Genomic DNA, 52,597 nt, shown 5'->3' with positions numbered 1-52,597 from the left:
GGCGCGCCTCGTCCTCGGCGGTCCAGACGGTTTCGCGCCAATCCTCGAAATGCTCGAAGCCGCGGTCCTGCCTGCGCACCTCGCCGCGGTCGATCCACAGCGTCGCGCGGGTCAGCGCCCGCAGGAAGGCCCGGTCGTGCGAGATCAGCACGAACCCCGCCCTGGTCGCGGCAAGCTGCTCCTCGAGCCAGCCGATGGCCTCGATGTCGAGGTGGTTGGTCGGCTCGTCCAGCAGCATGAGCTCTGGCGCCTCGGCCAGCAGCCGGGCCAGCGCCGCCCGCCGCCGCTCGCCGCCCGAGGCGGTGGCCACCGGGCGGTCGGGGTCGAATTTCAGCCCCTCGGCCGCCATCTCGACCCGGTAGCCCTCGGCATCGCCAAGGCCGGCGCGGGCGAAATCGCCCAGCGTGGCATGGGTCGAGAGGTCGGGATCCTGCTCCATATAGCCGACGCGGGTGCCGGCGGGGGTGATGACCTGGCCGGCATCGGGCTCGACCAGCCCGGCCATGACCTTCATGAGCGTGGATTTGCCCGAGCCGTTGCGGCCGACCAGCGCCAGCCGGTCGCCTTGCTGGACGGTCAGGTCCAGCCCGTCGAAGACGGGATTGCCGCCAAAGGTCAGGGTGATATCGGTGAGTTGCAGAAGCGGTGCGCGTGCCATGTGGGGGCAGATATGCCGCGCCAGGCTTCGGGTCAACGGGGGACGGATGCGGGCCGAAGGGGGGGCGCCGCCCCCGGCCCTGCGGGCCTCCCCCGGGGTATTTTCGAAACGGCGAAACAGCGAAGGAGCGCCGCGCCGCCGTCAGCATGGCGATATGCCTTGCCGTGGACAATCCTGCGGGTGCGCAGGACGGGCGACGGCGAAGATCAGCAGGCCGCGGGGCGCTCATCGCTCTTTGATTGCCGCCGGACCGGATGCCCCGCGGCCCGCGCTTGCATGCGGCGATGGCAAAGCCGGGGATGGCCGGCCGGCTGCGCGTCCTGCGCCAGAGGCGGCGGGCCAAGGAGCGATGAGGCCAGCGGGATTGAACGCCGCCCCGTCCGGGTTATATGGGGCACCGGGTCCGGGCCGAGCCCGTTCACCGTTTCGTGACCCCTTCCATGTCCGCCAGCCGCCGCCAGCCGGACCCGCAAGACAGGAAAGATCATGTCCCAGACCGTCATCCTTTCGACCTGCCGCGTGACGACCGCGAATGGCAGCCGGTACCTGCAACAGCTTTGCAAGCATTGGGCGCACAAGTTCGAGGTCGAATTCGACCCGTGTCACGGCCGCATCGCCATGCCCGAGGACCGAACGGTCACGCTGGCGGCCACGCCCGATGCGCTGGAGATCCGGCTGGAGGCGCCCGAGGCGATCACCGCGCATATGCGCCACATCGTCGACAGCCATATCGCCCGCTTCGCCTTCCGCGAGGAGTTGGCCTTCGACTGGCAACCGGCCTGAGGGCGGTTGCCGCCCCGGGGCCGGGCCGCTAATCTGCGCCGGTCACGAAAGGCCGGTGCATGAGCGAAGAACAGACCTATCAAGTGCTGGCGCGGAAATACCGCCCCGAGACCTTTGCCGATCTGGTCGGCCAGGACGCGATGGTGCGGACGCTGAAGAACGCCTTCGCCGCCGACCGCATCGCCCAGGCTTTCGTGATGACCGGCATTCGCGGCACCGGCAAGACCACCACCGCGCGCATCATCGCCAAGGGGTTGAACTGCACCGGCCCCGACGGTCAGGGCGGCCCGACGACCGAGCCCTGCGGGGTCTGCGAGCATTGCGTGGCGATCTCCGAAGGTCGGCATGTCGACGTGATGGAGATGGACGCCGCCTCTCGAACCGGTGTGAACGACATCCGGGAAATCATTGAATCGGTTCACTATCGCGCCGCCTCGGCGCGTTACAAGATCTATATCATCGACGAAGTCCACATGCTCTCGACCAGCGCCTTCAACGCGCTTCTGAAGACGCTGGAGGAACCGCCGCCGCATGTGAAGTTCATCTTTGCCACCACCGAGATCCGCAAGGTGCCGGTGACGGTGCTGTCGCGCTGCCAGCGCTTCGACCTGCGCCGGATCGAACCCGAGGTGATGATCGCCCTGCTGCGCCGCATCGCCTCGGCCGAAGGCGCCGAGATCTCCGACGACGCGCTGGCGCTGATCACCCGCGCCGCCGAAGGCTCGGCCCGCGATGCGACCAGCCTTCTGGACCAGGCGATCAGCCATGGCGCCGGCGAGACGACGGCGGCGCAGGTCCGCGCCATGCTGGGGCTGGCCGATCGCGGCCGGGTGCTGGATCTGTTCGACATGATCCTGCGCGGCGCCGCGGCCGAGGCGCTGGCCGAGCTGCAGGCGCAATATGCCGACGGCGCCGACCCGATGGCGGTGCTGCGCGACCTGGCCGAGATCACGCATTGGGTCTCGATCGTGAAGATCACCCCCGAGGCGCTGGAGGATCCCACCATCGGCCCCGATGAGCGCGCCCGCGGCCAGCAGATCGCGGAAAAGGTGCCGATGCGGGCGCTGACCCGGCTGTGGCAGATGCTGCTCAAGGCGCTCGAGGAGGTGGGGAACGCCCCGAACGCGATGATGGCCGCCGAGATGGCGATCATCCGCCTGACCCATGTCGCGGACCTGCCCGACCCCGAGGCGCTGATCCGCAAGGTTCAGGCCAGCGCCGCGGCGGGCGAGTTCAGCCGCGCCGCCGCGCCGCCCGCCGCGCGCAGCGAGGCACCGCGTGCGGCCGCCCCTCGTGCCCCCGTCGCCGTCCGGCAGGATGGCAGCGCGGCGGCCATCGCGGTCTCGCCCGATGCGCTGGATGGTTTCCCCGATTTCGAATCGGTGCTGGAACTGATCCGGCGCATGCGCGACATGAAGCTGCTGCTGGATGTCGAGGATCACCTGCGGCTGGTGCGCTATTCGCCGGGCCGGATCGAGTTCCAGCCGACCGAGAACGCGCCGCGCGACTTCGCCCAGCGGCTGGCGGAACGGCTGCGCGGCTGGACCGGCGGCCATCGCTGGGCGGTGACCGTGACCGCGGATCCCGGTCAGCCGACGGTCAGCGAACGGCGCGCGGCGCGCGAGGCCGCGGCCCGTGCCCGCGCCATGCAGAACCCGACCGTGCAGGCGATCTTCGCCGCTTTCCCCGGCGCGAAGATCACGCAGATCCGGCCGGTGCCGACGCCGGTCGCGGTTGAAAAACCGGCGGGCGAGGATACATCCCCGCATGAGCTGACCGAAGGCCCGGTGGCCGAGGTCGAGGAATGGGACCCTTTCGAGGACGAGGATTAGGCGATGTTCAAGGGCCTTGGCGACATGGACCTGTCGAAGATGATGGAAGCCGCCCAGCAGATGCAGGGCAAGATGGCCGAGATGCAGGAAGGGCTGAACCGCCTGACCGTCACCGGCGAGGCCGGTGCCGGGCTGGTCAAGGCCACCGCGACGGCCAAGGGCGAGTTGACGGCGCTCGATATCGACCCCTCGATCTTCAAGGCCGAGGACAAGGAAGTGGTCGAGGATCTGATCCTGGCGGCGATCAAGGACGCGCAGCGCCGCGCCCAGGACAAGGCGGCCGAGGAAATGGCCCGCCTGACCCGCGAGCTCGGCCTGCCGGCCGACATGAAGATGCCCTTCTAGGCGATGTCCTCCGCCTCCGGCGACGAGATCGAGACGCTGATCGCCACCATGGCGCGGCTGCCGGGGCTGGGGCCGCGCTCGGCGCGGCGCATCGTGCTGCAGCTGATCCGCCGCCGCGCCGGGCAGATGGCGCAGCTGGCGGCGCTGATGGCCAGCGTGGCGGAAAGTGCCCGCGAATGCCTGGTCTGCGGCAACATCACCCAGTCCGACATCTGCCCGATCTGCGAGGATCCGGCCCGCGCCACCGGCGAGATCTGCGTGGTGACCGAGGTCGCCGACCTCTGGGCGCTGGAACGCGGCCGCGCCTTCCACGGCCGCTATCACGTGCTGGGCGGTAGCCTTTCGGCGCTGGACGAGATCGGCCCCGAGGATCTGCGCATCCCGCAGCTGATCGCCCGCATCGCCGAGGAGCACGTCACCGAGGTCATCCTCGCCCTCTCGGCGACGATCGAGGGGCAGACCACCGCGCATTACATCGCCGAGGCGCTTGTCCCGACCGGCGTCGCCGTGACCGGCCTGGCGCAGGGCGTGCCGATCGGCGGCGAGCTTGACTATCTCGACGATGGCACCATCGCCGCGGCGCTGCGCGCCCGCCGCAAGCTCTAGCGGCGGGCGCCGCGCCGGGGCTCCGCCCCGGACCCCGGGGTATTTTTGAAACGGAGAAAGAGGCTGGAAACGGACCGGCGGCGCGCATGGCAAAAGGGGCGCTGCAACCGGCGCCCCTGGCTTTCTCCGTTTTCCAAATACCCCGGGGTGCGGGGGCAGCGCCCCGCGTCCTCCACCGAAGCTCAGGCGTCCAGTTTCCCCACCGCCTTCGCCGGTTTCGCGATCTCGATGCGGCGCGGCTTCAGCGCCTCGGGGATCTCGCGCACCAGGTCGATGTTCAGCATGCCGTCCTCGTGGCTGGCGCCATCGACGCGGACATGATCGGCCAGCGTGAAGCGGCGCTCGAAGGCGCGGGTGGCGATGCCGCGATGCAGATAGCTGCGGCCCTCGTCCTCGGTGGCCTTCCTGCCCGAGACGATGACGGCGCCGTCCTTGACCTCGACGGTCAGATCGTCGGCGGCAAAGCCGGCAACGGCGATCGAGATGCGATAGGCGTTCTCGCCGGTCTTCTCGATATTATAGGGAGGGTAGCTTGCGATATCGGCGGACAGGGCACGGTCCATGACATCTGCCATCCGGTCGAAACCGACCGAGGCACGATAAAGCGGGGTCAGATCGAAGTTGCGCATTTTTCGCATCCTTTCATCAAGCGATACAAAGGCTTGCCCCCCGGTTCGGGCGGGCAGGTCCGTCGGCGCCCCAGGGGCCGTCCGACAGCGTTGAGGTGGGAATGCGGGTTGCGGGTTTCAAGCCCTGCGGCCGTCCGGCGGCGGTATGGCGGGACGCAGCGACTGCAAGCCGCACGCCCCGCCGTTCTCCTGCCTGTCCCTACCCCGGCTGACGCCGGGCGGCCGGTAGGCCGGCTTCCGCCTCAGCCGCGCGCGCCCGCCAGCAGGCGGGCAATCTCGTCCTTCAGCGCGGCGCGCTTCCTGCGCAGCTCGGTCTCGGCCTCGTCCGACATCGGGGTATGGCGGCTCTCTGCGCCGAAGACCTGGTCGTTGATCGCGTCATAATCTTCCAGCAGCCGCGCGAAACGCGCGTCCGAGACCTTCAATTCGTGGATGCGCCCGGCATCGTTCGGAAATTCCTCGTGAATGGCATGCGGTGCGGCCATGGTTCCCTCCGGGTTGCTCGTTACAGGCCCAAGGTAGGGATGCCGCAACGGACTGGCAACAGGTCGCCGGCGGCGATAGAACCGGGGCATGGACATCAGCGCATCCCTTCCCGGTCCCTTCACCCTGGCGGACCTTGCCGCCATAGCCTGGCTTTTCCTTGCCTGGCTGGGCATTGGCTGGATCACCGAGCACCCGCCGAAGGACCGTCCCTCGGTCTCGGTGCTGATGAAGGACTACCGCCGGGAATGGATGCGGCATTTCGTCACCCGCGACCCGCGCATCTTCGACGGCAACATCCTGACCACCCTGCGCGAGGGCACGGCCTTTTTCGCCTCGGCCTGTCTGATCGCGGTGGGCGGCGGGCTGGCGCTGATCGGCAATACCGACCAGCTGGCCGGCGTGGCGCGGCAGTTCGATCTCGGCCACGTCCCGGCGCTGAAATGGGAGATCAAGATCGTCGTGGTGCTGTTCTTCGTGGCCAATGCGCTCTTGCGCTTCGTCTGGTCGCACCGGCTGTTCGGCTATTGCGCGATCATGATGGCCTCGGTCCCCGACGATCCCGAGGATCCGCGTGCCCTGCCCTCGGCCATGCAGGCGGCCGAGATCAACATCACCGCGGCGCGCAGCTTCAACTCGGGCCTGCGCTGCGTCTATTTCGCACTGGGGGCGCTTGGCTGGCTGGCCGGGCCGCTGGGCCTGTTCCTGGCCACCAGCTATGTGCTCTTCATCTCGTGGCGGCGGGAATTCGCCTCACACTCGCGCCGGGTCATCCTGCACAGCGCCCCCGGGCTGGCGGGCCTGATACCAGGCGAGGGCCAGGGCCAGCATCCCCGCGACTGACAGCGCCACCGCGACCAGCCCCGAGGACCGCCAGCCCCAGCCAGCCGCCAGCGCCAGTCCCGCGAGCCAGGGCCCCAGCGCATTGGCGGCATTGAAAGCGGCATGGTTCATTGCCGCCGCCATGCTCTGCGCCTGGCCCGCCACGTCCATCAGCCGGGTCTGGAGCGGCACCACCATGCCCGAGCCCAGGCCCAGCACGAAAGACGAGACCAGCATCAGTCCCCAATCGCCCACCGCATATGAGGCAAAGCCCTGGGCCAGCGCCATCAGCACCATCAGCCAGAACGCCGCCCCCCAGGTGCCGTAGCGGATGGTCAGCCGTGCGGCCATGACCCCGCCCGCGGTGCCGCCGATGCCAAAGGCCGACAGCATCGCCGGCACCGCCCAGGCCGGCGGCTGGGTGGTCGCCAGCATGGCGGCGGACAGGAAGGAATAGACCGCGAACAGCCCGCCAAAGCCGATGGCCCCGACCAGCAGGATCAGCACCACCGCCGGGTTTCCCAGCGCCTTCAACTCGTCGAGCGGCCGGGCGTCCCTGGGCGCGCCGACCCGCGGCGCCAGGCGCAGGATCAGCCAGCCGGCCAGCAGCGCCAGCACGCCGGGCAGCGCGAAGCCCCAGCGCCAACCCAGCCCCTGCCCCAGCATCCCGGCCAGCGGAACCCCGGCGATATTGGCGATGGTCAGGCCCAGCAGCACCTGCGTCACCCCCTTGGCGCGCTGCTCGCGCGGCAGGGCGTCTGCGGCGAACAGCATCGCCACGCCCAGAAAACCGCCATGCGGCAGCCCGGCCAGGAAGCGCGTGCCGACCAGGGTGCCATAGCCCGGCAACACCGCCGCCAGCAGGTTCATCACCCCATAGGCCGCGATCAGCGCCGCCAGATAGCGCCGGCGCGGCAGCCGCGCGCCCAGGATCGAGGTGATCGGCGCGCCGACCACCACGCCAAGCGCATAGGCGCTGACGACATGGCCGGCCTGCGGCTCGGTGATGCCCAGATCGCTGGCATACCAGGGCAGAAGCCCCATGGCGGCGAATTCCGAGGTGCCGATGGCAAAGGCGCCCAGACCAAGGGCAAGAATCGCAAGTTTCAGATGAGGCGGCGGCGGCATGGCGGCACCTTCCGGGACATGTTTGGCGGGTTTTCGGGAATCATGTTGGCGATAACAGATTCCTTGACCACCCGTCACGCGCCACCACCGAAATGCGGCCATGCGCTGCGCGCAAATGTCGCGCCTGCGCGGGCCGGACCGGCCTTCTCTGTTGCATAAATACCCAAACTGCAAGGTTGCCAAGCCAGTACCGCCGCCTGTCCAAGACAACCGCATCGCAGGCGCCTTGCCGGTCGCGCGGCGGGGCATCGATGGAACGGACAGGCGTGCGGCTTAGTCCTGCTGCCAGCGCGGCTTGCGCTTCTCGAAGAAGGCGGCGATGCCTTCGGGCGCCTCGTCGCCTTCCCAGACCGCGACCAGGGCGTCGATGCTGGCCTCGATCTCGGCCGGGCCGATGGCGGGGCCAAGCCGGCGGGCCAGGCGCTTGGCCGCCGCCACGGCGCCGGGGGCGCAGGAAAGATAGGGCGCGACCTCGGCCTCGACGGCGGCATCCAGCGCGTCGGCATCGGCCTGGCCGGCCAGCAGGTTCAGCCGCACCGCCTCATCGGCGCCGAACAGCCGGGCCGACATGAAGACCCGGCGCGCGCGGTCCTCGCCCATGCGGGCCAGCACATAAGGGCCGATGGTGGCGGGGATCAGGCCGAGCCGGGTCTCGGTCAGGCCGAAGCGGGCTTCGGGCACGGCGATCACCACGTCGCAGACCGCGATCATGCCGACGCCGCCGCCGAAGGCATTGCCCTGCACCCGACCGATCAGGGGCTTGGGCAACGTGTTCAGCGCATTCAGCATCATCGCCAGTTCGCGGGCGCCGGCGCGGCGGCTCTCGGCATCGGTGCGCATCTGATCCTGCATCCAGCCGAGGTCGCCGCCGGCGCAGAAGCTCTTGCCCTCGGCCGCCAGCACCACGACCCGGACGGCAGGATCGGCGCCCAACCGCCCGGCGGCCTCGGTCAGTTCGCGGATCATCTGCGCCGACAGCGCATTGTGCTTGTCGGCGCGCGCCAGCCACAGATGCGCGACGCCGCGCGGGTCGGTCTCGATGCGGATGGTCTGCATCACGGCTCTCCTCTCAGGCTGCGGGCCATGGCGGCGGCGCGGGCGATCACGCCCATGTCCAGGCCCGTGTCATGGCCGGCCGCCGCCAGATGCGCGGCGACGGCTTCCGTCGCGACATTGCCGGCCGCGCCCGGGGCATAGGGGCAGCCGCCAAGGCCACCCACGGCGGCGTCGAAGACCCGCAACCCGCGCGCCAGGCTCGCGTCGATATTGGCCAGCGCGCGGCCGGCGGTGTCGTGGTAATGGCCGGCCAGCCGCTCGGGCGGCAGCTCGTCCAGCACCGCCGCCAGCATGGCGTCGATGGTCTCGGGCCGGCCCTGGCCGATGGTATCGCCCAGGCTGATCTCGTAGCAGCCCATGTCGCGCAGCGCCGCCGCGACGCGGGCGACGGCGGACGGCGGCGTCGGCCCGTCGAAGGGGCAGTCGGTCACCACCGAGACATAGCCCCTGACCGGGATGCCGTCGGCGCGCGCGGCCTCGGCCACCGGCGCCAGCCGCTCGAGGCTTTCGGCGATGCTGGCGTTCAGGTTCGCGCGCGAAAACCCTTCCGAGGCCGAGGCGAAGATCGCCACCTCCGAGGCGCGGGCCGCCTTTGCCGCCTCGTAGCCCTTCATGTTCGGGGTCAGCACGGCATAGCTGACGCCGGGGGCGCGGCGAATGCCGGCCATGACCTCGGCGGCGTCGGCCATCTGCGGCACCCATTTCGGCGAGACGAAGCTGGTGACCTCGATGCGCCGGAACCCGGCCTGCGACAAGAGGTCGACCAGCGCGATCTTTTCGGCGGCGGGGATCAGCCGCTTTTCGTTCTGCAACCCGTCGCGCGGGCCCATTTCGAAGATCTCGACGCGGGTCATTCGGGCACCTCGTAGAAGTCGCGGGCATAGATGACCGCCGTGCCTTCGGCCGGCAGGCTGCGCTGGAAGGCCGGGCGCGCGGCGCAGCGGTCGCGATAGGCGGCCAGCGCCGGGCGGTCGGCGAAGCTGACGAAGCGCGAGGCGATCCAGACCGAATAGCCGACCTGGCAATCGACGCCGGAAAACTCGCCGAGCAGCCAGTCCGCATCCGCGACGCAAGCCTCGACCAGACGCAGCGCCCGCGACAGCCGCGCCGCCTCGAGCCGCATCAGCACGGGCGAGCGCTGGCTGTCTTCGCGCAGGAAGACATGCTGCTGGGTCAGGTTGGCGAGATGCTGGCCCAGCGTCTCGCCGAAATGCAGCCAGTCGAGCCAGCCCGACCGCCCGGGCGTGCCCGGCGCGCGCCAAAGCTGCCGGGCGCGGGTCTCGCACAGCCATTCGGTCATGGCGCCGGATTCGTGCAGCGTGGTGTCGCCGTCGCGCAGCGCCGGCACCCGGCCGACCGGGTGGATCGCGTCATAGGGTGGCCGGCGCGTCGAACCGTCCGCAAGGTCCATCAGCCGCAGGTCGTAATCGCAGCCGATCTCCTCGAGCAGCCACAGGATGCGCATCGAGCGCGACAGCGGCACATGCCAGAGCGTCAGCTCAGCCATCCTCCTCCTCCAGCCGGATCAGGGCCGCGCCGGCCTCGACCTGGTCGCCGGGCGCGGCCAGCACCTCGGCCACGGTGCCGTCGCGGGCGGCGGTCAGGGTGTGTTCCATCTTCATGGCTTCCAGGATCGCCAGCCGGTCGCCGGCCGCGACCTGCTGTCCGGCGCCGACGAAGACCGCCTTGACCAGGCCCGGCATCGGCGAAAGCGTCAGCCCACCGCCGGCCTCGTCGCCGCCGCGGTCGAGCGGGTCGAGGGGGGTCAGCGTCAGCGAGCGGCCGCCGAAGACGCTGGTGCCCGCCGCGTGATTGATGATGCGCGAACGGCGCGGGCTGCCGTCGACCCACCAGCGTCCGCCCTCGTAGCCGATGATATGCGTTCGACCATCCAGCGTCACGCGGGCGGCGCCGGGGCCGGTGACCTCCAGCACGGCCTCGCCGCCCTCCCAGGAGATGGTGCGGCGCAGGGGCTGCCAGAGGGTGATGCCGCCGCGGATCCGGGGATCGTCGAGCCCGGCAAGGCCGAGGACCGCCAGCGCCTTCGCCCGCGGGTCGGGCTCGGCGGCGGCGACCAGCGCCTGCAGGTCGCGGGCGATCAGGCCGGTATCGACCTCGCCGCGGCCGAAACCCTCGTGCCGGGTCAGGGCGATCAGGAAATCGACATTGGTGACCGAGCCCGCCACCTCGGTATCGACCAGCGCCGATTCCAGCGCCCGCAGGGCGATGGCGCGGGTGGCGCCATGGGTGACGATCTTGGCGATCATCGGGTCATACCACGGGCTGATGCTGTCGCCGGGCCGGACGCCGGTCTCGATCCGGGCATGGTCGGGAAAACGCAGATGCGCGAGCCGGCCGGTGGCGGGCAGGAAGCCCGCGGGCACGTCCTCGGCATAGAGCCGGGCCTCGAAGGCGTGGCCGGTGATGGTCAGGTCTTCCTGCCGGGCCGGCAAGGGCTCGCCGCTGGCGACGCGCAGTTGCCATTCGACCAGATCGACGCCGGTGATCGCCTCGGTCACCGGGTGTTCGACCTGAAGGCGGGTGTTCATCTCCATGAACCAGAAACCGTCGGGACGCAGGCCCTGGCTGCCGTCGACGATGAATTCGATGGTGCCGGCGCCGGCATAGCCGATGGCCTCGGCGGCGCGGACGGCGGCGGCGCCCATGGCGGCGCGCATTTCGGCGGTCATGCCGGGGGCGGGAGCCTCCTCGATCACCTTCTGGTGGCGGCGTTGCAGCGAGCAGTCGCGCTCGAACAGATGGACGGCGCGGCTGCCGTCGCCAAAGACCTGCACCTCGATATGGCGGGGCTGCTGGATGTATTTCTCGATCAGCACCGCGGGATTGCCGAAGGCGGTGGCGGCCTCGCCCTGGGCGGATTGCAGCGCGGCGGGGAAATCCTGGGCGCGCTCGACCAGCCGCATGCCCTTGCCGCCGCCGCCGGCCACCGCCTTGATGAGCACCGGATAGCCGATCCCGTCGGCCTGGGCCTGCAGGTGGTCGGCATCCTGGTTCTTGCCGTGATAGCCGGGGACCACCGGCACGCCGGCGCGCGCCATCAGCGCCTTGGCGGCATCCTTGAGGCCCATCTTGCGGATGGCGTCGGCCGAGGGGCCGATGAAGATCAGGCCGGCGGCGGTGACCGCATCGACGAAATCCGGGTTCTCGCTGAGAAAGCCGTAACCGGGATGGATGGCCTGGGCGCCGGTGTCGAGCGCCGCCCGGATGATGGCATCGCCGCGCAGGTAGCTGTCCCGGGGCGCCGGGCCGCCGATCGGAACCGCCTCGTCGGCCATGGCGACATGGCGGGCGGCGCGGTCGGCCTCGGACCAGACCGCGACGGTGCGGACGCCCAGGCGGCGGGCGGTGTCGATGACGCGGCAGGCGATCTCGCCGCGATTGGCGATCAGGATCTTCTGGAACATGGGCGGCTCCTCGTGGCGCGGGCGGCGCCGGGGGTTTCACACCCCCGGGCCCCCGCGGGGTATTTTTGAAACGGTGAAATCATCGCCGGGCCCCATCGACCGCCCGGCGGAGCGTGGCGTGGCTGGCGGCGTCGAAGCCGACCAGCGTGACCTCGAGGCCGGCGCCGTGGCCGAGGATGGTGGCCACGGCGATGCCGGCGGCGCGTTCGGCCGGGAAGCCGTAGATGCCGGTCGAGATCGCCGGGAAGGCGATGCGGGCGATGTCATGGGCCTGCGCGAGAAGCAGGCTGTGGCGATAGGCGGCGGCGAGCAGCGCGTCCTCGTCCGCCCCGCCGCCCTGCCAGACCGGGCCGACGGCGTGGATCACGTAGCGGGCCGGCAGGGCATAGCCGCGGGTGATGCGGGCCTCGCCGGTGGGGCAGCCGCCGATCCGGCGGCATTCTTCCAGCAGGCCGGGGCCGGCGGCGCGGTGGATGGCGCCGTCCACCCCGCCGCCGCCCAGCAGGCTGCGATTGGCGGCGTTGACGATGGCGTCCACGGCGAGCCGGGTAATGTCGCCTTGCAGGGTCAAGAGCCGGGGCCGGTCCATGGCCGTCACATCCGGAAGATGCCGAAGCGGGTCGGCTCGATCGGCGCGTTGAGGCTGGCGCGCAGGCTCAGCGCCAGCACGTCGCGGGTCTTCCTGGGGTCGATGATGCCGTCGTCCCAGAGCCGGGCCGAGGCATAGAGCGGATGCGACTGGCGCTCGAACATCTCGATGGTCGGGCGCTTGAACTCGGCCTCGTCCTCGGGCGACCAGGTGCCGCCCTGGCGCTCGATGCCCTCGCGGCGCACGGTGGCCAGCACGCCCGCCGCCTGTTCGCCGCCCATGACCGAGATGCGCGAATTGGGCCAGGTCCAGAGGAAGCGCGGCGAATAGGCCCGGCCCGACATGCCGTAATTGCCGGCGCCGAAGCTGCCGCCGACCAGCATGGTGATCTTGGGCACGCTGGTCGTCGCCACCGCCGTCACCATCTTGGCGCCGTGCCGGGCGATGCCCTCGTTTTCATATTTGCGCCCGACCATGAAGCCGGTGACGTTCTGCAGGAACACCAGCGGGATGTTCCGCATCGAGCAGAGTTCGATGAAATGCGCGCCCTTCTGCGCGGCTTCCGAGAAGATCACGCCGTTATTGGCGACGATGCCGACGGGGCAGCCCTCGACATGGGCGAAGCCGGTGACCAGCGTCTCGCCGAAGCGGGCCTTGAACTCGTCGAAGCGCGAGCCGTCCACCACGCGCGCGATCACCTCGCGGATGTCGTAGGGGGTGCGCAGGTCGGCGGGGACGACGCCGAGGATCTCCTCGGGGTCATGGGCGGGCGGTTCGGGGGCCTGCCATTGCACGGTCGCGGGTTGTTGGCGGTTCAGGTTGGCGATGGCGCGGCGGGCCATGGCGAGGGCATGGGTGTCGTCCTCGGCCAGGTAATCGGCCACGCCGGAAAGACGGGTATGCACGTCGCCGCCGCCCAGATCCTCGGCCGAGACCACCTCGCCGGTCGCGGCGCGGACCAGCGGCGGGCCGGCGAGGAAGATCGTGCCCTGGTTCCTGACGATGATCGTCACATCGGACATGGCCGGGACATAGGCGCCGCCCGCGGTGCAGGAGCCCATGACCACGGCGATCTGCGCGATGCCCTTGGCCGACATCTGCGCCTGGTTGTAGAAGATGCGGCCGAAATGGTCGCGGTCGGGAAAGACCTCGTCCTGGTTGGGCAGGTTCGCGCCGCCGGAATCGACCAGGTAGACGCAGGGCAGCCGGCATTCCTCGGCGATCTCCTGGGCGCGCAGGTGCTTTTTCACCGTCATCGGGTAATAGGTGCCGCCCTTGACCGTGGCGTCGTTGGCCACCACCATCACCTCTTGGCCATGCACCCGGCCGATGCCGGCGATCACCCCGGCGCAGGGCGCGGCGTCGTCATACATGCCATGCGCCGCCGTGGCGCCGATCTCGAGGAAGGGCGAGCCGGGGTCGAGCAGGTTCGCCACCCGCTCGCGCGGCGGCATCTTGCCGCGCGCCACATGGCGCTCGACGGCCTTGGGTCCGCCGCCGGCCGCGGCGGCCAGTGCCGCCCCGCGCGCCGTTTCCAGCATGGCGAGATGCGCCGCGCGATTGGCGCGGAAAGCCTCCGAGGACGGCAGGGCCGAGGTGCCGAGTTTCATCGCGTCATCCTTTCGGTCGTGGCGTCGGGGCCTTGCGCCGGTTTGACGCAGCCGGGGCCCGGACGGGAAATTCTTGATCCAGATCAACGCCGCAACCGCGGCCGGGGCGGCATGAGCGGGCATGCGACAAGAAGAGAGGATCGCCATGAGACAGAAGCTCGCCCTTGCCGCGGCGCTCGCCGCGTTTGCCTTGCCGGCGCTGGCGCAATCGCAGGGGGAATGGACCCTGGGTTTTGGCATCGCCAACGTGAACCCGAAATCCGACAATGGCAGCCTGGCCGGCGGCGCCTATCCGATCGAAATCGGCGACAGCACCCGGCCGACCATCACCTTCGAATATTTCATCCGCGACAATCTTGGCATCGAGCTGCTGGGCGCCCTGCCCTTCAAGCACGCGATCCGGTCGAACGGCACCGAGATCGGCACCGTGAAGCACCTGCCGCCGGTCGTCTCGCTGCAATACCATTTCGACGCCACGCCGCGGTTCAAGCCCTTTGTCGGCCTGGGCGTGAACTTCACCGGCTTCTGGGACGCCGAGGCCGGGGGGCCGCTGGCCGGCTCCGATCTGCGGGTCAAGAACAGCTGGGGCCTGGCCGCGCATCTGGGCGGCGATTACTGGATCAACGACCGGGCGGCGATCCGCGCCGACCTGCGCTGGATCGACATCGATTCGGATGTCGAGCTGAACGGCGCCAAGATCGGCGAAGTCGAGGTCGATCCGCTGGTCGCCGGCATCGGCTACGTGATGAGGTTCTAGGCCGGTGCCGGGGCGTCCCGTGACGGGGCGCCCCTGTTCCGGGGGCCGGTTCATTCGGCATCTCCCAGCGCCATGAGCAGTGCGACCTGCCGGGCGGTCTCGTCCCGGATGCAGCGGGCGCGGGCCAGATCCCCCTTGCCCTCGGCGGCGGCGTCCCGGGCTTGGTTGCACAGGGCCTCGCGGAACTGCAGCCAGTTGCGTTCCACCTGGCGCAGCGCCTCCGGCGGCTTGGCGGCCCTTTCGCCCTGCGCCTCCAGCGCTGCCTCGTAGACCCCGGTCAGCTTCGCTTCCCAGGCCTGATGCGAGGCATCGAGACAGTTGGCCATCGGAAAATCCGGGTCGTCTCCGGTATATTTGCCGCGCGCGTAGTCGAGACAGGCTTCCATGCCGGTGCCGGCGCAATCGGCGCGGGCGCCTTGGGTCGGCGCCTTGGCAAGGCATCGGTCGATAACGGCCGGGTCGAAGCCCGACGCGTCGCCGGCGAAGCATGGCGCCGCCAGCAGCAGGGCCAGCGCGCATCCGGCCAGCCGCGTCATTCGATTCCCTCCGCGATATCGCGCAGGCGCAGGGCCTGTTCGGCCGTCAGCCGCAACACGCAATCCTGGGCCGCCGGACCGCCCAGCGTGCCGCCCTGATAGCGCAGGCCCTCGTAGCGGCAGGAGGAGTCGCGGAAGGCGATCCAGTGGCGCTGCGCCTGCTGCAGGGCCGGGGCCGCGGGTATGGCGGCCGAGCCGAGTTCGGCCAGCTCGGCATCCGCCGCCTTGGCGGTCTTCAGCGCCCGCTCGTAATAGCCGTTCAGCAGCTTGTCCCAATCCTTCGCCTCATGGCCCAGGCAGTCCACCATGCCCACGGTGGTCTCGCCGCCCGGCGTCGCCATGCATTGCCTCGAGGCCTGGCCGATGCAGCCCGGCAGCCCCGGCCCGGCGCCGGCATCGGTTTCCGCATCCGCGATGCATTTCGCAAAACCATCGGCATCGTATCGCGGCCCGTCCTGGGCCAGAACCGGGCCGGCGGCCAGCAGAAGGGACAGGACAAGCAGGCGCATCAGGCGATCTCCATCAGTTGACGCCCGATCAACATGCGGCGGATTTCCGAAGTTCCGGCGCCGATCTCCATCAGCTTGGCGTCGCGGAACAACCGGCTGACCGCCGAATCGTTCAGGAAGCCCGCGCCGCCCAGCGCCTGCACGGCCTGATGCGCCTGCACCATGGCCTGTTCGCTGGCGTAAAGCACCGCGCCGGCGGCATCCTGCCGCGTGACCTTGCCGGCATCGCAGGCTTTCGCCACCTCGTAGACATAGGCCCGCGCCGTGTTCAGCGCGACATACATGTCGGCGATCTTGCCCTGCATCAGCTGGAACGAACCGATGGGCTGGCCGAACTGCTTGCGTTCCTTGACATAGGGCATGACCTCGTCGAGGCAGGCGGCCATGATGCCGGTGCCGATCCCCGACAGCACCAGCCGCTCGTAATCAAGGCCGGACATCAGCACCCGCACGCCCTTGCCCTCGGTGCCCAGCACGTTCTCGAAGGGCACCTCGCAATCCTGGAAGATCAGCTCGCCGGTGTTCGAGCCGCGCATGCCCAGCTTGTCGAAATGCGGGCTGGTCGAGAAGCCCTTCATGCCGCGCTCGACGATGAAGGCGGTGATGCCTTTCGAGCCCGCCTCGGGATCGGTCTTGGCATAGACCACCAGCACATGCGCGTCCGGCGCGTTGGTGATCCAGTATTTGTTGCCGTTCAGCACATAGCGGTCATTCTTCTTTTCGGCGCGCAGCTTCATGCCGACCACGTCGCTGCCCGCCCCTTCCTCGGACATGGCCAGCGCGCCGACCGCCTTGCCGCTGCACAGGTCGGGCAGGTATTTCGCCCGCTGCTCGTCGCTGCCGTTCAGCTTGATCTGGTTCACGCAAAGGTTGGAATGCGCGCCATAGGACAGGCTGACCGAGGCCGAGGCGCGGGCGATCTCCTCGGTGGCGATGACATGCGCCAGATAGCCCATGCCGCTGCCGCCGAACTGCTCGGGCACGGTGATGCCCAGAAGGCCCAGATCGCCCATCTCGCGCCACAGTTCGTTCGGGAAGGCGTTGCTGCGGTCCACCTCGGCCGCGATGGGCTTCACCCGCTCCTGCGCCCAGCGATGGACGGTGTCGCGCAGCGCGTTCACGTCCTCGCCCAGATCGAACTGCATTCCCGCGGTGAACATCGGCCATCTCCTCCGTTTATTGAACGAGTGTTCATTTAATTGGTTTATGCCGCCAGGTCGGGGCCTGCGTCAAGCCTGTTCTCGGCGGCTTGGGGCGATCCTGCGCCCGTCGGGACCGCGTTGACAAGCCTGCGGCCACGCGCCATTCCTGCCGCGCCTAGCCGCAAGGATGCCCGATGAGCCCGCTTCCCGATACCGCCGCGCGGCTGCTGATCCTGCGCCATGCGCCGCTGGCCCGGCCGGGGCTTGCGGGGCGCTGCGATGTCGAGGCGGATTGCAGCGACAGCGCGGCGCTCGACTGGGCGCGCGCGGCGCTGCATGGGGCCGCGAGGTATTGGTCCAGCCCCGCCCTGCGCTGCCGCCAGACCTGCGCGGCCTTGGGGCTGACCCCCGAATGGCACGCCGATCTGTGGGAGCAGGATTTCGGTGCCTGGGAAGAACCCGGCGCGATTATCCCCGACCTCGGCCCGCTGCCGCCCGAGCAGCTGGCGCGCCAGCGCCCGCCGGGGGGCGAAAGCTTTCTCGACATGGCGGCGCGGGTGCAGCCGCTTTTCGACCGGGCGTGCGGCCCGGTGGCCGTCGTCGCCCATGCCGGCACGGTGCGGGCGGCGCTGGCGCTGGCGGTCGGCCCGGCGGCGCTGGCCTTTTCGGTGGCGCCGCTGTCGCTGACCATCCTGTCGCGCAGCCCCGCCGGCTGGGCCGTCGAGGCGGTCAACCGGGTCGCGCCCCAGGTCGGGCCATGATCCTGTCGCAAGAGACGCTGACCATTGCGCTGGTGGCGCTGCTGGCCGATGCGCTGATCGGCTGGCCCGAGGCGTTTTATCGCCGCGTTTCGCATCCGGTGGTCTGGATCGGCCGGCTGATCTCGGCGCTGGACGCAAGCTGGAACCGGGGCGGGAATCGCATCGCCCGCGGCGCGGTGGCGGTGGCGGTGACGGTCGGCGCGGCGCTGCTTCCGGCGCTGCTGCTGACCTGGGCGCTCATGCCGCTGCCCTTCGGCCCCGTCCTGCTGGGCCTGCTGGCCTGGCCGCTGGTCGCCACCCGCTCGCTGCACGACCATGTCGCCGCGGTGGCGCGCCCCTTGGCCGCGGGGAATGTTCCGGCGGCGAAAGCGGCCGTGGCGATGATCGTCGGCCGCGACCTGGACGACCGGCCCGAACCCATCGCCCGCGCCGCGCTGGAAAGCCTGGCCGAGAACACCTCGGACGGCGTCGTCGCCCCCATCCTGTGGGCGGCGGTCGCTGGGCTGCCGGGCATCGCCGCCTACAAGGCCGTCAACACGCTCGATTCGATGATCGGCCACATGAGCCCGCGCCATGCGCTGTTCGGCCGGGTGGCGGCACGGCTGGACGATCTGGTGAACCTGCCGGCCTCGCGGCTGACGGCGCTGCTGTTCCTGCTGGCCGCGGCCCCGGCGGGGGGACGTGCCGCAGGGGTGATCCGGCGCGACGCCCGCCGCCACCGCTCGCCCAATGCCGGCTGGCCCGAAGCGGCCATGGCCGGCGCGCTGGACGTGCGCCTGTCCGGCCCGCGCCGCTATCACGGCATCGAGACGCCCGAGCCCTGGCTGAACGGGAATGCCCGCGATCCGCAGCCGCGCGACCTGTTGGCCGGGCTGCGGCTTTATCGCCGCGCCATGGCGCTGCTGGGCCTGGGCCTTGCGGCGCTGCTGCTGGCCTAGGACCAGTCGAAGAAATCGGCGGGCGCCCGGCGGCGCAATTCCTCGGCCAGGTCGGTGCCCATGGCGGCGCCGTCCGAGGCCGGTCCGGCGCGTTCACCCGCGATCACCTCGCTGCCGTCGGGGCGCAGGATCTCGCCGCGCAGCCGCAGCCGGTCTCCCTGCAATTCCGCCAGCCCGGCGATGGGCGTCTGGCAGGAGCCGTCGAGCCGGGCGAGGAAGGCGCGCTCGGCCGTCACCCGCAGTGCGCTGTCCCGGTCCGAGATCGCCGCCAGCAGCGCGGCGATGCGCGAGTCATCGGCGCGCCGCTCGACCCCGATGCAGCCCTGCGCCACCGCGGGCAGCATTTCCTCGGGATCGACCGCGCCGCGCGCCACATGCAGCATCCCCAGCCGCGTCAGCCCCGCCATGGCCAGGAACGTCGCCACCGCGACCCCATCCTCCAGTTTTTTCAACCGGGTCTGGACGTTTCCCCGAAACTCCACGAGCTTCAGATCCGGCCGCCGCGCGGCCAGCTGCGCCCGCCGCCGCAGGCTCGAGGAACCGACGATAGCGCCTTGCGGCAGCTCGGAAATCGCCGCGAATTGCGCGCTGACGAAAGCGTCGCGCACATCCTCGCGCGGCAGGTAGCAGTCGATCAGCAGACCTTCGGGCTGGATCGTCGGCATGTCCTTCATCGAATGCACGGCGATGTCGATGTCCTGCGCCAGCAGCGCGTCCTCGATCTCGCGGGTGAACAGGCCCTTGCCGCCGATCTCCTTCAGCGGCCGGTCCAGCACCCGGTCGCCGGTGGTCTTGATTACCACGATCTGGAAGGTCTCGGCGGCAAGGCCATGCGCGGCCATCAGCCGGTCGCGGGTCTCGTGCGCCTGCGCCAGCGCCAGGGCCGAGCCACGGGTGCCGATGCGGATGGGGTTCTGGGGGTCGGGCATCTGGGTCATGGCAAAGGGCTTAGCGCCCCCCCTCGGCCTTGACAACGGGGCCGTGCGCGCCATGAAGGGCCGCAAGAGGTGAAGCATGTCCGAAAAAACCATCCTGCGCGCGCTGAAGGGCGAGCGTCTGCCCGTCCCGCCCGTCTGGATGATGCGCCAGGCCGGCCGCTATCTGCCGGAATACCGCGCCACCCGCGCCCAGGCCGGCGACTTTTTGTCGCTGTGCTATACGCCGGACCTGGCGGCCGAGGTGACGCTGCAGCCGATCCGCCGCTATGGTTTCGACGCGGCGATTCTGTTCGCCGACATCCTGCTGCTGCCCCAGGCGCTGGGGCTGGATCTGTGGTTCGTCACCGGCGAGGGGCCGCGGCTTTCGACCGTCACTTCCGCCGCCGAGGTCGCGGCGCTGAAACCGGCGGCCGCCATCCATGACACGCTGGCGCCGGTCTATGAAACCGTCCGTATCCTGGCGCGCGAACTGCCGGGGGAAACCACGCTGATCGGCTTTGCCGGCGCGCCCTGGACCGTCGCCACCTACATGGTCGCCGGCCGCGGCACCCCCGACCAGGCCCCGGCGCATGGTTTCATGGCCGAGGATCGCGCCGCATTCGCCGCGCTGATCGACCGCATCACCGAGGCGACCATCGACTATCTCTCGGCCCAGGTCGAGGCCGGGGCCGAGGTGGTGAAGCTGTTCGACAGCTGGGCCGGCTCGCTCAAGGGCCGGGATTTCGACGATTTCGCCGTCGAGCCCGCGCGCCGGATCATCGCGGCGCTCAAGGCCCGCCACCCCGGCATCCCGGTGATCGCCTTCCCGCGCGAGGCGGGGCCGCGCTATGCCGGCTTCGCCCGCGCCACCGGTGCCGATTGCGTGGCGCTGGACAATTCCGTCAGCGCCGATTGGGCGGCGGCCGAGGTGCAGAAGGACGGCTGCGTGCAGGGCAATCTCGACCCGCGCCTGCTGGTCAGCGGCGGCCCGGCGCTGGAGACCGAGGCCCGGCGCATCGTCCGCGCCTTCTCGCAGGGGCCGCATATCTTCAACCTCGGCCATGGCATCACCCCCGAAGCCGATCCCGAGAACGTCACGCGGATGCTGGCCGCGATCCGCGGCTGACGGACGGGCCTTGGGCTGGATCGTCGCCACGCTGATCGCCGCCGCGGCCCAGACCGGCCGCAATGCGGCGCAGCGGCGGCTGACCGCGGAACTGGGCACCATGGGCGCGACCGCCGTGCGTTTCCTGTTCGGCCTGCCCTTCGCGGCGCTGGTGCTGGCCGGGATGGCGGCGCTGGTGCCGGTGCCCATGCCCGACGCCACGGTGCTGGCATGGGCGGCGCTGGGGGCGGCATCGCAGATCGCCGCCACCGCGCTGATGCTGCTGACGATGGAGCGCCGCGGTTTCGGCGTCGCCACAGCGCTGATCAAGACCGAGCCGGTGACGCTGGCGCTGATCGGCACCCTGATCCTGGCCGAGCCGCTGGGCCCCGCCCGCATGGCGGCGATCGCCGCGGCGACGCTGGGCGTGCTGCTGATGTCGGGCGCGGACTGGCGGCACGGCGGCTGGCGCGCCGCCAGTCTGGGCATCGCGGCTGGGGCACTGTTCGGCCTTTCGGCCATCGGCTTTCGCGGCGCGATCCTCGCCCTGCCCTTCGGCGCCGAGCCGGTCCGCGCCGCAACCATCCTCGTTCTCAGCCTCGCGCTGCAAAGCGCGATCATGCTGGCCTGGCTGGGCACGCTCGACCGCTCGGCACTGGCCGGAATCGCCCGGCATTGGCGCGGCTCGCTGGGCGCCGGGGCGCTTGGGGCGCTGGCCTCGCTGTTCTGGTTCCTGGGCTTCGCGCTGACCGCGGCGGCCAATGTCCGCACGCTGGCGCTGGTCGAGGTGGTGATGGCGCAGCTCGTCTCGGGCCGGGTGTTCCGCGAGGGCATCTGCCCGCGGCAACTGGCCGGCATGGCGCTGATCGTGCTGGGCGTCGTCGCGCTGATCGCGGTCAGTGCCCGGTGACCACCGGCAGCATCGAACCGACCAGCAGCAGCGCCATCGCCCGGTTGAACAGCCGCAGCCGCGCCGGCTGGGACAGGACGCCGCGCAGTCCCTGCCCCATCGCCGCCCAAAGCGCGACCGAGGGCAGGTTCACCAGGGTGAAGACCAGCGCCACCACCAGCGTGCCGCCGACCCCGGCCGAATAGGCCGAAAGCGCCCCCAGCGCCATCATCCAGGCCTTGGGATTGACCCATTGAAAGGCGCAGGCGGCCAGAAAGCCCATCGGCCGCGCCGCCGCGCCCTCGGTCCCCGGCGCCGCGGCATGGGCGATCTTCCAGGCCAGCCACAGCACATAGGCCATACTGATCCATTTCAGCGCCTCGGCCAGACGCGGCGCGCTGGCGATCAGCCGGTCCACGCCCAGTCCCAGCAGCGCCACCATGGCGCCGAACCCCAGCGCCACGCCCAGAAGATGCGGAATGCTGCGACGGATGCCGAAATTCGCCCCCGAGGCCATCAGCATCAGGTTGTTGGGCCCCGGCGTGACCGAGGTGACGAAGGCGAAGGCGACAAGCGCCAAAAGGATCTGGTGCGACATTGCGGATTTCCCTGAAGATCCCGCAATGATATTGTGACTTTCATGCAATTTCTGGCCTGATTTGCAAATGAACCTGATGCAAGGACAATCAAATTTCGAAATAGACCAAGTTTCCGCGCGGATCTTGCGTATCCTGGCGCGGAACGGCCGCATTCCGAATCAACAGCTCGCCGCCGAGGTCGGGCTGTCGCCTTCGGCCTGCCTGCGCCGGGTGCAGGATCTGGAACGCCGCGGCGCCATCCAGGGCTATCGCGCCGTCATCGCCCCCGCCGCCCGCGCCGCGGGCTTCACCGCCTATGTCACCGTGGGCCTCGCCCGCCATTCCAACGAGGCGCAGCAGGCCTTCGAGCGCGCCTGCCTGGCGGCGCCGCAGGTGCGGGAATGCCACAACATCACCGGCTCGATCGAATATCTGCTGCGGGTCGAGGTCCGCGATCTGGATGCCTATCGCCGCTTCCATACCGAGGTTCTGGGCGCCTTCCCGCAGATCGCCACCATCACCACCCATGTCGTCATGGGCTCGCCCAAGGACGAGCGGGCCTGATTGCTTCAGCCTTGCATGGGTATTTGGGCAACAGAGAAGACCAGGACGGGATGGGTCTTCTTCGTTGTCCAAATACCCAAATCGCGGCGGCGGCGCCGGATCGGCCTTTCCGCCCCTCGCGTCGCGGGCTAACAAGGCCGCATGACCCTGCCCGCCCTTTCCCCCGATCAGGCCGAAGCCTGGGACGCGCTTGCCGCCGTGCTGGAGGATTCCGGCATCGACCTGGTTTCGGAAGAGACCGCGCCGCCGAAACCCGGCAAGGGCCGGGTCATGGCGGTGATCGGCAAGGCCGGCTCGGGCAAGACCCTGCTGCTGGCGGAACTGACCAAGGCGCTGAAGGCGGCCGGGGTCGACATCGTCTCGGGCGATTACGAGGGGCGCAAGCGCAAGGACCGCCGCACCGTCGCCATCCTGGCCCCCACCAACAAGGCGGCCTTTGTGCTGCGCATGCGCGGCGTGCCGGCGACCACGATCCACCGCATCCTCTATACGCCGGTCTATGACCCGGAATACGAGCGCATCGCCGACTGGCTGACCGGCGTCGGCGAGCGCCCTTCCGTCGAGGGGCTGATAGAGGGGCTGACCGAGGCGGCGCTGGACAGGGCGAAAGCCTTTTACGATCAGCACGCCTCGATCCCCGGCGCGCTGGCCGCCGCCGGGTTGCGCGGCTCGGATTTCATTCGCGGCTGGAAGCGGCGCGAGGACGGGCTGGACATCGGGCTGATCGACGAGGCCTCGATGCTGGACCAGCGCCAGTTCGAGGATCTGCGCGAGATCTTCCCGGTGCTGATCCTGTTCGGCGACCCGGCGCAGCTGGCCCCGGTCGGGCAGTCGGGCGAGATGGTCTTCGACCGGCTGGCCGCCCCGCAGCGGCTGACGCTGAGCCGCATCCACCGGCAGGAGGGCGACAGCCCGATCCTCGACCTTGCCCATGCGCTGGCCGATCCGGCGCTGGAATTCGATGCCTTCGAGCGCATGATCCGCGACGCCGCCGCCCGCGACCCGCGGGTGATCTGGGCCGAGCGGGTGGAATCCGACCTGATGGCGCAAAGCCCGGTGCTGGTCTGGCGCAACATCACCCGCATCAAGCTGATCCAGGCCTTCCGGTCCGCCTATGGCGCGCCGGGCGATGCGCTGCTGCCGGGCGAGCCGCTGATCTGCGACGGGCTGGAACTGCCCCTGAAGCACCGCAAGAAGCGCATCGACCTGGAGGCGCGCGGGCTGATCAAGGGCGCGCAGGTGGTCTATCTGGGCCCCGGCCGCAAGCCCGGCTTCTCGCGGCTGCATGTCGTGGGCGCCGAGGAGCCGCGGCTGTCCGCCGCCAGCATCGTCAAGATCGAGATCCCGGATGTCGAGGAGCCGTTCATCCCCTTCGCCGCGCGCATGGGGGCCACCTTCCTGCATGGTGCGGCGGTGACGATCCACAAGGCGCAGGGCAGCCAATGGCCCGACGTGCAGGTCTTCGGCCCCGATATCAGCGCCGCCGCCTGGTCGGGCCGCAGCGAGGCCGGCATCGCGCTGTGGAAGCGGCTGGCCTATGTCGCCATCACCCGCGCGCAGGAGCGGCTGCACTGGGTGGTGAAATCCCGCCTTGCCCGGCCCTCGGCGCCCTTGGGCATCGCGCATCTGGAAGCCCCCGCCGGCGTGCTGGAACTGGCGGCCGAGACCGAGACCGAAGCCTAGCGCCGGCGCGACAATTTGCGCGCCGCGGTGTTGGGGCGCAGCTGCACCATGCGCAGTTCCAGCGCCTCGGCCAGCGCCTCGCGCGGGATGCCGGTTTCCTGCGACAGCCGCAGCAGGCCGAAATGCACCCGCGCCAGTTCCTGATAATAGCGGGTGAAGTGATAGTTGATCGTCGCCCCGGCGAAGGCGCCCAGCACCGGCACGGTCTGCGCCGCCAGCTTCTGCGCCAGCGAGGCCGACAGCCGCGGCGCCACCCGGCCGATCAGCGCCTGCACCGTATGGCCGGTAATGGTCATCCGCGCCGTCAGCAGGCCCAGATCCGTGCCGTCGTCATCCGAAAGCGGCCCGGCCGAGGCGAAGACATGCAGCGCCTCGTGCCGCGCCGCGTCCGAAGCCGGATCGAAGCCGTGTTCCGAGGCGATGTCCATGATCGCCCGCAGCAGCAGCGTGACCGTCACCGGCAGTTCCAGCGCCGCCCCGCCGATCCCGGCCAGCCCGCCCACCGCGCCCGAGGTGGTCGAAAGCAGGCGGTTGAACAGGTCGCCGCGATCCCGCAGCATTCCGCGCGACCGCGAGGCCGCGTCGAAGGCGCGGTTCAGCGCCGCCAGCGTGATGCGGTCCATGCGCCCGCGCACCGATTGCGGCAGGCGCTCGATCAGCCCCTCGGCCTTGCCGCCGATCGCGGTCAGCAGTTCCATCGCCACCCCGCCCGCTTCGAGATAGCGCCGGGCAAGCCGGTCGATCTCGACATGGACGGTGGGGTCGGTGATCGGGGGCAGCACATCCTGCCGGAGAGGTATGGGGGTGTTCTCGGTCATTCCGGGGAAACCTTGCAGTATCGTGCCCTGCGGCACAAGATCGCGACGGCAAGGGAACCCGCAAGCCTCGCGACAGGTTCCTTGGTGCAGACGAAATCCTGCCATCCGGCGGGACAAGGAAGAACGCGAACGAGGAACACCCGAATGAATATCCGCCGCCTGATCCCCGCCCTTACCCTTGCCGCCGGGCTCGGCCTCGGCCAGGCCGCGCTGGCCCAGGAAGACGCCGGCCCGACGCTGGCCGATCTGGGCCAGGACCAGGCGCTGACCGCCGCCTTCGAGAAGATGGCCGCGGGGCACGAGGTTCCCGCCTGGATCCGCGAGGGCATGGTCACCACGCCCAGTCAGAAGGTTTCGTTCGGCGGCAAGGACTATCTGGCGATGACCGGCTGCAAGCAGCACGACTGCGCGGCGAACCAGGTCGCCATGCTCTATGCCCCCGACAGCGACAAGGCCTATGGGGTTCTTTCGGTCCATGACGGCAAGGGCGCCGAATTGCTGACCTGGCTCAATATCGGCGGCGATGCGGAATCGATCGACGGCCGGACCATCCTCTATGCCGCGCTGACGGGCAGCCTGGCGAACCACCCCGAAGCCTTCGATTACCCGGCCGAGTGATCGGGCGGTTCGATTTCGGTGCAGCCGCGGCCTGCGGGCGGGTCGCGGCGCATCTCGTTCCCGCTGGCGCTGTCGCCGGCCTCGCGTTCGACCGGGCCGGCGACGCCCTGCCAGGCGCCCGGCGCCAGTTCGATCCCCAGCACGCGGTCGGGGTTGGTCGGCGGCGGCATCTCGACGCCTTCGAGCTTCCAGAAGCCGAAGCGCCGGTAATAGGGCAGATCGCCGACCAGCATCACCCGGCGCCAGCCCATCTCGGCCGCGCGGGTCAGGCTTTCGCGCATCAGCAGCCCGCCCAGCCCCTCGCCCTGCGTCGTCGGGTGGACGGCGACCGGGCCGAGCAGCAGCACCGGCCTGCCGCCCACGCGCACCGGCCAGTAGCGGATGGCGCCCATCAACGCGCCGAATTCGTTGCGCAGCATCAGGCAGAGCGGCCGGACCGGCGCCACGCCGTCGCGCAGTCGATAGGAGGACAGCGCCGTGCGCCCCGGCGCGAAGCACAGATCCAGAAGCGCCTCGACCTCGGGCGTGTCGGCGGGGGTTTCGGGGCAAAGTTCGTACATCCTGCCTCCGCTCGTGGGGTCGGGATTCGGGGCTCGGGCCTGGCGCGGCGCAGGCACCGCCTAACATGCGGGGGCGGCGACGAAAACCGCCTGCGGGATCACGAAACGCAAAATTCCCGGGCATCGCGACGCGGCGCGCAGCAGGCTTGACGCGTCGCGCGCATGAGGTCACTTCTGGGGCCGCATCAGCCATGAAACAGCGAGGCCAGCCATGTTCTACCGACCCCAGGACGGCCACGGGCTGCCGCACAACCCGCTGAACGCCATCGTGGCGCCGCGGCCCATCGGCTGGATCTCGACCCGCGGCCGGCAGGGCGACAACCTGGCGCCCTATTCCTTCTTCAACCTGACGGCCTATGTGCCGCCGCAGGTGATGTTCGCCTCGACCTCGGCCAAGCCGGACCGGCAGGGCACCAAGGACAGCGTGGCGCAGATCGCGCAGTCGCGGGTGTTCTGCGTCAACATCGCCGACGGGCCGCTGAAGGACCAGGTCAATGCCAGCTCGGCCGCCTTTCCCGCCGGGGTGGACGAATTCGAAGCCGCCGGCATCGCGTCCGCGGAATGCGAAAGCATCGACTGCCCGCGCGTCGCCGGGGCCGCCGCGGCGCTGGAATGCCGCGCCACCCGCATCCTGCGGCTGGCGGGCGAGGCGAATTTCATGGTGCTGGGCGTCGTCACCGGCATCCATCTGCGCGAGGATTGCCTGAAGGACGGCCGCTTCGACCTGCGCGCCACCGGCTGGCTGTCGCGCATGGGCTACAAGGATTACACCATCACCACCCAGACCTTCGAGATGGAGCGCCCCTGATGGAAAACCGGCCGGAAAAGCGCCGCCGCGACGACCGCACGGTGCGCGACTACATCCGCACCATCGTGGATTTCCCGCATGAGGGCATCCTGTTTCGCGACGTGACCACGCTGTTTGCCGATGCGCGCGGCTTTCGCATGGCGGTGGACCAGCTGCTGGCCGCCTATGCCGGCGAGGATATCGACAAGGTGGTGGGGCTGGAGGCGCGCGGCTTCATCCTGGGCGGCGCGGTGGCGCACCAGCTGTCGGTGGGCTTCGTGCCGATCCGCAAGAAGGGCAAGCTGCCCGGCGCCGTGATCAGCCAGGCCTATGCGCTGGAATATGGCGAGGCGGTGATGGAGATGCATGACGACGCCCTGAAGCCTGGCGAGCGGGTGCTGATCGTCGACGACCTGCTGGCCACCGGCGGCACCGCGGCGGCCGGGATCTCGCTGTGCCGGCGGCTGGGGGCCGAAGTGGTGGGCTGCGCCTTCGTGATCGAGCTGCCCGAGCTGGGCGGCCGCACGCTGCTGGAGGGGCTGGGCCACGAGGTCCATGCCCTGACCAGTTTCGAAGGCGCCTGATCCCTTGCGGCAGGCCCCGGCCGGGGTTAGGTGAAGCCCATGGACAAGAAACCGCCCCTGACCCTTTACCTGGCCGCGCCGCGCGGCTTCTGCGCCGGCGTGGACCGCGCCATCAAGATCGTCGAGATGGCGCTGCAGAAATGGGGCGCCCCGGTCTATGTCCGCCACGAGATCGTGCATAACAAGTTCGTCGTGGACTCCTTGCGCGACAAGGGCGCGGTTTTCGTCGAGGAGCTGGACGAGTGCCCGGACGACCGGCCGGTGATCTTCTCGGCCCATGGCGTGCCCAAGGCGGTGCCGGCCGAGGCGCGCCGGCGCGAGATGGTCTTCGTCGACGCCACCTGCCCGCTGGTCAGCAAGGTGCATGTCGAGGCCGAGCGCCATCACGCCGAGGGGCTGCAGATGGTGATGATCGGTCATGCCGGCCACCCGGAGGTGCTGGGCACCATGGGGCAATTGCCCGAGGGCGAGGTGCTGCTGGTCGAGACGGTCGAGGACGTGGCGAAGATCGCGCCCCGCGATCCCTCGCGGCTGGCCTTCATCACCCAGACCACGCTGTCGGTCGACGACACCGCCGCCATCGTCGCGGCGCTGCAGGTCCGCTTTCCGGGCATCGTCGGCCCGGCCAAGGAGGATATCTGCTATGCCACGACCAACCGGCAGGCCTCGGTCAAGGCGATTGCCGGGCGGATCGACGCGCTTCTGGTGATCGGGGCGCCGAACAGTTCGAACTCGCGCCGGCTGGTCGAGGTCGGCAGCGCCGCCGGCTGCGCCTATTCGCAGCTGGTGATGCGCGCCGACCAGATCGACTGGCGGGCCATTGCGGGCGCGCGGGCGGTGGGGGTGACCGCCGGCGCCTCGGCCCCCGAGGTGCTGGTCGACGAGGTGGTCGCGGCCTTTCGCGCGCGCTATGACCTGACCGTCGAGATGGTCGAGACGGCGCGCGAGAATGTCGAGTTCAAGGTGCCGCGGGTGCTGCGCGAAGCCTGAGGCGGAGTGCTGGCGGCGCGGATGTTGGGGGCGCTGCCCCCGGCCCTGCGGGCCTCTAACGGAGAAAGGGGCGGGATGAAGCTCTGGTCGATGCCGTCATCCGGGAACAGTTACAAGGTGCGGCTGGCGCTGGCGCTCTTGGGCCGCGATTGCGAGATCGTCGATGTCGAGGAATCCTCGGCCGAGCTGGCGGAGGCCAAGGCGGCGGGGCGGCTGCCCTTCGGCAAGGCGCCGGTGCTGGAGCTGGACGACGGGCGGCGATTGCCGGAATCGAACGCGATCCTGGGCTGGCTGGGCGAGGGCACGCGCTTCGTGCCGGCCGATGCCTTCGGACGTGCCGCCATGCTGGGCTGGATGTTCTGGGAGCAAAACCAGCATGAGGGGGTGATCGCCGTGCGCGCGGCCTTGCAGACCTATCCGGCGCGCCGGCACCTGGCGACACCCGAGCGCATGGCGGATCTGCTGGAGCGCGGCCATGCGCTGTTGCAGGTCATGGAGGATCGGCTGGCCGGGCAGGACTGGCTGGTGGGCGATGCCGTGAGCCTCGCCGATATCTGCCTTTACGGCTATACCCATACCGCGGGCAGCCGCGGCGGCTTCGACATGGCGCGTTTCCCCGGCATCGGCCGCTGGCTCGACCGCATCGCCGCCCTGCCCGGCTACAGGGGGCTGGAGGCATGAGCGCGCTGTTCGCCTGGACCGACGGCGCCTGCAGCGGCAATCCCGGCCCCGGCGGTTGGGGGGTGCTGATGCGTGCCATCGAGGACGACCGGGTGGTGAAGGAGCGCGAGCTGTCCGGCGGCGAATCCGAGACCACCAACAACCGCATGGAACTGATGGCGGCGATCTCGGCGCTGGAGACGCTGACGCGGGCCAGCGAAATCACCGTCGTCACCGACAGCGCCTATGTGAAGAACGGCGTCACCCAATGGATCCACGGCTGGAAGAAGAACGGCTGGCGCACCGCCGACCGCAAGCCGGTGAAGAATGCCGAGCTGTGGCAGCGCCTGGATGCCGCGCAGGCCCGGCACAAGGTGCGCTGGGAATGGATCAAGGGCCATGCCGGCCATCCCGAGAACGAGCGCGCCGATGAACTGGCGCGGGCGGGCATGGCGCCTTTCAAGCCGGCCAAGGTCACGGGGTGAGCGTCGCAGCGCTGATCGCGCTGCTGGATCATGCCAGCGTGCTGGTCTTTGCCCTGACCGGGGCGCTGGTGGCCAGCCGCGGGCAGCTCGATGTCGTGGGCTTCATCTTCTTCGCCACGCTGACCGGGATCGGCGGGGGCACCTTGCGCGACCTGGTGCTGGGCCGGGCGCCGGTCTTCTGGGTCGGGCGCCCCGAGCTGCTGTTGCTGACCACCGGCGCGGCGATCGCGGTGTTCTTCAACGCGCATCGGCTGGAAAGCCGCTATCGCGCCATCCTGTGGCTGGATGCCTTCGCCCTGGCCGTGGCGGTGCCGGCGGGTGTCGGCGTGGCGCTGGAGGCCGGTGTGAGCCCGGTGGTTACCGTGCTGATGGGGGTGATGACCGGCACTTTCGGCGGGCTGATGCGCGATGTGGTCGGCAATGAGGTGCCCCTGGTGCTGAAACAGGGCGAGCTTTACGTCACCGCCGCCTTCGGCGGTGCGGTGGCGGCGCTGCTGCTGCTGGGTCTGGGTGCCGGGCGCGGCTGGGCGCTGATCGGCTGCGCGGCCATGGTGCTGCTGCTGCGCGCCGGCAGCATGAGCTTTGGCTGGCGGCTGCCGGTCTACAAGGCGCGGCCGCCGCGCAACTAGGCCGGGGACCAGACCGCCATCTCGGTGCCGCCCGGCTCGCGGAACTGGAAGCGCCGGCCGCCGGGAAAGGCGAAGATCGGCCGGGTGATCACCGCCCCGGCCGCGGTCACCCGGGCCAGCGCGGCCTCGAGATCGTCGGCCTTGAGGATCACCAAGGGCGGGGCCAGCGCGCCGGAAGCGATGCCGCCCGCCACGCCGGCATCGGCGAGCTCTTGATATTCGGGGCCGTAATCGTTGAAGCTCCAGCCGAAGGCGCGGCTGAAGAAGTCCTGCGTGGCCGGCAGATCGGGCGAGGAAAATTCGAGATAGTCGATCTTCATCGGGAAACCCTTTCAGATGTTCCCGTTTTGTTTACACCCGCGCGCGGTTCAGCGCAAGACCGGCGGGCCGGGGCGGCGCTCGCGCAGATCCTCGACCCCCATGCGCAGCCCGGCGCCGATGCGATGCGCCAGCGCCGACCAGGCCCGCGCCGTTTCGGGCGGCAGGGTGCGGCGCAGCGTTTCGTCGAACAGCATGAGCCAGGGTGCGAAATGCTCGGCCCGCACGTCGCCGGCGCGCATATGCACCTGCATCGGATTGCCGTCGTAGCCGCGCTCGTAAAGGATGGCGTTGCGCCAGAACCGGGCGATCTTGGCCTCGTGCTCGGGCCAGTCGGCGACATGGGCGGCAAAGACCGGGCCCAGCACCTCATGCCGGCGGATCGCCGCGTAGAAGGTGGCGACGACGCGGTCGATCTGTTCGGGGGTGACGTCAAAGCGCGGCGGAATCATGGCGCCGATATGGGCCGGGACGGCCGGGCTTGCAAGGCGGCAGCATGTCACGGCCCCCGCCCCGAGAAAGCCGCGCTTGCAGGGCTCGGGGCGGTTTCCTATAACCCGCGCATGTTCAGCAGGGCCGGGATTTTCCGAATTATCCGCCCGGCGGCGTAGGGGGTCCTCGCCGCCGGGTCACGCATGCCTGCCCAGCCAGCGAAGGATTCCCGCCAGATGAGCGACACCACCACCGAAACCCCGGCCGCGCCCGATTACCGCGACACCGTCTTCCTGCCCCAGACCGATTTCCCGATGCGCGCCGGCCTGCCGCAGCGCGAGCCGGAATGGCTGGCCCGCTGGGAACGGATCGGCATCTACGACCGGCTCCGGGAACGGGCGGCGGGGCGCGCGCCCTTCATCCTGCATGACGGCCCGCCCTATGCGAACGGCCATCTGCATATCGGTCACGCGTTGAACAAGACCATCAAGGACATCGTGGTGCGCAGCCACCAGATGATGGGTCGCGACGCCCGCTATGTGCCGGGCTGGGACTGCCACGGCCTGCCGATCGAATGGAAGATCGAGGAGAAATACCGCAAGGCCGGGCAGGACAAGGATGCGGTCGACATGGTGGAGTTCCGCCAGGAATGCCGCCGCTTCGCCGAGGAATGGGTGGCTATCCAGCGCGAGGAGTTCAAGCGGCTGGGCGTCACCGGCAAATGGGACCAGCCCTACCTGACCATGGACTATCACGCCGAGGCGGTGATCGCGGCCGAGTTCATGAAGCTGCTGATGAACGGCGCGCTCTATCAGGGCTCGAAGCCGGTGATGTGGTCTCCGGTCGAGAAGACCGCGCTGGCCGAGGCAGAGGTCGAGTATCACGACCATACCAGCCACACCATCTGGGTGCGGTTCCCGGTGGCATCCTCGCAGGGAGTTTGGGCAACGGAGAGGCCCGCCAGCGTGGTGATCTGGACCACGACGCCCTGGACCATCCCGCAAAACCGCGCCGTGGCCTATAATCCGGGCATTGCCTATGGGCTTTATCGCGTCGATGCGGTGGCCGAGAATGCCACCGCAAAGCCCGGCGAGCTGCTGGTGCTGGCCGATGCGCTGGCCGAGAGCGTGAAACAGGCCGGCAAGATCGAGGATTGGCAGCGGGTGCGCGACGTGACGGCGGCCGACCTGGAGGGCGTGGTGCTGGCGCATCCCTTCCGCGGTGTCGAGGCCGGCGCGGGCGAGTGGGACTATGCCGTGCCGCTGCTGCCCGGCGATCACGTCACCGACGATGCCGGCACCGGCTTCGTGCATACTGCGCCCAGCCATGGCGACGACGACTACCAGCTTGGCCTGCGCTTCAAGCTGCCGATGACCTACAATGTCGAGCCGGACGGTTCCTATCGCGCCGACCTGCCGATCTTCGGCGGCCAGGCCATCATCGGCTCGGACGGCAAGGAAGGCCCGGCCAATGTCAGCGTCATCAAGCAACTGGCCTGGGCCGGCGCGCTGCTGGCCAAGGGCAAGATCAAGCATTCCTACCCGCATAGCTGGCGCTCCAAGGCGCCGCTGATCTATCGCAACACCCCGCAATGGTTCGCCGCCATCGACCACAAGCTGACCGACGGCATGGGCGAATATGGCGACACCATCCGCACGCGGGCGCTGACCAGCATCGACAGGCTAGTGACATGGTGGCCGCAATCGGGCCGCAACCGCATCCATTCGATGGTCGAGAACCGGCCCGACTGGGTGCTGTCGCGCCAGCGCGCCTGGGGCGTGCCGCTGACCTGTTTCGTGAAGAAGGGCGCCAGGCCATCCGACCCGGACTTCCTGCTGCGCGACCAGCGGGTCAACGACCGCATCATCGCCGCCTTTGAACGGGACGGCGCCGACGTCTGGTATCGTCCCGGCTTTGCCGCCGAGGTTCTGGCGGGCGTTGCCGATCCGGCGGATTACGAGCAGGTGATGGACGTGCTGGATGTCTGGTTCGACAGCGGCTCGACCCATGCCTTCGTGCTGCGCGACCGCGCCGACGGCGCGCCGGACGGCATCGCCGACGTCTATCTGGAAGGCACCGACCAGCATCGCGGCTGGTTCCAGTCCTCGTTGCTGCAGGCCTGCGCGACCCGGGGCCGGGCGCCCTATCGCAACGTGGTCACGCATGGCTTCACCCTGGACGAGAAGGGCATGAAGATGTCCAAGTCGCTGGGCAATACCATCGTGCCGGCCGAGGTCATCAAGCAATACGGCGCCGATATCCTGCGGCTCTGGGTGGCGCAGACCGACTATACCGCCGACCAGCGCATCGGCCCCGAGATCCTGAAGGGCACCGCCGACAGCTATCGCCGGCTGCGCAACACGTTGCGCTTCGTGCTGGGCAACCTGGACGGCTTCACCGAGGCCGAGCGGGTCGAGCCGGCCGAAATGCCGGAACTGGAGCAATGGGTGCTGCACCGCCTGGCCCAGATCGACCGGCAGGTGCGCAAGGGCTATGACGGCTTCGACTTCCAGGGCGTGTTCCAGACCGTGTTCCAGTTCGCCACGGTCGACCTTTCGGCCTTCTATTTCGACATCCGCAAGGACGCGCTTTACTGCGATGCGCCCGATTCGGCGCGGCGGCGGGCGACCCGCACGGTTCTGGACCTGCTGTTCCACCGGCTTGTCACCTGGCTGGCGCCGATCCTGCCCTTCACCATGGAGGATGTCTGGCTGTCGCGCTTTCCGTCCGAGGAGGACAGCGTGCATCTGCAGGACTTCCCCGTCACCCCGGCGATCTGGCTGAACGAGGCGCTGGCGCGGAAATGGGAAGCCATCCGCCGCGTCCGCCGTACCGTCACCGCCGCGCTGGAGATCAAGCGCAGCGACAAGGTGATCGGTGCCAGCCTGGAGGCCGCGCCGGTGGTGCATGTCGAGGAGGCCGAGGATCTCAAGGCGCTGAAATCGGTGGATTTCGCCGATATCTGCATCACCTCGGGCCTGAGCCTGACCGCCGACCCCGCCCCGGGTGAGGCTTTCCGGCTGTCGGACGTGCCCGGCATCGGCGTGGTCTTCGAGGAGGCCGAGGGCGAGAAATGCCAGCGCTGCTGGAAGATCCTGCCCGATGTCGGCAGCCACAAGCACCCCGGCACCTGCGCCCGCTGCGATGCGGTTCTGAACGGGGGATAGGCGGCGCGCTCAGGCCGGTTGGGCCGGCCTGAGCGCATGCGGGCCGGCAAAGCCTAGCGGAACCAGAGGCCGGCCCGCCGCAACCGCTGGCGCGTCGCCCGTTCGGTCGGAGGCGGGGTTTCGCCGGCGAACATCGGACGGATCCGGCTGCGCCCCTCGCCGCCGGCGATCAGGCGGGCGACGGCCTCGTCTTCGATCAGCAGGGGCGCGATGCGGGGATCGGCCGTCAGCGCCTCGACCAGCGCCACCACCGCGTCGGATTCGCGGGCGTAGAGCAGCGACAGATTGCGATAATGGCAGGTCGCCCAGCCGTCGAGCCCGTCGAGTTCCGGCCCCGGACGGCCGCCGCCCAGAGAATGGATCACCAGCGGCAGCGTGACCTGATCGAGCCAGGGATCGAGGCTTTGGCAGGCCAGCGCCTCGCCCGGCTGATCCTGGATCGCCACCGCCCAATCCAGGAAGCGGCGGCCGAATTCCTGCGGATCGGCGCCGAAGAACCAGCCGGCGTTGAAATACAGATAGCGTTCCCAATGCTCGTCGGGCTGCGCCGGATCCAGAGAGCTGTCGAAATCCAGGCCGAACCGGTCATAAAGCGATTTCCAGATCTGCGCGTAGCCGGGTCCGTAAGGCGGCGGTTCGGGCCAAGTGCCGCTGCGGCGCATCGAGGCCGAGGGGCGGGCGAAATCGAAATCCACCCGGTCCAGGGGGCCGGTCACCAGGGTGTCGCTGTCGAAGAACACGAAGGGCTGGCCGGCCGGCAGGATGGCCAACGCCTCGATCTTGTTGCCATAGGGATAGCTGTGGCCGAAGCGCGTCGCGGTAAAGGGCACGATCTCGGCGCCGAAGCCGGTCAGCGCGGCGCGCACCGGTTCGGGCATGGCGACGCGGCGCCCGGCCCAGGCGCCTTCGGCACGGGGTTCGGCGACGATCAGCCGGCCCGACCAGCCGGGGGCGTTGTGGCGCAGGCTGGCGGCGAACAGCACCGTCTCGATCCCCAGCCGGCCCCCCTGCCCGATCAACAGGATGTTGAAATCCCGTGCCGCTGCCGGGGTCGCTGCGGGAAGCGCCGGTGCGTCCAAGGCGGGGCCGGGCTTGCGCGCCTCGCGCTCGGCCTGGCGCGCGGCGCGCCTTGCCTCGCGCTCGGCTTGGTTGGCGGCCTGGCGCGCCAGCCGCTCTGCGGCACGGGCTTGTTTTCGGGCAAGATTCGCGGCTTCCGACCCGGCGTCGGTCGAATTCCTGTCCTCTGCGGCCATGCTGCTACCCCACACGAATCTTTCGGTGAGCCGGTCTTAGCAATAATGCAGGGCCTCATTCCAGAGGCGAGTTTATCAATTCCCACTCAACCATAATAAGAGCGGTAGTCGCGGAATAATAAACATATATCATCCCTAAATTGAATGGTTAGGGAATAAATGGACGAAACCTCACCAAAAAGGCAGGTTCACCGTTCCGGGCTTTCATTGCAGGGTGGCGAAAGCCGTTGAACGAGTTCCTCTTTTACAGGTACGGCGAGACCGGGTGAGACATGGGCACTGTCCTCACCCGGTCGCTCTCGTTCCCGAATTTGACATCCAGCCGGCGCCTTGTCGATTCTCCGTTGAGATTACGGCGCTTTCTTGCCGATGCCGTTGCGGCAAGGGTGCGGAACTGCCTGGTTCCGCACCGCCGCCGGGGCCGGTCTACAGCAGGAAATCACCGGCCTGCAGGGTGAATACGCCTTGCAGATGAAAGGCGAAATCCGCCGCGCCGTCGCCGTCCCTGTCTGCCGTGACCACCGTCGTGCCGCCGTTGCGATAATAGCGCAGTTCTCCGGCGCTGCCGGAAAACGCCTCGGTCCCGATGAAGCGGAAGGCGTTGTTGCCGCCTCGATCCAGATCGGCATCAAGCGGCGTCAGGTCGAGCCGGTCGCCTTGCCAGCGCCTGAAATCCATCACCACGTCGCGGCCGGCCGGCCCGATGCCGCTGTCGGCCGGCGCCATGAAGACGAACCGATCCGCGCCCAGACCGCCGAACAGCCGGTCCGAACCCAGGCCTCCGGCCAGGATATCCGCGCCGGCCTCGCCATGCAGCGTGTCGTTGCCGATGCCGCCGAACAGCCGGTCGGCATGAGCGCCGCCCCGCAGCAAGTCGGCGCCCGCCTCGCCCCACAGCAGATCGGCGCCGGCGCCGCCCGAGAGGATGTCGCCGTCGGCGCCACCGAACAGACGATCCTCTCCATCCTCGCCGAACAGCCGGTCACTGCCCAGCCCGCCCCACAGGCTGTCATGCCAGACCCCGCCCCGCAGCAGGTCGTTACCCGCGCCGCCGTAAAGCTGATCCGCCCCGCCGCCGCCGTGAAGTTGATCCCAGCCGTTGCCGCCGCTCAGCGTGTCGCGGCCCAGGCCGCCGTAAAGCGTATCGGAGCCGCCATTGCCATTCAGCAGATCGTTGCCCGAGAATCCCAGGAAGAAATCCGCCCGGCTGCCACCGGAAAGCACGTCGGCGCCGGCAAGGGCTTGGCCGATCACCGCCAGATCATCCGTCAGGCCGGAGCTTGCGGCGGCATCGGCAATATCCGCCGCCGCCATGCGGACGCCCTCGACCGCGGAAAGCCGGTCGTTGCCGTGGTGGAGGATATAGCTGGTGACCGTCCCGGAATAGGGCTGACCGTCACGGTCATAGCGGAACCCCGAGCCCAGGAAAACCTCGCGGAACCCGTCCTCGTAATAGACGGTGAAGCTCGAGGTCGTGCGCCTGACGCTGTCACCATAATACATGTTCGAAAAGTCGATTTCCCTCATGTCGATACCAATCGACGGGTGAACCGTTATTCTTGCCATCCAAACCTCGAAAGCAGCAAAAAAATGTGCCGATGGGTGACGCAATACCCGGTGCAGCGCCGGAAACAAGCCGTGTTTTCGAAGCGCTCGTTTCGTCGGCGCGGGCTAGCGCCAGAGGCGGCGGTGTGCTGTCGCCGGCGTCATTCGGAAAGCAGCTCGCTGTCCCAGTAAAGATAGTCGATCCAGCTTTCATGCAGGTGGTTCGGCGGGAATCGGCGGCCGACCGCGTGCATCTCTTCGGCGGTGGGACGGCACGGGATGCGGCGCAGCTTCAGCCCGGAATGGCGCAGCGACTTGTTGGCCTTTTTCAGGTTGCAGGGCGAGCAGGCGGCGACGACGTTCTCCCAGCTGGTCACCCCCCCGCGCGAGCGCGGGATGACATGGTCGAAGGTCAGATCGCCCTTGGCGCCGCAATACTGGCAGCAGAATTCGTCCCGCAGAAAAAGATTGAAGCGCGTGAATGCCACGCGCTTCTGGGGTTTCACGAAATCCTTCAGCACCACGACCGAGGGGATGCGGATGCTGTGGCGTTGGCTTCGCACCACCTCGTCATATTCGGCGATGATCTGGACCCGGTCCAGGAACACCGCCTTGACCGCCTCCTGCCAAGGCCAGAGCGACAGGGGGTAGTAGCTGAGCGGCCTGAAATCGGCGTTGAGCACAAGCGCGGGATGGTGGCGCAAGAAGGAAGGCTCGCGCACGAACTGCGTTCGGAAATCGCCGTGGTCGTCCAGCATCGGCACCTCGTTTCGCCTTGCCCGGAACTCATCCTGATGGGTAGGCCGACTATATATCGCGGCCATGGGCTGACAAGTCCCCGAATATATGCCCGCCGATCAAATAGCCGCGCGGCGTGACACGGGTGTGACAGGACGATGCGCCGATCAATGCGGCGAGGCAAGCTTCATCAGCACCAGTCCCGAGACGATCAGCACCGCCGCCACCAGGCGCAGCGCATCGGCCGTCTCGCCCAGCAGCGCGATCCCCAGCACGAAGGCTCCGATCGCGCCGATGCCGGTCCAGATCACATAAGCGGTGCCCAGCGGCAGCACCTTCATCGACAGCGACAGGAACCAGATGCTGGCCGCCATCCCGACGACGGTGACCACCGTCGGCCAGGGGCGGGTGAAGCCCTCGGATTGCTTCATGGCAAGGGCCCAGACGATCTCGAAAAGCCCTGCCACGCCAAGATAGATCCACGCCATGCCATTCCTCCTGTCGCGCCGGACCAAGCTGTCGCGCCGGGCGGGGAAGGTCAAGCCGGGCTGGCCCTGCCGGCAAAGAGCTGGCAAGATGGTGGCATGAGAACGCCACCCCAGTTGATCGGGACACTGGAATCCGCGCTCTACGCCGAGGATCTGGACGAGGCCGCGGATTTCTGGACCGGCATCATCGGTCTGACCGAGATCGCCCGCGTGCCGGGCCGACATGTCTTTTTCCGCTGCGGCGGCCAGGTGCTGCTGGTGTTCCGGGCCAGCGCCACGCGCATGCCGCCGAAAGCCGGTGCCCGGCTGCCGGTGCCGCCGCATGGCGCCGAGGGGCCGGGGCATTTCTGCATGGCTGCCGAGCCGGGCGCATTCGACGCCTGGCGCGCGCATCTTGAATCTGCGGGGATAAGGATCGAGGCCGATTTCACCTGGCCGCAAGGCGGCCGGTCGCTGTATTTCCGCGACCCGGCCGGCAATTCCATCGAAATTGCGGATCCGGCCATCTGGACCTGAGAGAAAGGCCGCTCAGCGGCGGGCGCGAACGGTCACGCGCTGCGGTTGCGGGGCAAGGAAACGCAACACCACCGTGCCGGCCGGAATCAGGGCGATCGCGGTCATCCAGATCAGGGTGGTCATGGGCTTTCTCCTCGTCTCTCCAGAATCAAGGTAGGGCCTGGTTCGGGTTTGGCAAGGGCGGGATCGTTCAAACCTTCAGGGTTTGGCGGCAAATCGCTCTTCCAGGAAAGCCAGCGCCACCGACAACCCGTCGGGAGAGATGCCATGCGCGGTGCCCTTCATCACATGCCCGTAGACGGTGAACCCGGCCTTCTGCAACGCTTCGCCCGCGATGCCCATGCTTTCGAAGGGCACCACCGGGTCCTGGTCGCCATGAAGCAGCAGGATCGGCGGTCTGGTCCTGACCTCCCCCGCCTTCTCGGGCTCCAGCAGCCGGCCCGAGAAACCGACCACGCCGGCGATCTCGGGTTCGCGCTGTGGTGCCACGGAAAGCGCCATCATCGTGCCCTGAGAGAAACCGATCAGCGCCAGCCGGTGCGGCGCCAGCCCCTCATCCGCCAGAACCTTGTCAAGGAAGGCATTGATGTCCTTGAAGGATTGCGCGGCCGAGCTGCGCGCCTGCTCCTCGCTGGAGCCATCCATCCAGGGGATCGGAAACCATTGATAGCCCATCGGGTTGTTCACGCAGCGCTCGGGCGCGTCCGGGGCATAGAAGGCGGTGCCCGGCAGGTGCGGCGCCAGCGGATCGGCCAGGCCCAGCAGGTCGGCCCCATCGGCGCCGTAGCCATGCAGGAAGACCACCACGGAATCGGCCTTCTGCGGCCCTTTGCGTTCGGATTTCAATTCGCGCAGCATCTCGTCCCCCCTAACGGACGCCCTCGCGCCCCTTTGCGGCCCGGTAATAGGCCCAGAGCGCCCGGGCCGCAACCGCGCGCCAGGGCCGCCAGGGCGCGGCCAGCGCCGTCAGCGCGGCGGGACCGGGCCGCTCGGGCAGGCCGTAGAGCAGCCGCGCCGCCTCGGCCAGCGCCAGATCGCCGGCAGCGAAGGCATCGGCCCGGCCGAGCGCGAATTTCAGGTAGATCTCGGCGGTCCAGCGGCCGATGCCCGGCAGCGCCGTCAGCCGGGCGATCACCTCGTCGTCGGACAGGCCGCGCAGGCCCGGCCAATCGACCCCGGCCGCGACGATGCCGCGCAGGTAGCGGATCTTCGGGCGCGACAGGCCGGCGGCGCGCAAGGCCTCGTCATCCGCCGCCGCGATCCCGGATTCGTCGGCCAGCCCCGCCGCGGCCAGGCGCGCGCCGATCGCGCTGGCCGCCCGCGTCGAGATCTGCTGCGAGACCAGCGCGTCGCGGATCGCTGGAAATCCCTCGGGCCAGCGCCGCATCGGCAGCGGCAGCAGCGCCGGCAGTTCCCGCGCCCAGACCGGGCAGACCCGCATCAGATGCGCCGCGCCTTCCTCCAGATCGGCGGGCGCGCGGATCTCGCGCATCATTCCTCCTCGTCGGCCAGCCGCGCCTCTTCCTTCAACCGGGTCTCGAAGGCCATCGAGATATGGTGCCGCAGCGCCTGTTCCGCCGTCGCCCCGTCATGGGCGGCGATGGCGTCGACGATGGCCTGATGCTCGTCCAGCGTCACTACGTCGCGGCCCTGCGCCGCCAGGCTGGTGCGTGCCATCAGCGCCATGCTGCGATGCACCAGGTCCAGCTGCTGCACCAGATAGCGGTTGTGCGAGGCCAGGTGGATCTGGTGGTGAAAGCGGCGGTTCGCCCGCGCCAGGGCCTGCGGATCGCCCAGGATGGCGCGGTCGTCCTCGACCATGCCGGCCAGCACGCGCACCTCCTCGGGCGTGGCGTGGCGGGCGGCCAGCCGCGCGGCCAGCGCCTCGAGCTCGGCGCGCACGGTGTAAAGCTCGGCCAACTGGTTGTGGTCCAGCGTGGCGACGATCAGGCTGCGCCCGTCGCGCTTCAGCATCGACTGGGTTTCCAGCCGCTGCAGCGCCTCGCGGACGGGCGTGCGCGAGACGCCGAAGCGCTCGGCCAGCTCAGATTCGACCAGCCGGTCGCCGGGGCGGTAGATGCCGTTGTCGATGGCGGAAAGGATCAGGGAATAGGCGTCTTTCATGGCGGGCACGATTCCCGCTTGGAACGGCGATTGCAAGCGCCATGCCGCGGGTTTAGGCAGTTGTCATGGATTTTCGTCATGTCTCCACCTGGATCTTCGATCTGGACAACACGCTTTATGCGCCCGAGGTCAGGCTGTTCGCCCAGATCGAGCGGCGCATGACCGCCTATGTCATGCGCGAATTGCGCGTGACCGAACCCGAGGCCGGCCGGCTGCGCCGCCATTACTGGCGCACCCATGGCACCACGCTGGCCGGGCTGATGGCCGAACATGGCATCGACCCGCTGCCCTATCTGCGCGACGTCCACGACATCGACTTCACGGACCTGACCCCGGATCCGGAACTGGCGGCGCTGATCGCCGCCCTGCCCGGCCGCAAGATCGTGCATACCAATGCCGACAGCGCCTATGCGGCGCGGGTGCTGGAGCATCGCGGGCTGATGGTCTTCGACGCGATCCATGGCGTCGAAGAGGTGGATTTCCACCCCAAGCCGGATGCGCGCGCTTATGCCGCAGTCCTCGCCGCCGAGGGGTTTGAACCGAACAGCTCCGCCATGTTCGAGGACGACCCGAGAAACCTCGCCGTCCCACATGAGCTTGGAATGCGGACGATTCTGGTCGGTCCGGGGCGCCACGGCCCGGACGAGCTGGCCGGGGACCAGGACCACGGGCCGCATGTGCATTACCGCACCGGCGACCTGACCGCCTTCCTGCGCGGGCTTGCCGGAACCGACGCGCCGGTTAAGACTTGAGCTTCCGTCCGACCGGGAAAACCGCAAGCCCCGGAAAACCGCAAGCCAAGGAACGCGCCATGTCCGAACCGCTCACCCCCGCCGAAGCCGCAGCCCAGAACCGGGCCGAAGCGCGCACCGCGAGAAGCCTTTTCTCCTTCGCGCTGCTGGTCGTGGTGCTTTCGGCCGTCTGCCTCGTGCTTTGGGGCCTGCCGGCGCTCAGCCTGATCGGACTGGCGGCCACCGTGCTGGTCTTTGTCATGCTCGCTGCCTATGCGGCGGGATTCTAGACCGACCGGAACCGGATGATGCAGATCGACAACACCGAGATCCTCGTTTCCGGCGGCGGCATCGCCGGGCTGATCGCGGCCGCAGCCTTTGGCAGCGCCGGCCATGCGGTGACCTGCGTCGATCCCGCCCCGCCGGTGACGGAGGAGACGGCCACGGGTTCGGACCTGCGCAGCACCGCCTTCCTGCAGCCTTCAATCGCCGTGCTGCAGGCCGCCGGGCTGTGGGATCGCCTGCTTCCCCATGCCACGCCCTTGCAGGTGATGCGCATCATCGACGCCGGCGGAAAACGGTCGCAGGCCCGCCTGAGCCGCGATTTCGACGCCGCCGAGATCTCGGACCAGCCCTTCGGCTGGAACCTGCCCAACTGGCTTTTGAAGCGCGAGATCTCGGCCCGCCTCGCCGGGTTGCAGAATGTCCGCTTCCTGCCCGGCACCGGCACGGCAGGGCTGGTGGTCCGCGACAGCGAGGCCTTGGCGACGCTGACCGACGGCAATCGGGTCCGCGCAAAGCTGGTGATCGGCGCCGACGGCCGCAACTCGCCGGTCCGCGAAGCGCTCGGCATCGGCACCCGCACGCTGCGCTATGGCCAGAAGGCGTTGGCCTTCGCCGTCACCCATGAGCGCCCGCACGACAATGTCTCGACCGAGATCCACCGCTCGGGCGGCCCGTTCACGCTGGTGCCGCTGCCCGACCGCGACGGCAAGCCGAGCTCGGCCGTGGTCTGGATGGAGCGCGGCGCGGAAACCGCCCGACTGCGCGCCCTGCCGCGCGAGGCGTTCGAGGCCGAGCTGAACCGCCGTTCGGCCGGGGTTCTGGGCCACCTGACCCAGGCCACGCGCCTGACGGAATGGCCGATCATCAGCCAGATCGCCGACCGATTCACCGGCCCGCGCACGGCGCTGATCGCCGAGGCCGCGCATGTCGTCCCGCCCATCGGCGCCCAGGGGCTGAACATGAGCCTCGCCGATCTCGCCGCCCTGGTCGCGCTGTCCTCGGGCGATCCCGGCAGCGCCGCCTCGCTCGACGCCTATGAGCGCCGCCGCCGCCCCGAGGCGCTGGCCCGGCTGATCGGCATCGACGCGCTGAACCGCGCCAGCATGATCGCGGCCCGGCCGCTGCGCGACCTGCGGGCCGCGGCCTTGGGCAGTCTCTATGCCGCTGCTCCGGTCCGCAAGCTGTTGATGCGCGCCGGATTGGGCATGCACTGAGGGGGTTCCGTTTTCCAGATGCCCATTGCGCAGCGGCGGACGCTCGGGTCCGGCAGCACGGCCTTATGGGTATGCAAGAAACGGCAAGCGCCGGCGCCGGGCCCATGGCGTAGCGCCGCGCAATCTGCCACATAACGGCGCATGGCCAAACCGATCACCGCCTTCACCTGCACCGCCTGCGGCGCCAGCCATCGCAAATGGGCCGGGCGCTGCGAAGCCTGCGGCGCCTGGAACACCATCATCGAGGAAGCGCCGCTGAGCCAGGGCCCCGGCCGCGGCCTGGGCACGCTCAAGGGCAAGAGCATCCCGCTCTCCGGGCTCGATACGCAAGAGGCGCCGCCGCCCCGCGCCACTTCGGGCATCGCCGAGCTCGACCGGGTGCTGGGCGGCGGGCTGGTGCCCGGCTCGGCGATCCTGGTGGGCGGCGATCCGGGCATCGGCAAATCCACGCTGCTTCTTCAGGCTGCCAGCGCCTTCGCCCGTTCGGGGCAAAGCGCGATCTATGTCTCGGGCGAGGAAGCCAGCGCCCAGGTCCGGCTGCGCGCGCAGCGCCTGGGTCTGGGCGACGCGCCGGTGCGGCTGGGGGCCGAGACGGCGCTGCGCGACATCCTGACCACGCTCGACGCCGAGCGGCCCGATGTCGCGGTGATCGACTCGATCCAGACGCTTTGGTCCGACCGGATCGAGGCGGCGCCGGGCTCGGTGGCGCAGGTCCGCGCCGCCGCCCATGAGCTCGTCACCTTCGCCAAGCGCCGCGGCACCTCGGTCATCCTGGTCGGCCATGTCACCAAGGAGGGCCAGATCGCCGGTCCGCGCGTGGTCGAGCACATGGTCGACACCGTGCTGTATTTCGAGGGCGAGCGCGGCCATCAGTTCCGCATCCTGCGCGCCCACAAGAACCGCTTCGGCCCGGCCGACGAGATCGGCGTCTTCGAGATGACCGGCGGCGGCCTGTCCGAGGTCGCCAACCCCTCGGCGCTGTTTCTTTCCGAACGCGGCGAGCCCAGCCCCGGCTCGGCGGTCTTCGCCGGGATCGAGGGCACCCGCCCGGTGCTGACCGAGGTGCAGGCGCTGGTCGCGCCCTCGACATTGGCGAGTCCCCGCCGAACCGTGGTCGGGCTCGATGGCGGCCGGGTCTCGACCATCCTGGCCGTGCTCGAGTCGCGCTGTGCCATTCCCTTCGCGGGGCTCGACGTTTTTCTCAATGTTGCCGGGGGGATGCGTGTCAACGAACCCGCCGCCGACCTTGCTATCGCCGCCGCGCTGCTCAGCGCGCGCGAGGATGCGGCGCTGCCCGCCGATTGCGTGCTTTTCGGCGAGATCAGCCTGTCCGGGGCGCTGCGGCCGGTCGCCCAGGCGGAAAACAGGTTGAAAGAGGCGCAGAAACTTGGTTTTTCACGGGCGATCCTGCCAGCGGCCACCAAGGTCGAGGGCGTGGCCGGCATGCGGATCGACCGCATCGCCGACCTGACAAGTTTCGTGGGCGAGACCTTCGGCGCCGGATGACGGCGGCGGGCCTGGCTTTCAGACGCGGCAAAACCGCGAAAGGGCGTGAAAATGGACGGATTCACCATCATCGACGGCATTGTCGCGGCCGTGATCATCCTCTCGGCGATCCTGGCCTATGCGCGCGGCTTCGTGCGCGAATCGCTGGCGATTCTGGGCTGGATCGGCGCGGCGGTGCTGGCCTTCATCTTCGCGCCGACGGTGCGGCCGATGGTGGCGCAGGTGCCGGGGCTGAACAAGTTCCTGGCCGACAGCTGCGAACTGGGCACCATCGCCGGCTTCGCCGCGGTCTTCGCCCTGGCGCTGGTGCTGTTCTCGATCATCACGCCGCTGTTTTCCTCGGTCGTGCAGCGGTCGGCGCTTGGCGGCGTCGACCAGGGCATGGGTTTCCTGTTCGGGGTGGCGCGCGGCATCCTGCTGGTCGCCATCGCCTTCATCGTCTATGACCGGGTGATGGCGACGCAGCCGGTGGCGGCGGTCGAGAACTCCCGCTCGGCCCAGGTGTTCGAGCGCATGCGCGGCCAGATGGACCAGCAGATCCCGCAGGACGCGCCGGGCTGGGTGGTCAGCCGCTACGAGCAGCTGGTGCGCAGCTGCGCCCCCGCCGGCCAGCCGGTCGATGCCGCGACCCAGACTCCGGCCCAGAGCCCGGCCCAAACTCCCGCGGCGCCGGCGAACTGAAACAATATGCCGCTTTCGTGACATAAAAAGCGCCCCGCCGCGGCGGTGGGGCGTGACTTCGCCGGCCTGACACCCTAGATTGGCGTCAAGCGCCCATGCCCAGCCCCGGAATAGCCCCAAGAGTTCGGTGATGATGCAGCCATTCCTTGCCCATCCCTTCGATTCCGACCGCCTGCACGAAGAATGCGGCGTGTTCGGCGTGATCGGAGTGACGGATGCCGCCAATTTCGTCGCTTTGGGGCTGCACGCCCTGCAGCACCGCGGGCAGGAGGCCGGCGGCATCGTCAGCCATGATGCCGAACAGGGTTTCAACAGCGCCCACCGCTTCGGCTACGTCCGCGACAACTTCACCAAGCAAAGCCTGATGGAAACGTTGCCCGGTTCGCTCGCCATCGGGCATGTGCGCTATTCCACCGCCGGCACCAAGGCCGCGACGGCGATTCGCGACGTCCAGCCCTTCTTCGGCGAATTCGCCATGGGCGGCTGCGCGGTGGCGCATAACGGCAACATCACCAACGCCCTGGCCCTGCGGCGCGAACTGATCGAGCGCGGCTCGATCTTCCAGTCCAGCAGCGACAGCGAATGCATCATCCACCTGATGGCGCGCTCGATCCAGCGCAACATCCCGGAACGGATGAAGGACGCGCTGCGTCGGGTGGAAGGCGCCTTCAGCATCATCGCCATGACCCGCACCAAGCTGATCGGCGTGCGCGATCTGCTGGGCGTGCGGCCGCTGGTGCTGGGCAAGCTGGGCGACGAGGGCTTCGTGCTGGCCTCGGAGACCTGCGCGCTCGACATCATCGGCGCCGAGTTCCTGCGCGAGATCGAGCCGGGCGAAATGGTGGTGATCTCCAAGGGCGAGGTCGAAAGCTCGCGTCCCTTCGGCCCCTCGAAGGGGCGGTTCTGCATCTTCGAGCATGTCTATTTCTCGCGCCCCGATTCGATCATCGGCGGCCGCTCGGTCTACGAGACCCGGCGCCAGATCGGCGTGGAACTGGCGCGCGAGGCCCCGGTCGAGGCCGATCTGGTCTGCCCGGTGCCCGACAGCGGCACCCCGGCCGCCATCGGCTATGCGCATGAAAGCGGCATTCCGTTCGGCATGGGCATCATCCGCAACCAATACATGGGCCGCACCTTCATCGAACCGACCGAACAGATCCGCAACATGGGCGTGCGGCTGAAGCTCAACGTCAACCGGGCGCTGGTCAAGGGCAAGCGCGTGGTTCTGGTGGACGATTCGGTGGTGCGCGGCACCACTTCGCGCAAGATCAAGGACATGATCCTGGATGCCGGCGCCGCCGAAGTGCATTTCCGCATCGCAAGCCCGCCCACCGCCTGGCCATGCTTCTATGGCGTGGACACGCCCGACCGCGACAAGCTGTTGGCGGCGCAGATGTCCGAGGCGGAGATGCGCGAATGGATCGGCGTCGACAGCCTGGCCTTCGTGTCGCTGGACGGGCTTTACCGCGCCGTGGGCGAGGCCGAGGGCCGCAACAAGTCCTGCCCGCAATATTGCGATGCCTGCTTCTCGGGCGAGTATCCGGTGGCGCCCTTCGACCAGCTCGAACGCGGCTTCCGGATGAAATCCGACGGCGTTGCGGGCAATGTGACCGGCCACGCCGCCGAATAGGCCGTCCCACGCGGCCCCGGCGCGGGGCCGCGAAAAATGCCAGGGCTTCCCTGCCCTTTGATCCGGGCCGGTCGGCTGCCGCAGCAGCATTAATCGGGTGCTGCCTGCGGCCCTGTCCGCCTTCTGCGAGCGGGCTCGGTTTCCGGCTATTTCTGGCAGTCGAGCGTGACTTCGACCGGGTTGGGCACCAGTTCCAGCATGGCCCCGCTGCCGACATCGACGCCGGCGCCGATAATGCCGCCGAAGATCACATTGCCGGCCATCGCCGCTCCGCCCCCGCCGGCGACCCGATTGGTCACCCGCACCTGCTGGGGCTGGCAGCGATCCTTGCTGATCAGCGCGTTCAGTTCGGACTTGCGGGGCAGCTTGAAGGTGCAGGGTGTGCCGGTGCAGGTCTCGCCATTGCTCAGCTTCACCTGGGCGCCCTGGGGGGTGGAGTTCACCACCAGCGCGTCCTTGGTGCCCCTGGTGATCGTCGCGCAGCCGGCAAGCGAAAACACGGCCAGGGCCACGCTCAGGAATCGGATCATGTTCAGTCCTCACGTCATGTCGAGAACTTTCAGAGAACACGAGAATCCCTTACAACCGGTAAACCTGCGCGACATTCCGGCAAAGCCGCGCAGGCGCTCAGATCCGTCCGATCTTCTGCGGCAGCAGGACGGTGAAGCGGCTGCCCTCGCCGCGATGGCTTTCGATCCGCAGCCGGCCGCGATGGCGGTTGATGATATGCTTGACGATGGCAAGCCCCAGTCCGGTGCCGCCCTGCTCGCGCGAGCGATGCGTGTCCACCCGGTAGAAGCGTTCGGTCAGTCGCGGCAGGTGCTGGGGATCTATCCCCTCGCCCCGGTCGGCGACGCTTACCGACCAGGCCGGGCCGCGCAGCACCGGCTCATGCTCCAGATGCTCCAGCGTCACCGTGACGACGCCGCCGGTGCCGCCATATTTCACCGCGTTCTCGATCAGGTTGTGAAACACCTGCACCAGCTGGTCGGCATCGCCGGGCAGCGGCACTTGACCCTCGGCGCCCAGCAGATCCAGCCGCACCTCCGCCGCCGCGGCCGCCGGGGCCAGCGTCGCCACCACGCCGCGCAGCAGCCCCGCCAGCTCGATGCCCTGCGCCGGCCGTCGCCGTTCGTCCTGCTCGACGCGGCTCAGGGACAGCAGGTCGGCGATCAGCCGGTTCATGCGGCCGGCCTCGCGCTCCATGATGTCCAGGAAGCGGTCGCGCGCCGCGGCATCGTTGCGGGCCGGGCCGCGCAGCGTCTCGATGAAGCCCATCAGCGCGGTCAGCGGCGTGCGCAGCTCGTGGCTGACATTGGCGACGAAATCGCGCCGCATCAGCTCGGTCTCCTCGTCGCGCGAGCGGTCCTCGATCGCCACCGCCGCGCCGCTGAAGTCCGGGGCGTCCAGCGCCGTCACCGTGACCTCGCAGAAGACGCGCCGTTCGGCGGCGCCCAGGGTCAGCGTCAGCCGCGCCCGGTCCTGGCCGGACAGCACCGCGTCCAGCGCGGCATTCACCTCGGGGTGGCGCAGCACGGTGACGAAGGGCCGCCCGCTTGGCGCCGGCCCCAACAGCGCCTCGGCCAGTTCATTGGCGCCGACGATGCGCGCCTGCCGGTCCACGGCCAGCATCGGCACCGGCACTGCCCGCAGCAATGCGTGAAGCCGCGCCTCCATCATCCCTCGAAGGCCTGGGTCAGGCCCTTGCGATAGCGCGCGGCGTTGCGGCTATAGCCTTCGGCCGATTTCAGCAGCTGCGCCCGGGCGATGTCGTCCAGCTCGCGCACGATCTTGCCGGGCGCCCCCATGACCAGAGAGCCGGGCGGGATCACCTTGTTCTCGGCGATCAGCGCCCCGGCCCCGATCAACGAGCCGGCGCCGATGCGCGCGCCGTTCAGGATGATCGCCCCCATGCCGATCAGTGCCCCGTCCTCGATGGTGCAGCCGTGCAGGATGGCGCGGTGGCCGATGGTACAATTGGCGCCGATGGTCAGCGGATAGCCGATATCGGTATGGCAGACCGTCAGGTCCTGCACGTTCGCGTTGCGGCCGAGGCGGATCTCCTCGTTGTCGCCGCGCAGCACGGCGCCGAACCAGACGCTGGCGCCCGGCTCCAGCACCACCTTGCCCATCAGCTGCGCATCCGGCGCCACCCAGGCGTCCGCGGCAATCTTCGGCGCGATGCCGTCCAGTTCCCAGATCATGCGCTTTCCTCCTCCATCAGGGCGCGAACAAAGGGACCAAGGCCGACCTGCCGGTCGCGGCGCTGCCGCTCGGCCTTCAGGATGGTGATCAGGGTTTCGGCGCTGCGGTCCAGGTCGTCATTGACGATCACGTAATCATATTCCGCCCAATGGCTGATCTCGTTGCGGCTTTTCCGCATCCGCGTGGCGATCACCTCGGGCGCGTCCTGCCCGCGCGAAACCAGGCGGCGCTCCAGCTCGGTCAGGCTGGGCGGCAGCACGAAGATCGAGATCACATGCTTTCCCAGGCTCGAGGCGCGGATCTGCTGGCCGCCCTGCCAGTCGACGTCGAACAGCGTGTCGCGTCCGGCGCGCATCGCCGCCTCGACCGGGCCGCGCGGCGTGCCATAGAAATTGCCGAAGACCTCGGCATGTTCCAGCATCTCGCCGGCCGCGACCATGGCGCGAAACTCGTCCGTGCTGCGGAAATAGTAATGCTCGCCCTCGACCTCGCCGGGCCGCGGCTTGCGGGTGGTGGCCGAGACGGAAAAGCGCAGCTCGCGGTCCCAGTCCATCAACCGCCGCGCCAGCGTCGACTTGCCCGCCCCCGAGGGCGAGGACAGGATCACCAGAAGTCCGCTGCGCTCCAGAACCATGCTCATGTCCCCTGCCGTGCCTCGCGCCGCCTGAATGGCCTCGCCCGCCAGCCGGGTCAAGCCCCGCCCCCGCGGCGACGCGCGGTGACGGCGGATTTTAACCATCGGCCGAGAATTCTCTCGGAAAAGATCGAGGAAGGGTTTAGATTTCCTGCAGGAGTTTGTTTTTCCAGGTAAGCAGGTAAGGCCCGGGCGATGGCGCAGGATCACGGTCAGGACGGGGATTGTCCGCCCAAGCGGCCGGGCTGCAGCCAGGGCAAGCTGCTGCACCTGGCGGATTACGAACCGGTGCAGATCGACCGGATCCTGGGCGAGCTGCGCGGCTATTGGGAAGGGCTGCGCCATGGCCGCGCCATTCCCGCCCGCGGCGATGTCGAGCCGCGCGGCATTCGCCGGGCCTTGGATTATGCCTTCATTCTGGAACGCATCGCGCCGGGTGCGGCGCGCTTTCGCTTGGCCGGGCGGCACCTGATCGACCTGATGGGCATGGAGGTGCGCGGCATGCCGCTTTGCGCCTTCCTGAACACCAGTTCGCGCGGCCGGCTGTCGGACGTGCTGGAAAGCGTCTTCCGCGGCCCGCAGATCGCCGAGATCGCGCTTGAGTCCCCTGCCTCCTACGGCCGGCCCGGACTGCGCGGCGGGATGCTGCTCTTGCCGTTGCGCTCGGATCTGGGCGACGTGACGCGGGCCTTGGGCTGCCTGATCAGCGACGGCAAGCTTGGCCAGAGTCCGCGGCGCTTCGACCTGGTCGGCGACCAGCAATTCCCGGTCATCCCCGGCGCCAGGGTGCTGGAGCCTTCGCCCTCGCACCCGGGGTTCGACGAAGCGCCGGCGCGCTGGCAGGCAAGCCTGCCCGCCGAGCCCCGCCCGTCCGAGCCCGGCTCCGAGCCCGCGACGCCCGAGGAACGCCGGGCGCGGTTCCACGTCATCCAGGGCGTGCCGCCGCCCCGGCCGCGCGGCGGCCGCTTCTGACGACGGCACGAAAAAGGGCGGCAAGGGCCCTGCCCCCACCGCCCGATCCCTGCTCGCGCCCTGCGCCCGCTCAGCTTGCCCTGGCGTGCTTGGAGCCGTTGATGCGGCGGTTGCGCAGTTCCTCGGCCACCAGGAAGGCCAGTTCCAACGACTGGCTGGCGTTCAGCCGCGGATCGCAGGCGGTGTGATAGCGGTCCGACAGGTCTTCGTCGGTGACGGCGCGCACGCCGCCGGTGCATTCGGTCACATCCTGGCCGGTCATCTCGAAATGCACGCCGCCGGGGATGGTGCCCTCGGCGCGGTGGACGGCAAAGAACTCGCGCACCTCGCGCAGCACCGAATCGAACGGCCGGGTCTTGTAGCCCGAGGCCGATTTGATGGTGTTGCCGTGCATCGGATCGCAGGACCAGACGACATTCGCGCCCTCGTCCCGCACCGCCTTGATCAGGCGCGGCAGGTGGTCGCCCACCGCCCCGGCACCGAAGCGGGCGATCAGCGTCAGCCGGCCCGGCTCGTTCTCGGGGTTCAGCTTGGCGATCAGTGCCTTGAGGTCGCTGTCGCTGATCGAGGGGCCGCATTTCAGCCCGATCGGGTTCTGCACCCCGCGCGCGAACTCGACATGCGCGCCGTCGACCTGGCGGGTGCGGTCGCCGATCCAGATCATGTGACCCGAACCCGCGACCGGCAGGCCGGTGGTCGAATCGATGCGGGCCAGCGCCTCCTCGTATTCCAGCAGCAGGGCTTCATGGCTGGTGTAGAAATCCACCTTACCGAGATCATGCGCGGTTTCGGAGGTCACGCCGGCGGCGGCCATGAAGGCCATGGCGTCGCTGATCCGGTCGGCGATGTCGCGATAGCGTGCGGCTTCCTCGCCGCCGGTGAAATCGCTGATCCAGCTTTGCACCCGATGCATGTCGGCATAGCCGCCGGTCGAGAAGGCGCGCAGCAGATTCAGCGAGGCCGCGGCCTGGGTATAGGCCGACAGCATGCGCTGCGGATCGGGAATGCGCGCCTCGGGGGTGAAATCGAAACCGTTGATGATGTCGCCGCGATAGCTGGGCAGCTCCTGCCCGTCCAGCAGCTCGGTCGGGGTTGATCGCGGCTTGGCGAACTGCCCGGCCATGCGGCCGACCTTGACCACCGGCAGTTGCGCCCCCCAGGTCAGAACCACCGCCATCTGCAGCATGACCTTGAAGGTGTCGCGGATGTTGTCGGCCGAGAATTCGGCGAAGCTCTCGGCGCAGTCGCCGCCCTGCAGCAGGAAGGCGCGGCCGGCCGCGACCTCGCCCAGCGAGCCCTTCAGCCGGCGCGCCTCGCCGGCGAAGACCAGCGGCGGGTATTTGGCCAATTGCGCCTCGACGGCGGCGACGGCGGGCTGGTCGGGATAGTCCGGCATCTGGACGCGCGGATAGGCGCGCCAGCCACGCTTGTCCCATGCCTTTGCCGGGGTCGCGGAACTGGAATGCATCGGTGCCATGATCCTATCCTTCATGTGATCGGTGATCGCCATATAGAGGCTGCGGGGGCAAAGGAAAAGCCTTGCGCGCGCCGGGATTGCCTGCTGATCTGCCGCGACAGCAGACGTGCGACCGACATGCCAGATCAGGATCCAGCAGTCCCCCCTTCCCCCGCCCCGCCCCCACCGCCTGCCGCGCCGGCTGTGCAGCGCTATGTCTTCCTGC

Annotated in this window: 59 protein-coding genes (1 of these 59 cut by a window edge); 28 read left to right on the top strand and 31 right to left on the bottom strand. The window is 69.1% G+C overall.

Features of this window, described 5'->3' with window-relative positions; all coding sequences use genetic code 11:
• Positions 1–658: the 5' portion of an ABC-F family ATP-binding cassette domain-containing protein gene (locus ACFOMP_RS16265; RefSeq protein ID WP_379032426.1), read on the bottom strand. 1,151 nt of this gene lie to the left of the window's left edge; the window shows 658 of its 1,809 coding nt (coding positions 1–658); it begins with the start codon at positions 656–658; its stop codon lies beyond the left edge, outside the window.
• A gap of 486 nt (positions 659–1,144) precedes the next feature.
• Here ACFOMP_RS16265 and ACFOMP_RS16260 point away from each other — a divergent pair, with 486 nt between their 5' ends.
• From ACFOMP_RS16260 to recR, 4 genes are read left to right on the top strand one after another with little or no spacing between them, the layout of a single operon-like run.
• Positions 1,145–1,441: a DUF2218 domain-containing protein gene (locus ACFOMP_RS16260; protein WP_379032423.1), complete on the top strand. Its 297-nt coding sequence runs from the start codon at positions 1,145–1,147 to the stop codon at positions 1,439–1,441.
• Positions 1,442–1,500: 59 nt separating this feature from the next.
• Positions 1,501–3,273: a DNA polymerase III subunit gamma/tau gene (locus ACFOMP_RS16255; RefSeq protein ID WP_379032420.1), complete on the top strand. Its 1,773-nt coding sequence runs from the start codon at positions 1,501–1,503 to the stop codon at positions 3,271–3,273.
• Between the two features lie 3 nt (positions 3,274–3,276).
• The gene (locus tag ACFOMP_RS16250) at positions 3,277–3,618 is read left to right on the top strand and encodes a YbaB/EbfC family nucleoid-associated protein (protein ID WP_289893639.1); all 342 of its coding nucleotides are present in this window, start codon (positions 3,277–3,279) and stop codon (positions 3,616–3,618) included.
• Between the two features lie 3 nt (positions 3,619–3,621).
• Complete coding sequence (gene recR, locus ACFOMP_RS16245; RefSeq protein WP_379032417.1) at positions 3,622–4,224, top strand: recombination mediator RecR; 603 nt, start codon at positions 3,622–3,624, stop codon at positions 4,222–4,224.
• Positions 4,225–4,406: 182 nt separating this feature from the next.
• Here the strand turns inward: recR and ACFOMP_RS16240 are convergent, their stop codons facing one another.
• Both ACFOMP_RS16240 and ACFOMP_RS16235 read right to left on the bottom strand, forming a co-directional pair.
• A complete protein-coding gene (locus ACFOMP_RS16240) occupies positions 4,407–4,853 on the bottom strand; it encodes an Hsp20 family protein (RefSeq protein WP_379032414.1) in 447 nt (148 codons plus the stop codon).
• A gap of 242 nt (positions 4,854–5,095) precedes the next feature.
• Positions 5,096–5,338, bottom strand: a complete 243-nt coding sequence (locus tag ACFOMP_RS16235) for a YdcH family protein (RefSeq protein WP_289893642.1) — start codon at positions 5,336–5,338, stop codon at positions 5,096–5,098.
• Positions 5,339–5,426: 88 nt separating this feature from the next.
• Here ACFOMP_RS16235 and ACFOMP_RS16230 point away from each other — a divergent pair, with 88 nt between their 5' ends.
• Positions 5,427–6,179, top strand: a complete 753-nt coding sequence (locus ACFOMP_RS16230; RefSeq protein WP_019352722.1) for a DUF599 domain-containing protein — start codon at positions 5,427–5,429, stop codon at positions 6,177–6,179.
• On the opposite strand, the gene ACFOMP_RS16225 is transcribed toward ACFOMP_RS16230, so the two are convergent.
• The 7 genes from ACFOMP_RS16225 to ACFOMP_RS16195 form a co-directional block, all read right to left on the bottom strand.
• Positions 6,090–7,286: an MFS transporter gene (locus tag ACFOMP_RS16225; protein WP_379032410.1), complete on the bottom strand. Its 1,197-nt coding sequence runs from the start codon at positions 7,284–7,286 to the stop codon at positions 6,090–6,092. The two genes, ACFOMP_RS16230 and ACFOMP_RS16225, sit on opposite strands and share 90 nt — an antisense overlap.
• Before the next feature lie 273 nt (positions 7,287–7,559).
• Positions 7,560–8,342: a crotonase/enoyl-CoA hydratase family protein gene (locus ACFOMP_RS16220; RefSeq protein WP_379032407.1), complete on the bottom strand. Its 783-nt coding sequence runs from the start codon at positions 8,340–8,342 to the stop codon at positions 7,560–7,562.
• Positions 8,342–9,196 (bottom strand): hydroxymethylglutaryl-CoA lyase, encoded by an 855-nt coding sequence (locus ACFOMP_RS16215; RefSeq protein ID WP_379032404.1) that lies wholly within the window; start codon positions 9,194–9,196, stop codon positions 8,342–8,344. Before ACFOMP_RS16215 ends, ACFOMP_RS16220 begins: the two co-directional genes overlap by 1 nt.
• On the bottom strand, positions 9,193–9,849 hold the full coding sequence (locus ACFOMP_RS16210; protein ID WP_379032401.1) for a glutathione S-transferase family protein: 657 nt from the start codon (positions 9,847–9,849) through the stop codon (positions 9,193–9,195). Before ACFOMP_RS16210 ends, ACFOMP_RS16215 begins: the two co-directional genes overlap by 4 nt.
• Positions 9,842–11,767, bottom strand: coding sequence for an ATP-binding protein (locus ACFOMP_RS16205; RefSeq protein ID WP_379032398.1), 1,926 nt, complete (start codon positions 11,765–11,767; stop codon positions 9,842–9,844). Before ACFOMP_RS16205 ends, ACFOMP_RS16210 begins: the two co-directional genes overlap by 8 nt.
• A 79-nt stretch (positions 11,768–11,846) precedes the next feature.
• On the bottom strand, positions 11,847–12,356 hold the full coding sequence (locus ACFOMP_RS16200; RefSeq protein WP_379032395.1) for an O-acetyl-ADP-ribose deacetylase: 510 nt from the start codon (positions 12,354–12,356) through the stop codon (positions 11,847–11,849).
• 5 nt (positions 12,357–12,361) lie between these two features.
• A complete protein-coding gene (locus tag ACFOMP_RS16195; protein WP_289893649.1) occupies positions 12,362–13,966 on the bottom strand; it encodes a carboxyl transferase domain-containing protein in 1,605 nt (534 codons plus the stop codon).
• Between the two features lie 145 nt (positions 13,967–14,111).
• Between ACFOMP_RS16195 and ACFOMP_RS16190 the strand changes: the two genes are divergently transcribed.
• Positions 14,112–14,723, top strand: a complete 612-nt coding sequence (locus ACFOMP_RS16190) for an OmpW/AlkL family protein (protein WP_289893650.1) — start codon at positions 14,112–14,114, stop codon at positions 14,721–14,723.
• Positions 14,724–14,773: 50 nt separating this feature from the next.
• On the opposite strand, the gene ACFOMP_RS16185 is transcribed toward ACFOMP_RS16190, so the two are convergent.
• Genes ACFOMP_RS16185 through ACFOMP_RS16175 form a run of 3 tightly spaced genes read right to left on the bottom strand, consistent with a single transcriptional unit; the run spans position 14,774 to position 16,928 of the window.
• Positions 14,774–15,259: a lysozyme inhibitor LprI family protein gene (locus ACFOMP_RS16185; protein WP_379032391.1), complete on the bottom strand. Its 486-nt coding sequence runs from the start codon at positions 15,257–15,259 to the stop codon at positions 14,774–14,776.
• Positions 15,256–15,768, bottom strand: coding sequence for a lysozyme inhibitor LprI family protein (locus ACFOMP_RS16180; RefSeq protein WP_379032388.1), 513 nt, complete (start codon positions 15,766–15,768; stop codon positions 15,256–15,258). The genes ACFOMP_RS16185 and ACFOMP_RS16180 overlap by 4 nt, the downstream gene beginning before the upstream one ends.
• Positions 15,768–16,928, bottom strand: a complete 1,161-nt coding sequence (locus ACFOMP_RS16175; protein WP_379032385.1) for an isovaleryl-CoA dehydrogenase — start codon at positions 16,926–16,928, stop codon at positions 15,768–15,770. The genes ACFOMP_RS16180 and ACFOMP_RS16175 overlap by 1 nt, the downstream gene beginning before the upstream one ends.
• A 176-nt stretch (positions 16,929–17,104) precedes the next feature.
• Here ACFOMP_RS16175 and ACFOMP_RS16170 point away from each other — a divergent pair, with 176 nt between their 5' ends.
• Entirely contained in the window at positions 17,105–17,671 is a 567-nt protein-coding gene (locus ACFOMP_RS16170) for a histidine phosphatase family protein (RefSeq protein ID WP_379032382.1), read from the top strand.
• On the top strand, positions 17,668–18,609 hold the full coding sequence (gene cbiB / locus ACFOMP_RS16165) for an adenosylcobinamide-phosphate synthase CbiB (RefSeq protein WP_379032379.1): 942 nt from the start codon (positions 17,668–17,670) through the stop codon (positions 18,607–18,609). Before ACFOMP_RS16170 ends, cbiB begins: the two co-directional genes overlap by 4 nt.
• Here the strand turns inward: cbiB and hemC are convergent.
• Complete coding sequence (gene hemC, locus ACFOMP_RS16160; protein ID WP_289893656.1) at positions 18,606–19,547, bottom strand: hydroxymethylbilane synthase; 942 nt, start codon at positions 19,545–19,547, stop codon at positions 18,606–18,608. The genes cbiB and hemC overlap by 4 nt on opposite strands.
• 76 nt (positions 19,548–19,623) lie before the next feature.
• Here hemC and hemE point away from each other — a divergent pair, with 76 nt between their 5' ends.
• Both hemE and ACFOMP_RS16150 read left to right on the top strand, forming a co-directional pair.
• Positions 19,624–20,652, top strand: a complete 1,029-nt coding sequence (hemE, locus tag ACFOMP_RS16155) for a uroporphyrinogen decarboxylase (RefSeq protein WP_289893657.1) — start codon at positions 19,624–19,626, stop codon at positions 20,650–20,652.
• 10 nt (positions 20,653–20,662) lie between these two features.
• Positions 20,663–21,541, top strand: coding sequence for an EamA family transporter (locus ACFOMP_RS16150; protein WP_379032374.1), 879 nt, complete (start codon positions 20,663–20,665; stop codon positions 21,539–21,541).
• Here ACFOMP_RS16150 and ACFOMP_RS16145 read toward each other — a convergent pair.
• Positions 21,528–22,118: a LysE family translocator gene (locus ACFOMP_RS16145; protein WP_289893659.1), complete on the bottom strand. Its 591-nt coding sequence runs from the start codon at positions 22,116–22,118 to the stop codon at positions 21,528–21,530. The genes ACFOMP_RS16150 and ACFOMP_RS16145 overlap by 14 nt on opposite strands.
• A gap of 76 nt (positions 22,119–22,194) precedes the next feature.
• Here ACFOMP_RS16145 and ACFOMP_RS16140 point away from each other — a divergent pair, with 76 nt between their 5' ends.
• Together ACFOMP_RS16140 and ACFOMP_RS16135 are read left to right on the top strand one after the other, a co-directional pair.
• Entirely contained in the window at positions 22,195–22,662 is a 468-nt protein-coding gene (locus ACFOMP_RS16140) for an Lrp/AsnC family transcriptional regulator (RefSeq protein ID WP_379032371.1), read from the top strand.
• Positions 22,663–22,803: 141 nt separating this feature from the next.
• Positions 22,804–24,345, top strand: a complete 1,542-nt coding sequence (locus tag ACFOMP_RS16135; protein WP_379032368.1) for an ATP-dependent DNA helicase — start codon at positions 22,804–22,806, stop codon at positions 24,343–24,345.
• On the opposite strand, the gene ACFOMP_RS16130 is transcribed toward ACFOMP_RS16135, so the two are convergent.
• Positions 24,342–25,163, bottom strand: coding sequence for an EcsC family protein (locus tag ACFOMP_RS16130; protein ID WP_379032365.1), 822 nt, complete (start codon positions 25,161–25,163; stop codon positions 24,342–24,344). The genes ACFOMP_RS16135 and ACFOMP_RS16130 overlap by 4 nt on opposite strands.
• Positions 25,164–25,307: 144 nt before the next feature.
• Between ACFOMP_RS16130 and ACFOMP_RS16125 the strand changes: the two genes are divergently transcribed.
• Positions 25,308–25,781, top strand: a complete 474-nt coding sequence (locus ACFOMP_RS16125; protein WP_289893663.1) for an Ivy family c-type lysozyme inhibitor — start codon at positions 25,308–25,310, stop codon at positions 25,779–25,781.
• Here the strand turns inward: ACFOMP_RS16125 and ACFOMP_RS16120 are convergent.
• Positions 25,766–26,341, bottom strand: a complete 576-nt coding sequence (locus ACFOMP_RS16120; RefSeq protein WP_289893664.1) for a GNAT family N-acetyltransferase — start codon at positions 26,339–26,341, stop codon at positions 25,766–25,768. The two genes, ACFOMP_RS16125 and ACFOMP_RS16120, sit on opposite strands and share 16 nt — an antisense overlap.
• 211 nt (positions 26,342–26,552) lie before the next feature.
• Here ACFOMP_RS16120 and ACFOMP_RS16115 point away from each other — a divergent pair, with 211 nt between their 5' ends.
• The 6 genes from ACFOMP_RS16115 (at position 26,553) to ACFOMP_RS16090 (ending at position 30,476) form a co-directional block, all read left to right on the top strand.
• Positions 26,553–27,149 carry a flavin reductase family protein gene (locus ACFOMP_RS16115; RefSeq protein WP_289893665.1) on the top strand — a complete coding sequence of 199 codons (597 nt, stop codon included), beginning with the start codon at positions 26,553–26,555 and terminating at the stop codon, positions 27,147–27,149.
• Positions 27,149–27,712: an adenine phosphoribosyltransferase gene (locus ACFOMP_RS16110; protein ID WP_379032360.1), complete on the top strand. Its 564-nt coding sequence runs from the start codon at positions 27,149–27,151 to the stop codon at positions 27,710–27,712. Before ACFOMP_RS16115 ends, ACFOMP_RS16110 begins: the two co-directional genes overlap by 1 nt.
• A gap of 39 nt (positions 27,713–27,751) precedes the next feature.
• Positions 27,752–28,702, top strand: coding sequence for a 4-hydroxy-3-methylbut-2-enyl diphosphate reductase (gene ispH / locus ACFOMP_RS16105; RefSeq protein WP_379032357.1), 951 nt, complete (start codon positions 27,752–27,754; stop codon positions 28,700–28,702).
• 75 nt (positions 28,703–28,777) lie between these two features.
• The gene (locus tag ACFOMP_RS16100) at positions 28,778–29,383 is read left to right on the top strand and encodes a glutathione S-transferase family protein (RefSeq protein WP_379032354.1); all 606 of its coding nucleotides are present in this window, start codon (positions 28,778–28,780) and stop codon (positions 29,381–29,383) included.
• Positions 29,380–29,847, top strand: a complete 468-nt coding sequence (gene rnhA / locus ACFOMP_RS16095) for a ribonuclease HI (protein ID WP_379032351.1) — start codon at positions 29,380–29,382, stop codon at positions 29,845–29,847. Before ACFOMP_RS16100 ends, rnhA begins: the two co-directional genes overlap by 4 nt.
• On the top strand, positions 29,844–30,476 hold the full coding sequence (locus ACFOMP_RS16090; protein ID WP_379032348.1) for a trimeric intracellular cation channel family protein: 633 nt from the start codon (positions 29,844–29,846) through the stop codon (positions 30,474–30,476). Before rnhA ends, ACFOMP_RS16090 begins: the two co-directional genes overlap by 4 nt.
• On the opposite strand, the gene ACFOMP_RS16085 is transcribed toward ACFOMP_RS16090, so the two are convergent.
• Both ACFOMP_RS16085 and ACFOMP_RS16080 read right to left on the bottom strand, forming a co-directional pair.
• Positions 30,473–30,796, bottom strand: coding sequence for a VOC family protein (locus tag ACFOMP_RS16085; RefSeq protein WP_289893671.1), 324 nt, complete (start codon positions 30,794–30,796; stop codon positions 30,473–30,475). The genes ACFOMP_RS16090 and ACFOMP_RS16085 overlap by 4 nt on opposite strands.
• Before the next feature lie 48 nt (positions 30,797–30,844).
• Complete coding sequence (locus ACFOMP_RS16080; protein WP_058098337.1) at positions 30,845–31,246, bottom strand: group III truncated hemoglobin; 402 nt, start codon at positions 31,244–31,246, stop codon at positions 30,845–30,847.
• 216 nt (positions 31,247–31,462) lie between these two features.
• Here ACFOMP_RS16080 and ileS point away from each other — a divergent pair, with 216 nt between their 5' ends.
• Positions 31,463–34,393 (top strand): isoleucine--tRNA ligase, encoded by a 2,931-nt coding sequence (gene ileS, locus ACFOMP_RS16075; RefSeq protein WP_379032343.1) that lies wholly within the window; start codon positions 31,463–31,465, stop codon positions 34,391–34,393.
• A gap of 53 nt (positions 34,394–34,446) precedes the next feature.
• Here the strand turns inward: ileS and ACFOMP_RS16070 are convergent, their stop codons facing one another.
• From ACFOMP_RS16070 to ACFOMP_RS16055, 4 genes are all read right to left on the bottom strand, one after another.
• The gene (locus ACFOMP_RS16070; RefSeq protein WP_379032340.1) at positions 34,447–35,646 is read right to left on the bottom strand and encodes a hypothetical protein; all 1,200 of its coding nucleotides are present in this window, start codon (positions 35,644–35,646) and stop codon (positions 34,447–34,449) included.
• Positions 35,647–36,072: 426 nt separating this feature from the next.
• Complete coding sequence (locus ACFOMP_RS16065; protein WP_379032337.1) at positions 36,073–37,173, bottom strand: calcium-binding protein; 1,101 nt, start codon at positions 37,171–37,173, stop codon at positions 36,073–36,075.
• Positions 37,174–37,352: 179 nt separating this feature from the next.
• Positions 37,353–37,949 (bottom strand): HNH endonuclease, encoded by a 597-nt coding sequence (locus ACFOMP_RS16060; RefSeq protein WP_379032334.1) that lies wholly within the window; start codon positions 37,947–37,949, stop codon positions 37,353–37,355.
• A 147-nt stretch (positions 37,950–38,096) separates the two neighbouring features.
• Complete coding sequence (locus ACFOMP_RS16055; RefSeq protein WP_019351460.1) at positions 38,097–38,417, bottom strand: DMT family transporter; 321 nt, start codon at positions 38,415–38,417, stop codon at positions 38,097–38,099.
• A gap of 96 nt (positions 38,418–38,513) precedes the next feature.
• Here ACFOMP_RS16055 and ACFOMP_RS16050 point away from each other — a divergent pair, with 96 nt between their 5' ends.
• Positions 38,514–38,933 carry a VOC family protein gene (locus ACFOMP_RS16050; protein WP_379032331.1) on the top strand — a complete coding sequence of 140 codons (420 nt, stop codon included), beginning with the start codon at positions 38,514–38,516 and terminating at the stop codon, positions 38,931–38,933.
• A gap of 198 nt (positions 38,934–39,131) precedes the next feature.
• On the opposite strand, the gene ACFOMP_RS16045 is transcribed toward ACFOMP_RS16050, so the two are convergent.
• From ACFOMP_RS16045 to ACFOMP_RS16035, 3 genes are read right to left on the bottom strand one after another with little or no spacing between them, the layout of a single operon-like run.
• Positions 39,132–39,791, bottom strand: a complete 660-nt coding sequence (locus ACFOMP_RS16045) for an alpha/beta hydrolase (protein ID WP_379032328.1) — start codon at positions 39,789–39,791, stop codon at positions 39,132–39,134.
• Positions 39,792–39,801: 10 nt separating this feature from the next.
• The gene (locus tag ACFOMP_RS16040; protein ID WP_379032519.1) at positions 39,802–40,425 is read right to left on the bottom strand and encodes a DNA-3-methyladenine glycosylase family protein; all 624 of its coding nucleotides are present in this window, start codon (positions 40,423–40,425) and stop codon (positions 39,802–39,804) included.
• Positions 40,425–41,057 carry a GntR family transcriptional regulator gene (locus ACFOMP_RS16035; RefSeq protein ID WP_289893680.1) on the bottom strand — a complete coding sequence of 211 codons (633 nt, stop codon included), beginning with the start codon at positions 41,055–41,057 and terminating at the stop codon, positions 40,425–40,427. Before ACFOMP_RS16035 ends, ACFOMP_RS16040 begins: the two co-directional genes overlap by 1 nt.
• Positions 41,058–41,122: 65 nt before the next feature.
• Here ACFOMP_RS16035 and ACFOMP_RS16030 point away from each other — a divergent pair, with 65 nt between their 5' ends.
• The 6 genes from ACFOMP_RS16030 (at position 41,123) to purF (ending at position 47,104) form a co-directional block, all read left to right on the top strand.
• The gene (locus ACFOMP_RS16030; protein WP_379032324.1) at positions 41,123–41,809 is read left to right on the top strand and encodes a pyrimidine 5'-nucleotidase; all 687 of its coding nucleotides are present in this window, start codon (positions 41,123–41,125) and stop codon (positions 41,807–41,809) included.
• A 59-nt stretch (positions 41,810–41,868) separates the two neighbouring features.
• Positions 41,869–42,078, top strand: coding sequence for a hypothetical protein (locus tag ACFOMP_RS16025; RefSeq protein ID WP_289893682.1), 210 nt, complete (start codon positions 41,869–41,871; stop codon positions 42,076–42,078).
• Positions 42,079–42,096: 18 nt separating this feature from the next.
• Positions 42,097–43,287: a UbiH/UbiF family hydroxylase gene (locus ACFOMP_RS16020; RefSeq protein ID WP_289893683.1), complete on the top strand. Its 1,191-nt coding sequence runs from the start codon at positions 42,097–42,099 to the stop codon at positions 43,285–43,287.
• Between the two features lie 141 nt (positions 43,288–43,428).
• Positions 43,429–44,793, top strand: a complete 1,365-nt coding sequence (gene radA / locus ACFOMP_RS16015; protein ID WP_289893684.1) for a DNA repair protein RadA — start codon at positions 43,429–43,431, stop codon at positions 44,791–44,793.
• 51 nt (positions 44,794–44,844) lie between these two features.
• The gene (locus ACFOMP_RS16010) at positions 44,845–45,474 is read left to right on the top strand and encodes a CvpA family protein (protein ID WP_379032320.1); all 630 of its coding nucleotides are present in this window, start codon (positions 44,845–44,847) and stop codon (positions 45,472–45,474) included.
• Positions 45,475–45,607: 133 nt separating this feature from the next.
• The gene (gene purF, locus ACFOMP_RS16005; protein WP_289894869.1) at positions 45,608–47,104 is read left to right on the top strand and encodes an amidophosphoribosyltransferase; all 1,497 of its coding nucleotides are present in this window, start codon (positions 45,608–45,610) and stop codon (positions 47,102–47,104) included.
• 146 nt (positions 47,105–47,250) lie between these two features.
• Here purF and ACFOMP_RS16000 read toward each other — a convergent pair whose 3' ends face one another.
• From ACFOMP_RS16000 to gmk, 4 genes are all read right to left on the bottom strand, one after another.
• On the bottom strand, positions 47,251–47,634 hold the full coding sequence (locus ACFOMP_RS16000) for a translation initiation factor 2 (RefSeq protein WP_379032317.1): 384 nt from the start codon (positions 47,632–47,634) through the stop codon (positions 47,251–47,253).
• 97 nt (positions 47,635–47,731) lie between these two features.
• Positions 47,732–48,784 (bottom strand): ATP-binding protein, encoded by a 1,053-nt coding sequence (locus ACFOMP_RS15995; protein WP_379032314.1) that lies wholly within the window; start codon positions 48,782–48,784, stop codon positions 47,732–47,734.
• The gene (locus tag ACFOMP_RS15990; protein WP_379032311.1) at positions 48,781–49,308 is read right to left on the bottom strand and encodes a gamma carbonic anhydrase family protein; all 528 of its coding nucleotides are present in this window, start codon (positions 49,306–49,308) and stop codon (positions 48,781–48,783) included. The genes ACFOMP_RS15995 and ACFOMP_RS15990 overlap by 4 nt, the downstream gene beginning before the upstream one ends.
• Positions 49,305–49,937 carry a guanylate kinase gene (gene gmk, locus ACFOMP_RS15985; protein ID WP_289894870.1) on the bottom strand — a complete coding sequence of 211 codons (633 nt, stop codon included), beginning with the start codon at positions 49,935–49,937 and terminating at the stop codon, positions 49,305–49,307. The genes ACFOMP_RS15990 and gmk overlap by 4 nt, the downstream gene beginning before the upstream one ends.
• Before the next feature lie 201 nt (positions 49,938–50,138).
• Between gmk and ACFOMP_RS15980 the strand changes: the two genes are divergently transcribed.
• A complete protein-coding gene (locus tag ACFOMP_RS15980) occupies positions 50,139–50,915 on the top strand; it encodes a PAS domain-containing protein (RefSeq protein ID WP_379032308.1) in 777 nt (258 codons plus the stop codon).
• Between the two features lie 70 nt (positions 50,916–50,985).
• Here the strand turns inward: ACFOMP_RS15980 and ACFOMP_RS15975 are convergent, their stop codons facing one another.
• On the bottom strand, positions 50,986–52,392 hold the full coding sequence (locus ACFOMP_RS15975; RefSeq protein ID WP_379032305.1) for a class II 3-deoxy-7-phosphoheptulonate synthase: 1,407 nt from the start codon (positions 52,390–52,392) through the stop codon (positions 50,986–50,988).
• Positions 52,393–52,597: the final 205 nt, after the last annotated feature.

Source organism: Paracoccus simplex, from assembly GCF_042648325.1.
Taxonomy (GTDB): domain Bacteria; phylum Pseudomonadota; class Alphaproteobacteria; order Rhodobacterales; family Rhodobacteraceae; genus Paracoccus; species Paracoccus simplex.
This window is presented reverse-complemented; position numbering and strand designations above follow the sequence as displayed.

What these genes read in the sequence shown, in the direction of transcription:
- ACFOMP_RS16260 (WP_379032423.1), top strand. Translation starts at nt 1,145, where the DNA reads ATGTCCCAGACCGTCATCCTTTCGACCTGCCGCGTGACGACCGCGAAT.
- ACFOMP_RS16255 (WP_379032420.1), top strand. Translation starts at nt 1,501, where the DNA reads ATGAGCGAAGAACAGACCTATCAAGTGCTGGCGCGGAAATACCGCCCC.
- ACFOMP_RS16250 (WP_289893639.1), top strand. Translation starts at nt 3,277, where the DNA reads ATGTTCAAGGGCCTTGGCGACATGGACCTGTCGAAGATGATGGAAGCC.
- recR (WP_379032417.1), top strand. Translation starts at nt 3,622, where the DNA reads ATGTCCTCCGCCTCCGGCGACGAGATCGAGACGCTGATCGCCACCATG.
- ACFOMP_RS16240 (WP_379032414.1), bottom strand. Translation starts at nt 4,853, where the DNA reads ATGCGCAACTTCGATCTGACCCCGCTTTATCGTGCCTCGGTCGGTTTC.
- ACFOMP_RS16235 (WP_289893642.1), bottom strand. Translation starts at nt 5,338, where the DNA reads ATGGCCGCACCGCATGCCATTCACGAGGAATTTCCGAACGATGCCGGG.
- ACFOMP_RS16230 (WP_019352722.1), top strand. Translation starts at nt 5,427, where the DNA reads ATGGACATCAGCGCATCCCTTCCCGGTCCCTTCACCCTGGCGGACCTT.
- ACFOMP_RS16225 (WP_379032410.1), bottom strand. Translation starts at nt 7,286, where the DNA reads ATGCCGCCGCCGCCTCATCTGAAACTTGCGATTCTTGCCCTTGGTCTG.
- ACFOMP_RS16220 (WP_379032407.1), bottom strand. Translation starts at nt 8,342, where the DNA reads ATGCAGACCATCCGCATCGAGACCGACCCGCGCGGCGTCGCGCATCTG.
- ACFOMP_RS16215 (WP_379032404.1), bottom strand. Translation starts at nt 9,196, where the DNA reads ATGACCCGCGTCGAGATCTTCGAAATGGGCCCGCGCGACGGGTTGCAG.
- ACFOMP_RS16210 (WP_379032401.1), bottom strand. Translation starts at nt 9,849, where the DNA reads ATGGCTGAGCTGACGCTCTGGCATGTGCCGCTGTCGCGCTCGATGCGC.
- ACFOMP_RS16205 (WP_379032398.1), bottom strand. Translation starts at nt 11,767, where the DNA reads ATGTTCCAGAAGATCCTGATCGCCAATCGCGGCGAGATCGCCTGCCGC.
- ACFOMP_RS16200 (WP_379032395.1), bottom strand. Translation starts at nt 12,356, where the DNA reads ATGGACCGGCCCCGGCTCTTGACCCTGCAAGGCGACATTACCCGGCTC.
- ACFOMP_RS16195 (WP_289893649.1), bottom strand. Translation starts at nt 13,966, where the DNA reads ATGAAACTCGGCACCTCGGCCCTGCCGTCCTCGGAGGCTTTCCGCGCC.
- ACFOMP_RS16190 (WP_289893650.1), top strand. Translation starts at nt 14,112, where the DNA reads ATGAGACAGAAGCTCGCCCTTGCCGCGGCGCTCGCCGCGTTTGCCTTG.
- ACFOMP_RS16185 (WP_379032391.1), bottom strand. Translation starts at nt 15,259, where the DNA reads ATGACGCGGCTGGCCGGATGCGCGCTGGCCCTGCTGCTGGCGGCGCCA.
- ACFOMP_RS16180 (WP_379032388.1), bottom strand. Translation starts at nt 15,768, where the DNA reads ATGCGCCTGCTTGTCCTGTCCCTTCTGCTGGCCGCCGGCCCGGTTCTG.
- ACFOMP_RS16175 (WP_379032385.1), bottom strand. Translation starts at nt 16,928, where the DNA reads ATGTTCACCGCGGGAATGCAGTTCGATCTGGGCGAGGACGTGAACGCG.
- ACFOMP_RS16170 (WP_379032382.1), top strand. Translation starts at nt 17,105, where the DNA reads ATGAGCCCGCTTCCCGATACCGCCGCGCGGCTGCTGATCCTGCGCCAT.
- cbiB (WP_379032379.1), top strand. Translation starts at nt 17,668, where the DNA reads ATGATCCTGTCGCAAGAGACGCTGACCATTGCGCTGGTGGCGCTGCTG.
- hemC (WP_289893656.1), bottom strand. Translation starts at nt 19,547, where the DNA reads ATGACCCAGATGCCCGACCCCCAGAACCCCATCCGCATCGGCACCCGT.
- hemE (WP_289893657.1), top strand. Translation starts at nt 19,624, where the DNA reads ATGTCCGAAAAAACCATCCTGCGCGCGCTGAAGGGCGAGCGTCTGCCC.
- ACFOMP_RS16145 (WP_289893659.1), bottom strand. Translation starts at nt 22,118, where the DNA reads ATGTCGCACCAGATCCTTTTGGCGCTTGTCGCCTTCGCCTTCGTCACC.
- ACFOMP_RS16140 (WP_379032371.1), top strand. Translation starts at nt 22,195, where the DNA reads ATGCAAGGACAATCAAATTTCGAAATAGACCAAGTTTCCGCGCGGATC.
- ACFOMP_RS16135 (WP_379032368.1), top strand. Translation starts at nt 22,804, where the DNA reads ATGACCCTGCCCGCCCTTTCCCCCGATCAGGCCGAAGCCTGGGACGCG.
- ACFOMP_RS16130 (WP_379032365.1), bottom strand. Translation starts at nt 25,163, where the DNA reads ATGACCGAGAACACCCCCATACCTCTCCGGCAGGATGTGCTGCCCCCG.
- ACFOMP_RS16125 (WP_289893663.1), top strand. Translation starts at nt 25,308, where the DNA reads ATGAATATCCGCCGCCTGATCCCCGCCCTTACCCTTGCCGCCGGGCTC.
- ACFOMP_RS16120 (WP_289893664.1), bottom strand. Translation starts at nt 26,341, where the DNA reads ATGTACGAACTTTGCCCCGAAACCCCCGCCGACACGCCCGAGGTCGAG.
- ACFOMP_RS16115 (WP_289893665.1), top strand. Translation starts at nt 26,553, where the DNA reads ATGTTCTACCGACCCCAGGACGGCCACGGGCTGCCGCACAACCCGCTG.
- ACFOMP_RS16110 (WP_379032360.1), top strand. Translation starts at nt 27,149, where the DNA reads ATGGAAAACCGGCCGGAAAAGCGCCGCCGCGACGACCGCACGGTGCGC.
- ispH (WP_379032357.1), top strand. Translation starts at nt 27,752, where the DNA reads ATGGACAAGAAACCGCCCCTGACCCTTTACCTGGCCGCGCCGCGCGGC.
- ACFOMP_RS16100 (WP_379032354.1), top strand. Translation starts at nt 28,778, where the DNA reads ATGAAGCTCTGGTCGATGCCGTCATCCGGGAACAGTTACAAGGTGCGG.
- rnhA (WP_379032351.1), top strand. Translation starts at nt 29,380, where the DNA reads ATGAGCGCGCTGTTCGCCTGGACCGACGGCGCCTGCAGCGGCAATCCC.
- ACFOMP_RS16085 (WP_289893671.1), bottom strand. Translation starts at nt 30,796, where the DNA reads ATGAAGATCGACTATCTCGAATTTTCCTCGCCCGATCTGCCGGCCACG.
- ACFOMP_RS16080 (WP_058098337.1), bottom strand. Translation starts at nt 31,246, where the DNA reads ATGATTCCGCCGCGCTTTGACGTCACCCCCGAACAGATCGACCGCGTC.
- ileS (WP_379032343.1), top strand. Translation starts at nt 31,463, where the DNA reads ATGAGCGACACCACCACCGAAACCCCGGCCGCGCCCGATTACCGCGAC.
- ACFOMP_RS16070 (WP_379032340.1), bottom strand. Translation starts at nt 35,646, where the DNA reads ATGGCCGCAGAGGACAGGAATTCGACCGACGCCGGGTCGGAAGCCGCG.
- ACFOMP_RS16065 (WP_379032337.1), bottom strand. Translation starts at nt 37,173, where the DNA reads ATGAGGGAAATCGACTTTTCGAACATGTATTATGGTGACAGCGTCAGG.
- ACFOMP_RS16060 (WP_379032334.1), bottom strand. Translation starts at nt 37,949, where the DNA reads ATGCTGGACGACCACGGCGATTTCCGAACGCAGTTCGTGCGCGAGCCT.
- ACFOMP_RS16055 (WP_019351460.1), bottom strand. Translation starts at nt 38,417, where the DNA reads ATGGCGTGGATCTATCTTGGCGTGGCAGGGCTTTTCGAGATCGTCTGG.
- ACFOMP_RS16050 (WP_379032331.1), top strand. Translation starts at nt 38,514, where the DNA reads ATGAGAACGCCACCCCAGTTGATCGGGACACTGGAATCCGCGCTCTAC.
- ACFOMP_RS16045 (WP_379032328.1), bottom strand. Translation starts at nt 39,791, where the DNA reads ATGCTGCGCGAATTGAAATCCGAACGCAAAGGGCCGCAGAAGGCCGAT.
- ACFOMP_RS16040 (WP_379032519.1), bottom strand. Translation starts at nt 40,425, where the DNA reads ATGCGCGAGATCCGCGCGCCCGCCGATCTGGAGGAAGGCGCGGCGCAT.
- ACFOMP_RS16035 (WP_289893680.1), bottom strand. Translation starts at nt 41,057, where the DNA reads ATGAAAGACGCCTATTCCCTGATCCTTTCCGCCATCGACAACGGCATC.
- ACFOMP_RS16030 (WP_379032324.1), top strand. Translation starts at nt 41,123, where the DNA reads ATGGATTTTCGTCATGTCTCCACCTGGATCTTCGATCTGGACAACACG.
- ACFOMP_RS16025 (WP_289893682.1), top strand. Translation starts at nt 41,869, where the DNA reads ATGTCCGAACCGCTCACCCCCGCCGAAGCCGCAGCCCAGAACCGGGCC.
- ACFOMP_RS16020 (WP_289893683.1), top strand. Translation starts at nt 42,097, where the DNA reads ATGCAGATCGACAACACCGAGATCCTCGTTTCCGGCGGCGGCATCGCC.
- radA (WP_289893684.1), top strand. Translation starts at nt 43,429, where the DNA reads ATGGCCAAACCGATCACCGCCTTCACCTGCACCGCCTGCGGCGCCAGC.
- ACFOMP_RS16010 (WP_379032320.1), top strand. Translation starts at nt 44,845, where the DNA reads ATGGACGGATTCACCATCATCGACGGCATTGTCGCGGCCGTGATCATC.
- purF (WP_289894869.1), top strand. Translation starts at nt 45,608, where the DNA reads ATGCAGCCATTCCTTGCCCATCCCTTCGATTCCGACCGCCTGCACGAA.
- ACFOMP_RS16000 (WP_379032317.1), bottom strand. Translation starts at nt 47,634, where the DNA reads ATGATCCGATTCCTGAGCGTGGCCCTGGCCGTGTTTTCGCTTGCCGGC.
- ACFOMP_RS15995 (WP_379032314.1), bottom strand. Translation starts at nt 48,784, where the DNA reads ATGATGGAGGCGCGGCTTCACGCATTGCTGCGGGCAGTGCCGGTGCCG.
- ACFOMP_RS15990 (WP_379032311.1), bottom strand. Translation starts at nt 49,308, where the DNA reads ATGATCTGGGAACTGGACGGCATCGCGCCGAAGATTGCCGCGGACGCC.
- ACFOMP_RS15980 (WP_379032308.1), top strand. Translation starts at nt 50,139, where the DNA reads ATGGCGCAGGATCACGGTCAGGACGGGGATTGTCCGCCCAAGCGGCCG.
- ACFOMP_RS15975 (WP_379032305.1), bottom strand. Translation starts at nt 52,392, where the DNA reads ATGGCACCGATGCATTCCAGTTCCGCGACCCCGGCAAAGGCATGGGAC.